General features: G+C 66.9%; 50 protein-coding genes and 1 pseudogene (2 of these 51 cut by a window edge). 19 read left to right on the plus strand and 32 right to left on the minus strand.

Annotation, left to right across the window (positions count from 1 at the left end; genetic code table 11):
• The 3 genes from M6E97_RS12995 to M6E97_RS13005 form a co-directional block, all read right to left on the minus strand.
• Nucleotides 1-903: the 5' portion of a porin gene (locus M6E97_RS12995; protein WP_003139769.1), read on the minus strand. 297 nt of this gene lie to the left of the window's left edge; 903 of the gene's 1,200 nt are visible here — the first part of the coding sequence; the start codon lies at nt 901-903; its stop codon lies off the left edge, out of view.
• 266 nt (nt 904-1,169) lie between these two features.
• On the minus strand, nt 1,170-3,497 hold the full coding sequence (gene pqqF / locus M6E97_RS13000) for a pyrroloquinoline quinone biosynthesis protein PqqF (RefSeq protein ID WP_052154487.1): 2,328 nt from the start codon (nt 3,495-3,497) through the stop codon (nt 1,170-1,172).
• 76 nt (nt 3,498-3,573) lie between these two features.
• The gene (locus M6E97_RS13005) at nt 3,574-5,277 is read right to left on the minus strand and encodes a phosphoethanolamine transferase (protein WP_003139773.1); all 1,704 of its coding nucleotides are present in this window, start codon (nt 5,275-5,277) and stop codon (nt 3,574-3,576) included.
• A 527-nt stretch (nt 5,278-5,804) separates the two neighbouring features.
• Here M6E97_RS13005 and brnQ point away from each other — a divergent pair.
• A complete protein-coding gene (gene brnQ / locus M6E97_RS13010; protein WP_009877851.1) occupies nt 5,805-7,118 on the plus strand; it encodes a branched-chain amino acid transport system II carrier protein in 1,314 nt (437 codons plus the stop codon).
• 235 nt (nt 7,119-7,353) lie between these two features.
• The gene (locus tag M6E97_RS13015) at nt 7,354-7,593 is read left to right on the plus strand and encodes a hypothetical protein (protein WP_003088496.1); all 240 of its coding nucleotides are present in this window, start codon (nt 7,354-7,356) and stop codon (nt 7,591-7,593) included.
• Between the two features lie 66 nt (nt 7,594-7,659).
• Here the strand turns inward: M6E97_RS13015 and M6E97_RS13020 are convergent, their stop codons facing one another.
• On the minus strand, nt 7,660-8,007 hold the full coding sequence (locus M6E97_RS13020) for an I78 family peptidase inhibitor (RefSeq protein WP_033939590.1): 348 nt from the start codon (nt 8,005-8,007) through the stop codon (nt 7,660-7,662).
• A gap of 91 nt (nt 8,008-8,098) precedes the next feature.
• Nucleotides 8,099-8,332, minus strand: a complete 234-nt coding sequence (locus tag M6E97_RS13025) for a hypothetical protein (protein ID WP_003111311.1) — start codon at nt 8,330-8,332, stop codon at nt 8,099-8,101.
• 184 nt (nt 8,333-8,516) lie between these two features.
• On the opposite strand from M6E97_RS13025, the gene M6E97_RS13030 reads away from it, so the two are divergent.
• Nucleotides 8,517-9,017: a hypothetical protein gene (locus M6E97_RS13030; protein ID WP_003139775.1), complete on the plus strand. Its 501-nt coding sequence runs from the start codon at nt 8,517-8,519 to the stop codon at nt 9,015-9,017.
• Between the two features lie 20 nt (nt 9,018-9,037).
• Here M6E97_RS13030 and M6E97_RS13035 read toward each other — a convergent pair whose 3' ends face one another.
• Together M6E97_RS13035 and M6E97_RS13040 are read right to left on the minus strand one after the other, a co-directional pair.
• A complete protein-coding gene (locus M6E97_RS13035) occupies nt 9,038-9,409 on the minus strand; it encodes a 5-carboxymethyl-2-hydroxymuconate Delta-isomerase (protein WP_003139776.1) in 372 nt (123 codons plus the stop codon).
• A 129-nt stretch (nt 9,410-9,538) separates the two neighbouring features.
• Nucleotides 9,539-9,874, minus strand: a complete 336-nt coding sequence (locus tag M6E97_RS13040; RefSeq protein ID WP_003119150.1) for a hypothetical protein — start codon at nt 9,872-9,874, stop codon at nt 9,539-9,541.
• A gap of 304 nt (nt 9,875-10,178) precedes the next feature.
• Between M6E97_RS13040 and M6E97_RS13045 the strand changes: the two genes are divergently transcribed.
• Nucleotides 10,179-11,768, plus strand: a complete 1,590-nt coding sequence (locus M6E97_RS13045; RefSeq protein WP_003111315.1) for an ABC-F family ATPase — start codon at nt 10,179-10,181, stop codon at nt 11,766-11,768.
• Between the two features lie 85 nt (nt 11,769-11,853).
• Here M6E97_RS13045 and M6E97_RS13050 read toward each other — a convergent pair whose 3' ends face one another.
• Together M6E97_RS13050 and azoR2 are read right to left on the minus strand one after the other, a co-directional pair.
• Complete coding sequence (locus M6E97_RS13050) at nt 11,854-12,120, minus strand: hypothetical protein (RefSeq protein ID WP_003088334.1); 267 nt, start codon at nt 12,118-12,120, stop codon at nt 11,854-11,856.
• Between the two features lie 106 nt (nt 12,121-12,226).
• A complete protein-coding gene (gene azoR2, locus M6E97_RS13055) occupies nt 12,227-12,835 on the minus strand; it encodes an FMN-dependent NADH-azoreductase AzoR2 (RefSeq protein ID WP_023875472.1) in 609 nt (202 codons plus the stop codon).
• 147 nt (nt 12,836-12,982) lie between these two features.
• On the opposite strand from azoR2, the gene M6E97_RS13060 reads away from it, so the two are divergent.
• Entirely contained in the window at nt 12,983-13,918 is a 936-nt protein-coding gene (locus tag M6E97_RS13060) for a LysR substrate-binding domain-containing protein (protein ID WP_023875473.1), read from the plus strand.
• Nucleotides 13,919-13,928: 10 nt separating this feature from the next.
• Here M6E97_RS13060 and M6E97_RS13065 read toward each other — a convergent pair whose 3' ends face one another.
• Nucleotides 13,929-14,645, minus strand: a complete 717-nt coding sequence (locus M6E97_RS13065) for a DUF1294 domain-containing protein (protein ID WP_003132686.1) — start codon at nt 14,643-14,645, stop codon at nt 13,929-13,931.
• 71 nt (nt 14,646-14,716) lie between these two features.
• A complete protein-coding gene (locus M6E97_RS13070) occupies nt 14,717-15,550 on the minus strand; it encodes an undecaprenyl-diphosphate phosphatase (RefSeq protein ID WP_003088326.1) in 834 nt (277 codons plus the stop codon).
• A gap of 281 nt (nt 15,551-15,831) precedes the next feature.
• Between M6E97_RS13070 and pnuC the strand changes: the two genes are divergently transcribed.
• The 8 genes from pnuC to M6E97_RS13110 all read left to right on the plus strand — a co-directional run bounded on the left by pnuC (nt 15,832) and on the right by M6E97_RS13110 (nt 22,204).
• A complete protein-coding gene (gene pnuC / locus M6E97_RS13075) occupies nt 15,832-16,407 on the plus strand; it encodes a nicotinamide riboside transporter PnuC (RefSeq protein ID WP_003088324.1) in 576 nt (191 codons plus the stop codon).
• Nucleotides 16,404-16,931 carry an AAA family ATPase gene (locus M6E97_RS13080; RefSeq protein ID WP_003117398.1) on the plus strand — a complete coding sequence of 176 codons (528 nt, stop codon included), beginning with the start codon at nt 16,404-16,406 and terminating at the stop codon, nt 16,929-16,931. Before pnuC ends, M6E97_RS13080 begins: the two co-directional genes overlap by 4 nt.
• A 302-nt stretch (nt 16,932-17,233) precedes the next feature.
• Complete coding sequence (locus M6E97_RS13085; protein ID WP_003117397.1) at nt 17,234-17,725, plus strand: hypothetical protein; 492 nt, start codon at nt 17,234-17,236, stop codon at nt 17,723-17,725.
• The gene (locus tag M6E97_RS13090; protein WP_003111321.1) at nt 17,722-18,291 is read left to right on the plus strand and encodes a hypothetical protein; all 570 of its coding nucleotides are present in this window, start codon (nt 17,722-17,724) and stop codon (nt 18,289-18,291) included. Before M6E97_RS13085 ends, M6E97_RS13090 begins: the two co-directional genes overlap by 4 nt.
• Nucleotides 18,292-18,347: 56 nt before the next feature.
• Nucleotides 18,348-19,370: a hypothetical protein gene (locus M6E97_RS13095; RefSeq protein ID WP_003113480.1), complete on the plus strand. Its 1,023-nt coding sequence runs from the start codon at nt 18,348-18,350 to the stop codon at nt 19,368-19,370.
• Between the two features lie 61 nt (nt 19,371-19,431).
• Nucleotides 19,432-20,112, plus strand: a complete 681-nt coding sequence (locus M6E97_RS13100; protein ID WP_003117395.1) for a C39 family peptidase — start codon at nt 19,432-19,434, stop codon at nt 20,110-20,112.
• A gap of 13 nt (nt 20,113-20,125) precedes the next feature.
• Nucleotides 20,126-20,878, plus strand: coding sequence for a hypothetical protein (locus tag M6E97_RS13105; protein ID WP_016561808.1), 753 nt, complete (start codon nt 20,126-20,128; stop codon nt 20,876-20,878).
• Between the two features lie 60 nt (nt 20,879-20,938).
• Nucleotides 20,939-22,204 carry a transporter gene (locus M6E97_RS13110; RefSeq protein ID WP_003088309.1) on the plus strand — a complete coding sequence of 422 codons (1,266 nt, stop codon included), beginning with the start codon at nt 20,939-20,941 and terminating at the stop codon, nt 22,202-22,204.
• Nucleotides 22,205-22,337: 133 nt separating this feature from the next.
• On the opposite strand, the gene rbsK is transcribed toward M6E97_RS13110, so the two are convergent.
• From rbsK to M6E97_RS13145, 7 genes are all read right to left on the minus strand, one after another.
• Nucleotides 22,338-23,264, minus strand: coding sequence for a ribokinase (rbsK, locus tag M6E97_RS13115; protein WP_003088307.1), 927 nt, complete (start codon nt 23,262-23,264; stop codon nt 22,338-22,340).
• A 53-nt stretch (nt 23,265-23,317) separates the two neighbouring features.
• Nucleotides 23,318-24,331 (minus strand): LacI family DNA-binding transcriptional regulator, encoded by a 1,014-nt coding sequence (locus M6E97_RS13120; protein ID WP_003119158.1) that lies wholly within the window; start codon nt 24,329-24,331, stop codon nt 23,318-23,320.
• A gap of 3 nt (nt 24,332-24,334) precedes the next feature.
• Entirely contained in the window at nt 24,335-25,333 is a 999-nt protein-coding gene (locus tag M6E97_RS13125) for an ABC transporter permease (protein WP_003088303.1), read from the minus strand.
• A 23-nt stretch (nt 25,334-25,356) separates the two neighbouring features.
• Nucleotides 25,357-26,889: a sugar ABC transporter ATP-binding protein gene (locus tag M6E97_RS13130; protein WP_034005620.1), complete on the minus strand. Its 1,533-nt coding sequence runs from the start codon at nt 26,887-26,889 to the stop codon at nt 25,357-25,359.
• Nucleotides 26,890-26,910: 21 nt separating this feature from the next.
• Nucleotides 26,911-27,870, minus strand: coding sequence for a sugar ABC transporter substrate-binding protein (locus M6E97_RS13135; RefSeq protein WP_012614246.1), 960 nt, complete (start codon nt 27,868-27,870; stop codon nt 26,911-26,913).
• A 218-nt stretch (nt 27,871-28,088) separates the two neighbouring features.
• Nucleotides 28,089-29,417 (minus strand): sigma-54 dependent transcriptional regulator, encoded by a 1,329-nt coding sequence (locus M6E97_RS13140; RefSeq protein ID WP_004363675.1) that lies wholly within the window; start codon nt 29,415-29,417, stop codon nt 28,089-28,091.
• A 135-nt stretch (nt 29,418-29,552) separates the two neighbouring features.
• Nucleotides 29,553-31,040, minus strand: coding sequence for a RimK family protein (locus M6E97_RS13145; protein WP_003088294.1), 1,488 nt, complete (start codon nt 31,038-31,040; stop codon nt 29,553-29,555).
• A 190-nt stretch (nt 31,041-31,230) separates the two neighbouring features.
• Between M6E97_RS13145 and M6E97_RS13150 the strand changes: the two genes are divergently transcribed.
• The 4 genes from M6E97_RS13150 to M6E97_RS13165 all read left to right on the plus strand — a co-directional run bounded on the left by M6E97_RS13150 (nt 31,231) and on the right by M6E97_RS13165 (nt 36,144).
• Entirely contained in the window at nt 31,231-32,328 is a 1,098-nt protein-coding gene (locus tag M6E97_RS13150) for a GNAT family N-acetyltransferase/peptidase C39 family protein (protein ID WP_003121988.1), read from the plus strand.
• Between the two features lie 157 nt (nt 32,329-32,485).
• Nucleotides 32,486-32,620, plus strand: a complete 135-nt coding sequence (locus M6E97_RS13155; RefSeq protein WP_003088290.1) for a hypothetical protein — start codon at nt 32,486-32,488, stop codon at nt 32,618-32,620.
• Nucleotides 32,621-32,930: 310 nt separating this feature from the next.
• The gene (locus M6E97_RS13160) at nt 32,931-34,826 is read left to right on the plus strand and encodes a di-heme-cytochrome C peroxidase (RefSeq protein WP_019484676.1); all 1,896 of its coding nucleotides are present in this window, start codon (nt 32,931-32,933) and stop codon (nt 34,824-34,826) included.
• Between the two features lie 178 nt (nt 34,827-35,004).
• Nucleotides 35,005-36,144 carry a catalase family protein gene (locus tag M6E97_RS13165; RefSeq protein ID WP_019484675.1) on the plus strand — a complete coding sequence of 380 codons (1,140 nt, stop codon included), beginning with the start codon at nt 35,005-35,007 and terminating at the stop codon, nt 36,142-36,144.
• Nucleotides 36,145-36,377: 233 nt separating this feature from the next.
• Here the strand turns inward: M6E97_RS13165 and M6E97_RS13170 are convergent, their stop codons facing one another.
• The 8 genes and pseudogenes from M6E97_RS13170 to M6E97_RS31200 all read right to left on the minus strand — a co-directional run.
• Nucleotides 36,378-36,992, minus strand: coding sequence for a hypothetical protein (locus M6E97_RS13170; protein WP_023094093.1), 615 nt, complete (start codon nt 36,990-36,992; stop codon nt 36,378-36,380).
• Between the two features lie 3 nt (nt 36,993-36,995).
• Entirely contained in the window at nt 36,996-38,123 is a 1,128-nt protein-coding gene (locus M6E97_RS13175; protein WP_019486274.1) for a DUF262 domain-containing protein, read from the minus strand.
• A gap of 623 nt (nt 38,124-38,746) precedes the next feature.
• On the minus strand, nt 38,747-39,127 hold the full coding sequence (locus M6E97_RS13180) for a DUF4354 family protein (protein ID WP_003088277.1): 381 nt from the start codon (nt 39,125-39,127) through the stop codon (nt 38,747-38,749).
• Between the two features lie 492 nt (nt 39,128-39,619).
• Entirely contained in the window at nt 39,620-41,824 is a 2,205-nt protein-coding gene (locus M6E97_RS13185) for a xanthine dehydrogenase family protein molybdopterin-binding subunit (protein ID WP_019486275.1), read from the minus strand.
• Nucleotides 41,821-42,810, minus strand: coding sequence for an FAD binding domain-containing protein (locus tag M6E97_RS13190; protein ID WP_003111127.1), 990 nt, complete (start codon nt 42,808-42,810; stop codon nt 41,821-41,823). Before M6E97_RS13190 ends, M6E97_RS13185 begins: the two co-directional genes overlap by 4 nt.
• On the minus strand, nt 42,807-43,319 hold the full coding sequence (locus tag M6E97_RS13195) for a (2Fe-2S)-binding protein (RefSeq protein WP_019486276.1): 513 nt from the start codon (nt 43,317-43,319) through the stop codon (nt 42,807-42,809). The genes M6E97_RS13190 and M6E97_RS13195 overlap by 4 nt, the downstream gene beginning before the upstream one ends.
• Nucleotides 43,320-43,488: 169 nt before the next feature.
• On the minus strand, nt 43,489-44,040 hold the full coding sequence (locus M6E97_RS31195) for a methyl-accepting chemotaxis protein (RefSeq protein WP_369700333.1): 552 nt from the start codon (nt 44,038-44,040) through the stop codon (nt 43,489-43,491).
• A pseudogene (locus M6E97_RS31200) lies at nt 44,017-44,784 on the minus strand (PAS domain-containing protein); the annotation flags it as partial. The gene M6E97_RS31195 and the pseudogene M6E97_RS31200, both read right to left, overlap by 24 nt.
• Nucleotides 44,785-45,092: 308 nt before the next feature.
• On the opposite strand from M6E97_RS31200, the gene M6E97_RS13205 reads away from it, so the two are divergent.
• The gene (locus tag M6E97_RS13205) at nt 45,093-45,389 is read left to right on the plus strand and encodes a DUF7660 family protein (RefSeq protein WP_003088248.1); all 297 of its coding nucleotides are present in this window, start codon (nt 45,093-45,095) and stop codon (nt 45,387-45,389) included.
• Nucleotides 45,390-45,435: 46 nt separating this feature from the next.
• Nucleotides 45,436-46,005 carry a GNAT family N-acetyltransferase gene (locus M6E97_RS13210; protein WP_074197969.1) on the plus strand — a complete coding sequence of 190 codons (570 nt, stop codon included), beginning with the start codon at nt 45,436-45,438 and terminating at the stop codon, nt 46,003-46,005.
• A 61-nt stretch (nt 46,006-46,066) separates the two neighbouring features.
• Here M6E97_RS13210 and metE read toward each other — a convergent pair whose 3' ends face one another.
• The 6 genes from metE to M6E97_RS13240 all read right to left on the minus strand — a co-directional run.
• Nucleotides 46,067-48,367, minus strand: a complete 2,301-nt coding sequence (gene metE, locus M6E97_RS13215) for a 5-methyltetrahydropteroyltriglutamate--homocysteine S-methyltransferase (RefSeq protein ID WP_031636232.1) — start codon at nt 48,365-48,367, stop codon at nt 46,067-46,069.
• 132 nt (nt 48,368-48,499) lie between these two features.
• A complete protein-coding gene (locus M6E97_RS13220; RefSeq protein ID WP_034005630.1) occupies nt 48,500-50,770 on the minus strand; it encodes an OsmC domain/YcaO domain-containing protein in 2,271 nt (756 codons plus the stop codon).
• Nucleotides 50,771-50,850: 80 nt separating this feature from the next.
• Entirely contained in the window at nt 50,851-51,177 is a 327-nt protein-coding gene (locus M6E97_RS13225) for a DUF2149 domain-containing protein (protein WP_003088238.1), read from the minus strand.
• The gene (locus M6E97_RS13230) at nt 51,177-51,653 is read right to left on the minus strand and encodes a MotA/TolQ/ExbB proton channel family protein (protein WP_015503068.1); all 477 of its coding nucleotides are present in this window, start codon (nt 51,651-51,653) and stop codon (nt 51,177-51,179) included. Before M6E97_RS13230 ends, M6E97_RS13225 begins: the two co-directional genes overlap by 1 nt.
• Nucleotides 51,650-55,501 carry a cobaltochelatase subunit CobN gene (gene cobN / locus M6E97_RS13235; RefSeq protein ID WP_034005621.1) on the minus strand — a complete coding sequence of 1,284 codons (3,852 nt, stop codon included), beginning with the start codon at nt 55,499-55,501 and terminating at the stop codon, nt 51,650-51,652. Before cobN ends, M6E97_RS13230 begins: the two co-directional genes overlap by 4 nt.
• A protein-coding gene (locus M6E97_RS13240) for a TonB-dependent receptor domain-containing protein (RefSeq protein WP_023112486.1) crosses the window boundary here: on the minus strand, nt 55,501-56,680 show its 3' portion. 782 nt of this gene lie beyond the right edge of the window; the window shows 1,180 of its 1,962 coding nt (coding positions 783-1,962); its start codon lies off the right edge, out of view; the stop codon is at nt 55,501-55,503. Before M6E97_RS13240 ends, cobN begins: the two co-directional genes overlap by 1 nt.

The following is a 56,680-nucleotide window of genomic DNA, read 5'->3' on the forward strand; positions in this document are numbered from 1 at the left end:
GGTGAAGAACGGATTGATGCCCTTGGCGGTGAACCCCGAACCGGTCACGGAGAAACCGCCCATCTTCACCTGCAAGCCATAGCCGACCCCCTTGGAAGTCACGCTGTCGACGCTGTCGCTGGTGTTCTTCGAAGTCTGGTAGCCACCGTTGATCCAGCTGTAGACCTGCGCCCCGGCCAGGTCGAACTGGTAGCTGACCTCGCTCTCGTAGCGCGGGTTGTCCTGGTAGGCCTTGTCGTCGAGGCCGTCGCTGGCGTCTTTGTCGATCTGGTTGGAGTCGATCGGGTCGAGGATGCCCACGGCGATGCGCAGGCCGGGCAGCAGGTCGTTGTTGCGGTAGGTGATCTGCGAGGTGGGGAACGGGTACGGATAGCCGGTGCCGATGTTGCCGAAGGAGACGCCCTTGCCGTCCACCAGGCCGAGGGTGTCGCTGGGGTTGCCGAAACCGGCCAGCAGTTCGTCGAGGAAGATGTTCGAGCGCGAGAACAGGCCGAAGTCCTTGCCGATCAGCACCTCGCCCCAGTCGCCGGCGACCGTGCCGTAGAACTGACGGACGTCGATGGCGGTATCGGTGCCGTCGGTCTCGCTGTCGTTGATGGTCACCCAGAAGGAAGCGCGACCACCGAGGCTCAGCTCGTCGACCTTCCTGCCGAAGTTGAAGCCGATGTAGTTCGGCAGGAATCCCATCTTCACCCGCGACTGGCGGCGATCGTAGGTCTCGCCCTGGCGGTCGACGTCGCTGTTGACGTAGAAGGCGTTGAAGTAGCCGTCGGTGGAAAAGGTGGTCTCGTCCTTGTCGTACAGCAGGATATCGGCGGCGGCCGGTTGCAGGCCGCCCAGGGCACCCAGCGAGGCCAGGGTCAGCGGCAGGATTCGGCGAACGGCGGTGTTGTTCTTGTTCATGGCGCACTCCGCGAGGTGAAACGACCGGGCCGGTCGTGGCGGAGCCGATTATCGAAACCGGGAAAGCCCGGCCATACGCTTCCTTGGGCCTGCTTCGACGCTTCTTCATGGTGGGCGTGGGTGCCGCTGCGCAAGGCGCGGGCAGCGCTCCTCCGGCGGTAGCGCAACCTTGGTCGCGGCGGGAGCGCCACCGAAGCAGCGCGGCTTTCGACCTAACGCCGCAGTGACGCCGGCAAGGCTGTCGTCGAGTTACCGCGTGGCTCGCTTCAGCGCCGGCTGGAAAGCACCCACCAGCCGCCGCGCGCCTCCAGCAACCGGGCCTGGGCCGCGAGCAGGTCGTCGCCGCTCAGGCCGAGGGCGGCCTCGGCGAGCAGCCGGGAGCGACCGGCGCCACCGCCAAGGTGCTCCGCCCAGGCGCGCCGTGCTCGCTCGGCGAAGCTACCCGGCGCTCGGCGCACGTCGTCGGCGAGGGCTTCGCGCAGGCCGGCCAGGCGTTGCGCCGGCAGTTGCGCGAGCGCCTCGACGGAGCGCTGGAGGAAGGTTTCCATATGCTCCAGCAGGCGTTCCGGGCAGGCACGCGGGGATTGCGCGGCGAACAGCAGGCCGCGCCGGGCGCCGACCTCGCGGAAGCCGCAGAACAACGCGTAGCCCAGTTGCAGCTCGTCGCGCAGGCGCCGCTGGAAGGCCGGTTCGTGCAGGCGCGCCAGCAAGCGCCAGGCCGCCTCCATCGGCACCTCCGGCGAGGGCAGCGGGCAGAACAGCAGCAACGCCGACTCGCCGTCCATGGCCAGTTCGCGGCGATGCCGTCCGGGCCTCGGCGGCAGAGGCGCCAGGCGCTCGCCGGCAGCCTGGCCGGGCATCCATCGGGGATCTGGCATCGCGGCCTGCATGACCAAGGCGTCCCAGCGCGTCCGCCGCCAGTCGTCGTCCTCCGCCAGCGGCTCGCCGAGTAGGCCGGGCAAGGCGTCCAGCAACTGCCGGATCGGCAGGCCAGTGGCGCTGCGGCGCCGCTCGGCGGAGGACAGACGCTCGCCGCTCGCGCGCCAGTCGGGCGGCGCCGCGAGGAGCCGGGCCAGGGCCGGGCGCACGGCTGCCTCAAGGCGATCGCGCGGACCGAGCAGGCTCAGCGACCAGTCTTCGCCGAGCGCCTCCAGGCCCATCTCCACTCCCCCCAGGCGCGCCTGGCCGCACAGCGGACGCAACGCCTGGCGCAGCGCCAGGAAGCGTGACCGTGCGGGCACACCGGGAAAGCGCCAACGCAGGAACAGCGCGCCCTCGGCGGCGGCACTGGGCGGCAACGGCAGTTCGAAGCGCCAGGCATGCCGCTGCGCGGTCAGCGGCGGCGCTGCGGCAACCGGCGCCACGCTCAGGCGGAAGCCCGCCGACCAGCGCGCTTCGGCGCCGTCAAGTTCGCCGTCCAGGTGCAGCCGCAGGCAGCGGTCGGCGCGCAGCGCGTCCAGGCAGGCCGGGCGAATCTCCGCCGGCAGGCCGAGAACGCGCTGGCGTAGTCGCTCCAGCGGCGCACTGGGCTCCGCCAGCAACGGCCGGCGCGCCGCCAGCAGGCTGGCGGCATCGTCGCGCAGGGCGCCCAGCCAGTCGAAAAAGGCCGCCTCCAGCGCCGCCGCCGCGCTGCCGTCGAACAGTTCGAAGGTCAACGCCAGGAGCGCCTGCCGCGCGTCCCGATGAACCACCCGCAGCGCCGCCGATTCGCCCAGGCCCTGTTCGCCGAGTGCCGCCAGCAACCCACCCGGCGAGCGATCGCCGAGCAATTCGGCGAACGCCAGCAGGGTCTGTTCGTCGGCCCCCCGCAAAGCGTCGAGGGCAAAGCCCAGCACCAGCCGCGGCGGTCCCGGCAGGCGCAGCGCCAGCGCTTCGCCGGCGAAGGGCAGCAACGGCGGCGGCGGCGGACTCGCGCCTGGCGCGCGCCCCGGCAGGTCGGCGCAGGCACGCTGCGCCAGCCTCTCCAGCTCGTCCAGTGTCTGCGGCCCTTGCAGCCATAGCTGGCAATTGCCGGCGTGATAGTGGGCGGCATGGAATTCGCGCAGGGCCCGCTGGAACGCATCGTTCTCCAGGGCCAGGCTGTCGCGGCGCCCGGCAGCGAAACGCCGCAGGGGGTGTCCGGCGGGCAGGCCGAGGGCCAGCGCCGCGTCGATCAGGGTCTGCTCGTCGGCCGAGCGCGCCAGGTATTCGGCCTCGAGCACTTCGCGCTCGCGCCGTTGCGCATCGATGTCCAGCAAGGGGCGGGCGAGCATGTCGATCAGCCGTGCCAGACCGGCGCCAAGGTGCTCCGCCGTCACCTCGAAGAAATAGTCGGTGGTCCTGCCCCGGGTGCTGGCGTTGACCTGGCCGCCGCGCACCTGCAACCACGGCATCAGGCGCTCGTCGCCGGGAAACGCCGCGCCACCGAGAAACGACAGGTGCTCGAGGAAGTGGGCCAGGCCGGGATGCGCGCTCGGCTCGTCGTGGCTGCCCGCCGCCACCCGCAGCCAGGCAGCGGCGCGCGATGCCGCCGGATCATGCGCCAGGTGCAGGCGCAGGCCGTTGGGCAGCACGCAGGCGCGGCTTCTGGGGTGGTGTTGGGCGTGGCGATCCATGGGCGTCCTCGCGGGTTCCGAGGCTGAACCTTACCCTTCCGCGAGGCGAAGGAAATAGTCCTTTCGCCGGGTCGTATCAGGAAGCCGGCGGCTCCTGGCCAGACGCTTCCTCGGAGTACAGCGCCCGTCCGCCGTCGGCCTTGAGCGCCTGCAGGACCTCGGGCGCACGGCACGGGGCGAACAGGTCGAGGCCGGGATCGTAGGCGCCGGTGCGCACTTCCAGCAGGCCGAGCATCGAGTGGAACAGGTTGTCCTGGGACAGCTCCTCGTTGCTGCGCTGGCGCAGGCAGCCACTGTCGAGGCCGAAGGCGCTCTGGTAGCCGGGCGAGAACCAGGCCAGCATGCCGACGTGCTTCTGCTGGTCCGGCGCCAGCAGGTAAGGCGTGCCATGCAGGTAGAGGTTGTACTCGCCGAGCGACTCGCCATGGTCGGAGAGGTAGAGCATGCCGGTATCGATGCGCTCTTCGTTCTTGCGCAGCAGGTCGATCAGGCTGGCCAGCACGTGGTCGGTGTACAGCAGGGTGTTGTCGTAGCCGTTGATGATGCTGTCCCGCGAGCAGGCGCTGAAGTCGTTGCTGGCGCAGACCGGGGTAAACTTCTCGTACTCCCTGGGATAACGCTTGAAGTAGGCCGGGCCGTGGCTGCCCATCTGGTGCAGGACCAGCACGGTGTCCTGTTGCAGCCCGTCGATGAAGGCCTGCAAGTCGCGCAGGAGGATCTCGTCATGACACTCGCCGCCGGCGCACAGGGCCGGATCCTTGCTCTCGCTCAGGTCCTGGAAGGCGACGCGGTCGCAGGTGCCCTTGCAGCCGGACTGGTTGTCCCGCCACAGGACCCGCAGGCCTGCGCGCTGCAACACATCGAGAAGGCCTTCCTGGGTGCGCGCGCGAGCGTCGCTGTAGTCCGCGCGGCCCAGGTTGGAGAACATGCAGGGCACCGACACCGCGGTCTCGGTACCGCAGGAGTGCACATTGGAGAAGTTGATCAGGCCCTCCTCGGCCTTCAGCCGCGGGTTGGTCTCGCGAGCGTAGCCGTTGAGGCCGAAGTTCTGCGCCCGCGCGCTCTCACCCACCACCAGCACGGTCAGCGACTTGCGCGCATGGCCCTGCCACAGGTCGGCGCGCCGGGCATCGACGGCGATCGGCCGGAGTGGCTGGCTGGCGGCCTGGGCCTGGCCCTTGGCGTAGCCGATGGCGGCGCCGACCAGGTTGCTCGGGGTGACCTGCAGGCGCAGTTCCTTGTTGTTGCGGAACAGCGAGGACAGCCCCTGGTAATTGGCCAGCGCCACCCCGGCGAGCAGGGCCAGGCAGGCGAGCGCCACCAGCAGCTTGCTCAGCAGCTCGCGTGGCCACGGCCGGTAGCGCACCGGCGTGCGCCACAGCAGCCAGACCGGCAGCGCGCCAAGCAACGCCAGGTAGACGGCGAGCTTCGGCGAAAGCAGGTCGGCGACCTCGGCCGGGTTGGTCTGCATGACGTTGCGCAGCATGCCAACGTCCATCAGCACGCCGTACTGGGTCATGAAGTAGGTGGTACCGGCGGCCGCCAGGATCAGCAGGGTCAGCGCCGGCTTGAGCAGCCAGCGGAACGCCAGCAGGGTCAGCGCCAGGTTGAAGATCGCGGCGATCATCAGGCCGACCGCCAGCATCATGCCGAGGCCCTGCCAGCCCGCCGGGGTGATCGCCAGCAGGCGTTGCCACAGCGGCAGGTTGTAGAACAGCAGGAAGGCGAGGCTGACCAGCAGGGTCAGCAGTTCGGGACGGACGGCGCGGGCTTTCGACATGGGCACGGATCTTCACTGACTTCCGGGTTGCCGTGCGCAGCGTTGCCCCTGGCAGCACTCGACGACGGCGGCAGTCTGCTCGGCGATCCGTCAATCTTTCGTGAAGAATACCTACAGAAAACGTAACCCTTCGGAAGCGCCGCAGCCCTTGTTTTCCGGGGCTTTCAGCCGGATTGCAAAAAGTTCGCGGGAAGCTTTCCGGGCGTTTTCCGGGTTCGCTGGCATACCCCCCGCATGGCGCCGCCGACGCAGGCGGAAGACAGCAAGCGGCAAGGAACGCGGAGGGCTCCGGCGCTGGTGCCTACGGACTGTTCTGATTGCGACGTCGTTTTTCAACAAAAGGACAGCCAGACCAATGTCTATCCCGCGACCCCGGCATTTTCGTTAGCATGCCAAGTTTCCGGCCCGGCTCCCACAAGGACAGCGGCCGCCTCCCCTGCTCGTCCCATCCAGATGAGTGCCGTTTCCCCTACCCCCCCGGGAAACCCTTCTGTGAATTTCCTCGAGCAGCGCGGTACCTCTCCAGCATGAACGCTTTGAAAGGCCGGGACATCCTGGCGCTTGGTTTTATGACCTTTGCCCTGTTCGTCGGGGCCGGCAACATCATCTTCCCGCCCATCGTCGGCTTGCAGTCCGGCCCCCATGTGTGGCTGGCGGCGCTGGGCTTCCTGATCACCGCGGTGGGGCTGCCGGTGATCACCGTGATCGCCCTGGCCAAGGTCGGCGGTTCGGTCGACGCCCTCAGCCATCCGATCGGCAGGTATGCCGGCGGCCTGCTGGCGGCGGTCTGCTACCTGGCGGTCGGCCCGCTGTTCGCCATTCCGCGCACCGCCACGGTGTCCTTCGAGGTCGGCGTGGTGCCGCTGCTCGGCGAGAGCGGCACGGCGCTGTTCGTCTACAGCCTGGCGTACTTCCTCCTCGCCCTGGCCATCTCCCTCTACCCCGGTCGCCTGCTGGACACCGTCGGACGCTTCCTCGCCCCGCTGAAGATCCTTGCCCTGGCGATTCTCGGCGTCGCCGCCTTCCTCTGGCCCGCCGGCCCGATCGGCACGGCCCAGCCGGAGTACACCCAGGCCGCGTTCTCCCAGGGTTTCGTCAACGGCTACCTGACCATGGACACCCTCGCCGCGCTGGTCTTCGGCATCGTCATCGTCAACGCCATCCGTTCCCGCGGCGTGCAGTCGCCGCGGCTGATCACCCGCTACGCCATCGTCGCCGGGCTGATCGCCGGCGTCGGCCTGGTGCTGGTCTACGTCAGCCTGTTCCGGCTCGGCGCCGGCAGCCATGCCATCGCCGCCGACGCCAGCAACGGCGCGGCAGTCCTGCACGCCTACGTGCAACATACCTTCGGCAGCCTCGGCAGCTCGTTCCTGGCGGGACTTATCGCGCTGGCCTGCCTGGTCACCGCGGTCGGCCTGACCTGCGCCTGCGCCGAGTACTTCTGCCAGCGCCTGCCGCTGTCCTACCGCAGCCTGGTGATCATCCTGGCAGGGTTCTCCTTCATCGTTTCCAACCTCGGCCTGACCAAGCTGATCCAGGTCTCGATCCCGGTGCTCACCGCGATCTATCCGCCGTGCATCGTGCTGGTGGCGCTGAGCTTCTGCATCGGCCTCTGGCATTCGGCGACGCGCATCCTCGCCCCGGTGATGCTGGTTTCCCTGGCGTTCGGCGTGCTCGATGCCCTGAAGGCGGCGGGCCTGGGCCAGGACTTCCCGCAATGGCTGCTGCACCTGCCGCTGGCCGAACAGGGCCTGGCCTGGTTGATCCCCTCGATCGCCACTCTCGCCGCCTGCAGCCTGGTAGACCGCCTGCTGGGCAAGCCTGCGCAAGTCGCCGCCTGAGCAGGCCCCAGCGGCCTGCCGCCTGTTCTCCCGGCCGAGCGCGGGACATGCCGGCGGGCGGCGCCAATCGCGGCGTCCGCCCCGCGGCCCGGCTGGCGCCTGCCGCCGCCGGCAGCGCTTCTTCCCGCGTTCAGCCGAACGAATAAGCACTATCGAGCGGGATGATTTCTAGCGCAGCGGCGCGGTTGTTAGCCTTTCGACCATTCCCCCAGGAAAGCGAATCCAGGAGCCGGTCATGGCCAAGGCACTCATCAGCGTACTGTTGTTCTCCCTCGCCCTCGCCGGCTGCGCCAGCGACTACAACCCCTCTCGCCCGTACAGCAGCGACGAGGTCAGGCAACTGGCGCTGGAAGACCTGGCCCGGCGCAGCCTGTCGTTCGAGGAATACCAGGCCAAGCGTCAGGCAATTCTCGAGGAAAAACCGCAAACCGCCGTCAGCCAGTCCAACGCCGCCCTACGCAGTACCGCCATCTGAGGCCTTTTCGAACGGCCAAGAGAAAGCCCCGCGATGCGGGGCTTCTTCGTATTCGGGGCTGGGCGGTCAGCCGCAGGACAGGCGCTTGATCACCAGCGTGTCGTCGACATCGATGTTCAGCCGGCGCGGGTTGTAGTCCATGGTCACGGCATCGTGCGGGCGCAGCGCCCGGGCGACTTCCGCTCCGGCGGCGCGGCGGGCCTCTTCGACGATGGCCGCGGAAGCCTGCTTACCGACATAGGCCTGCACCGCGTTGGCATCGCAACGGCCGTCCGCTGCCGGGGTGGCTGCGGGCGCGCTGGCGCTGCCGGTGGCTACGCTGGCGCCTTGGGTGGACGGGCTGTCGCCGTTGCTGCTGCAACCGGCGAGCAGGGCCGCGAGAACGAGTGCACTGGAAAACTGCTTCAAAGGCATACCGCCTCCTCTGATCTTCTGGGATCGCCACCTTACCAGTGGCATGGGTTTCCTGGCGAAACTGCAATCCGCGCTGACAAATTCGCCAGCTTCAGTCGCCGCTCAGGCGCTGCAGTTCGCGACGCACCATGGCCGCGTATTCCGGCGGACGCAGGAGGTAGAGCTGGCCCGCGACCCAGTCCAGCCAGCGGCCGCCCTGTTCGGCGCGGGCGTCGAGCAGGCGCCGCGCCTCTTCCTCCGCCCGTTGCCGGTGCTGCCGATGGAATGCCTGGCGCTTCGACAGGCCGGAAGCATCTCCGGTTCGATCGTCGGGAGTGTCGGTCATGGCTCTCTTCGCAACCTGCTGCACAAGCCGGACATTCTAACCGCGGAACGCCGTTGCCGTTCGCGGCAAGCGCTTGCCTCCGCCCCGCCCTGCGCCATGCGCCGAGCCCTCTGGCGCGGGGTTCGGCGACCTGGCACGGCCCTTGCGACGGAGCGGCGGTCATTCATTTCCATGGAGGCAGGTCATGAACAGCATCGGTCCCGCCAGCCTTTCCGGCTGGTCTGCGCGTTACCCGAACAACCAGCGGCAAGCCAGCACCGAGATCGGCAACGGCGATCTGCTGAAACCGCGCCCCGCCCTCGGCACGCCATTGCGCAACGAGGCCGCCGATCCCGCCACGGAGTCCGCCCGCCAGGCCCTGGACGAGGGTTTCGCGAAGCTGAACCTGACGCTGAAGCAGAACCAGGCGAATGCCACTGCCGGCGCCAGCGAAGGCAAGTCGGCCTATGACGAGTTCAAGGAGTACATGCAGAAATCGCCCGCCGAGCGGATGCGCGAGCAGGTCCTGAAGAGCCTCGGCCTGACCGAGGAGGAACTGGACGCGATGCCGCCGGAGAAACGCGAACAGGTGGAGAAAGGCATCGGCGAACGCATGCGCGAGATGATCGCCATGCAGAACGGCCAGGCGCCGGGACGGCAAGAGGACCCGACGCAGGCCGGCGCGACGCTGAACGCCTGGATCTGAGCCAGGCGCGCGCCAGTCTCTCAGCGCTGCCGGGCGACGACGCGCTTGGCGTAGCTGGCGCGCTCCATCTCGCGCACTTCGACGCTGACCTGCACGCCCTCCTCGCCGCCGCCCGCCACCGCTCCGGCGAGCACCTCGCCCAGCACCTCGCCCAGCGCCTGGCGGGTCGCCGCGTCGCGCCCGTCGAGGATCGACAGGCAGGCATGCAGGTAGGCGCGCTCGACCGCTGCGGTTCCCTGCCGGTAGGCCTCCAGGGTGACGAAGCGCGACTTGATGTCCGCCTCGCCGAATTGCCCGGAAGCGAACAGCGCGGCATTGGCCTGCTCCAGCAGTTCGCCGGGGGACGTTTCGAGGCGGAGGTTGGCAGTGGCTTCGATAACGAGATGCGGCATGCTGGCGGGCCTTGCGGGGAATGGAGAGCGGGATTCTAGCGGCTCGACGAGCGATGCGACAGCCGGCCTGCGCCTGCGTGGCTCAGATCAACCCGGCGGCCGCGAAAGCCCGCGCGTAGATGGCGCGGATCAGCGCGTCTCGCAGGCCTGCCGCTGGCCCTTGGCCGGCGTGTACAGGTAGCCGGGCGTGTCGCCCGCCTGGCGGTACAGGACCGAACCGTCGCTATAGGAAATCGCGCTCAGCGCCTGGCCATCGGCGAGGCTGCGGACATCGCCGCCCAGCGACTGGACGCTGCTGCCGTCGGGCAGCTTGAGACTGGCGAAACCGTCGATCACCTCGAGTTTGCCGAAGTCTCCGCAGTGCAACGCCAGCGGCCCGGAAGCGGCCTTTCCGTCCGACGATGAATCCCCGCAACCGCCCAGCAGCGACAGAACCAACAACGCGGGGAGAACAGCGGGCTTCATCGGGGAGTCCTTTGCGGATGAGCGGAAGACGGGACTCTACCACCTGCCGGGCGGCGGGAAAAACCGCTTCGGCGTACGCTGTCATGCAACGGCAGGCGCACCTGTGAGACAATTCGCCGAATGCCAGGCATCACACCCCGCCTTCATCGCGCTACAGCCACGTCATGACGCTGGCTGCGGCACTCCACGAATGCCCGCAGGATCGACCCATGCTCCAGATGGAGCGCAGCGGAAAGCCGAGAACCGGTAGCAGACCGGTATCGCCACGGTCCAGGCGTGCGTAAGTCCTCTATAGGTAAAGAAGTTGATCTCCACCGCGAATATCACCATGCAGTTCGGCGCCAAGCCGCTGTTCGAGAACGTTTCCGTCAAGTTCGGCAACGGCAACCGCTACGGCCTGATCGGCGCCAACGGTTGCGGCAAGTCGACCTTCATGAAGATCCTCGGCAACGACCTGGAGCCGAGCGCCGGCCAGGTCATGCTGGAACCCAACGTGCGCCTGGGCAAGCTGCGCCAGGACCAGTTCGCCTACGAGGACTTCAGCGTCATCGATACGGTGATCATGGGCCACGAGGAACTCTGGGCGGTGAAGGCCGAGCGCGACCGCATCTACTCGCTGCCGGAAATGAGCGAGGCAGATGGCATGGCGGTGGCCGAGCTGGAAGTCCAGTTCGCCGAGTTCGACGGCTACACCGCCGAGTCCCGCGCCGGCGAGCTGCTGCTCGGCCTGGGCATCCCGCTGGAGCAGCACTTCGGCCCGATGAGCGCCGTCGCCCCCGGCTGGAAGCTGCGCGTGCTGCTGGCCCAGGCGCTGTTCTCGGACCCGGACGTGCTGCTGCTCGACGAACCGACCAACCACCTGGACATCAACACCATCCGCTGGCTGGAAGGCGTGCTCACCGCGCGCAACAGCACCATGATCATCATTTCCCACGATCGGCACTTCCTGAACAGCGTCTGCACCCACATGGCCGACCTGGACTACGGCGAGCTGCGCCTGTTCCCGGGCAACTACGACGAGTACATGACCGCCGCCGAACAGGCCCGCGAGCGCCTGCTGTCGGACAACGCCAAGAAGAAGGCGCAGATCGCCGAGCTGCAATCCTTCGTCAGCCGCTTCTCGGCCAACGCCTCCAAGGCCAAGCAGGCCACCAGCCGCGCCCGGCAGATCGACAAGATCCAGCTGGAAGAGGTCAAGCCGTCCAGCCGGGTCAGCCCGTTCATCCGCTTCGAGCAATACAAGAAGCTGCACCGCCAGGCGGTGACCGTGGAAAACATCAGCAAGGGCTATGACGGCAAGCCGCTGTTCAAAGGCCTGAGCCTGCAGGTCGAGGCCGGCGAGCGCGTCGCCATCATCGGCCCCAACGGCATCGGCAAGACCACCCTGTTGCGCTGCCTGGTCGGCGACCTGCCGGTGGACGGCGGCGAGGTGAAATGGACCGACAGCGCCGACGTCGGCTATTTCGCCCAGGACCATGCCGACGACTTCGCCGACGACATGAGCCTGTTCGACTGGATGGCCCAGTGGACCCAGGGCGGCGAACAACTGGTGCGCGGCACCCTCGGCCGCATGCTGTTCTCCAACGACGAGATCAAGAAGTCGGTAAAAGTGATCTCCGGCGGCGAGCAGGGCCGCATGCTGTTCGGCCGGCTGATCCTCAAGCGTCCCAACGTGCTGGTGATGGACGAGCCGACCAACCACCTGGACATGGAGTCCATCGAGGCGCTGAACCTGGCGCTGGACAACTATCCGGGCACGCTGATCTTCGTCAGCCACGACCGCGAATTCGTTTCCTCGCTGGCTACCCGCATCATCGAGCTGGGCGAGAACGGCGTGACCGACTTCAGCGGCAGCTATGACGACTACCTGCGCAGCCAGGGCGTGATCGTCTGAGTCCCCGTCGCGCAACGCAAAAGCCCCGCATCCGCGGGGCTTTTTCATTCCGACATGGACGCGCAGGGCCTATGGGGAGCGCGACTCAGTCGACGTAGCCGGCCATCATCGCCGCGCGGGTCGCCAGGCGCTGGCCCTCGGCGATCTTCTCGCGCTGTTCGGCGGTCAGCTCGCGGGGCGGGTGGTCCTTGATGTAGGCAGCCACGTTCACTCCGATGTAGACGATCAGGGCGGCGGCGATCAGGACGTTCTTCGGATTGATGTCCGAGCGCCGCTTGCAGGCTTCGCAGATGCCGTTTTCGACGAGACGGGTCGCTCGGGCGCCGCAGTTGCGGCAGTAACACGCGCTCACAGGCCGGTTCCTTGTGCTTGTAATTGTCCGGCCAATCTACACGCAGCGCGCCGCTGCGCACAACGCGAAAACCCCGCCGAAGCGGGGTTTTCCGATGACGCGGGGATCAGGCCGCGGCGAACTGCCCGGCGATCTGCCGGCGGGCGGCGGCGATGGCCTGGGCGCGGGGCTCCTCGCCATAGGCCAGGCCTTCGGCGCGAACCACTTCGATATCGGTGATGCCGAAGAAGCCCAGCACGGTGCGCAGGTAGCCTTCGTGGGCCGCGCCGGTCGGCTGGCCGGCATGCACGCCACCGGCGGTGGAGACGATCACCACCTTCTTGTCGCCGGCCAGGCCAACCGGGCCGTTCTCGGTGTAGCGGAAGGTCTTGCCGGCGACCGCGATGCGATCGATCCAGGCCTTGAGCTGGCTGGAGATGGTGAAGTTGTACATCGGCGCGCCGATGACCACGACGTCGGCGGCGAGGAACTCTTCCAGCACTTCTTCGCCCACTGCGGCTTCATGCTTCAGCGCGGCATCGCGCAGCTCCGCCGGGGTGCTGCCGGCGGCCAGGGTCAGGGCGGAGAAATGCGCCACCGCGTCGGCGGCCAGGTCGCGGTAGCTGACATCCAGGCCGTCTTCGTTCTGCCGCCAGGCCTGGACCAGCTCGGCGCTCAGTTGGCGGGAAGCGGAGGCGTCGCCGAGGATGCTGGAATCGATATGCAAAAGTTTCATGTCTCGCTCCTGAAAGTGGGGGATCGCAGTGTGGCGATCGAGTGGTTTGCATCCTACCGGCAAGGCCAATCGACGATTAGTCGGCAGAAACATGACTATTCGTCCCACACATAGGACAATCTGTTTTTCCCCCAGCGGAGCGCCTGCATGCCCCACGACCTCAACGACCTCTACTACTTCGCCAAGGTGGTGGAATGCGGCGGCTTCGCCGCGGCCGGACGCGAGACGGGGATTCCCAAGTCGCGCCTGTCGCGGCGCATCGCCGAGCTGGAGGAACGCCTCCAGGTACGCCTGCTGCACCGCACGACACGCAAGCTGGTGCTCACGGAGGTCGGCGAACGCTACCTGCAGCACTGCCGCAACCTGCTGCTGGAAGCGGAGATGGCCGAACAGGTGATCGCCGAGCTGAGCGCCGAGCCGCGTGGCCGGCTGCGCCTTTCCGCACCGGTGGCCATGGCCTCGAGCAACCTGGCCGACCTGTTGCCGCGGTTTCTCGAACGGCATCCGCAGGTCCAGCTGGAAATCCTCCTGACCAACCGCCGGGTCGACCTGCTCAACGAGGGGGTGGACGTGGCCCTGCGCGTGCGCGAACTCGGCGACGAGGATCCCGCGCTGGTCTGCCGGCGCCTGGCCCCGGCGACCACGCAGATCCTCGCCGCCCCGTCGCTGATCGCCGGGCGTCGCCTGGAACATCCGGTAGACCTCGAGGACCTGCCCTTCCTCGGCGCCATCCACAACGACCGCAAGGTCCACGCGACCCTGATCGGGCCGGACGGCAGCCGCTACCAGTTGGAACGCGAACCGCGCCTGGGCGTCGACGACTTCATCCTGCGCAAGAAAGCCGCCGTGGCCGGCCTCGGCGTCACCCTGCTGCCCGAAGGCTACTGCGACAGGGAACTGGCCGATGGCAGCCTGGTGCGCATCCTGCCGCAGTGGACCTTGCCGAAAAGCACCATGCAGGCCGCCTACCTGCCGCGCAGCAGCCAGATTCCGGCGATCCGTGCTTTGATCGACTTTCTCGTGGAAGCCCTGCAACGCCCCTCGGGCGAGACCGGCCCGGCCTACCGCCGCGCCCGCGAGTGAGCCGCGCCGTTCAGCCGATCCACTGCAACAGCGCGGCGGACAGGCGCCCGCCGAGCAGGCTGTCGAGCCAGAACAGCTGGTGCAGCAGGACGATGCCCCAGAACACCAGTTGGAACGAGAGCTTGCGGGTCTTGTGGCGGAACGCCTGCTGCGCGACCAGCGCGCCAGGCCAGCCGCCAAGCAGCTCGAACAGGTGCAGGCGGACCTCCGGGGTACGCCAGTCGCCGCGTGCGGCGCTGCGCTTGTCCTGCCAGTAGAGGGCGAATGCGAGCAGGCTGGCCAGCGGATAGGCCAGCAGCGGCCAGAGGGCCTGTCCGTCCAGGTACATCCGCCAGGCGCCGGCGGCCGGCAGCACGCAGAGGATCAGCAGGACCAGCAGCTTCGCCAACGGGCGCTGCAACGCGCTCGGCGGAGTCGGCGCCGGCCGCGCCTGGGCCCGCGTCACCGGCGCCTGGGCGCCACGGCGGACAGTCGGCGGATCGAGGGTCAGCGCGTCCAGCCGCGCCCTCTCGGCGCGCAGGCGGCCCTGGGCATCCTGGCTGGCGAGAAACCACACCTGGTCGCCCTGGCGGGGACGGCGGTCACCACGGAACGCGGAGATATGCAGGAAGACTTCTTCCCCGCCGGTCTTCGGCAGGATGAAGCCGAAGCCCTTGTCGTCGTACCAGCGGCTGATCATGCCCGGCTTTTCCATATCCACTCGCTCGCTACCCGTTTCGCGCTGCATTCTAGCCACCCGCGGCGGCCAGGCGAAAAAAAGCGCGGCTCGCGCCGCGCCTTTTGCCTGGTTCCCGGGCCTCACATTTCGCCGGCGGTGCTCCAGTCGATCAGGTGGAATTGCCAGGTCGCCAGGATCAGCAGGCCGAAGGCGATCCGATACCAGGCGAAAGCCGCGTAGCTGTGGTTGCCGATGAACTTCAGCAAGGCACGCACCGCCACCATGGCGAAGACGAACGAGGTGACGAAGCCGACGGCGAACACCGGCAGGTCTTCGGGGCGGAACAGGTCGCGGTACTTGTAGCCGGAATAGACCGCGGCGCCGACCATGGTCGGCATCGCCAGGAAGAACGAGAACTCGGTGGCCGCCTTGCGCGAAAGGCCGAACAGCAGGCCGCCGATGATGGTCGCGCCGGACCGCGAGGTGCCGGGGACCATCGCCAGGCACTGGGCACAGCCGATCTTCAGGGCGTCCTTCCAGGTCATGTCGTCGACGTGTTCGGCGTGGATCACATGCTTCCGGCGCTCGGCCCAGAGCATGACCACCCCGCCCACCACCAGCGCCAGGGCGACGGTGATCGGATTGAACAGCCACTCGTGGATCAGGTCGGCGAACAGGACGCCGAGGACTACCGCCGGGAAGAACGCGATCAGCAGGTTGGCAGTGAAACGCTGGGCCTGGCGCTGGCTCGGCAGGTCACGGACGACTTGAAAGATCTTTCCCCGAAACTCCCAGACGACAGCGAGGATCGCCGCCAGCTGGATGATGATGTTGAACGCCTTGGCGCGTTCGCCGCCGAAGCCGATGAGGTCGGCGACGATGATCTGGTGCCCGGTGCTGGAAATCGGCAGGAACTCGGTCAGCCCTTCCACGACGCCCAGGATGAACGCCTGGAAAGCAGTCCACCACTCCATGTTTCTCCCCCTTCTACTACTGTCCCGAACGAGCTTTCGTTGTTCTCGGCGATACACTTGCCGTCTTTTATGAAGGCCTTACGACTCCGAAGAACCCGACCAGTTCCCCCACTGCCGAAGTCGAAACCGGCGGGCATGCTACCAGAGCGGCCGGCAAAGAATCTTGGAATTGTTGCCGGCCGGCGTCCGAACGAATCCGTCCGCGCCCCCCTTTTTCCCAGGCCTTCGCGAAGCGCCGGATACATTCGCTACAATGCGTCCTCGTCGCATGAGGGCCTTCCGTGTCACCCCTTGAACTCTTCGCCGCTTCGCTCGGCGCCATCGCCGTCTACCTGACCGTCCGCCAGAATCCCTGGTGCTGGCCCATCGGACTGGTGATGGTGGCGCTCTACGCCTGGATATTCTTCGAGGTGAAGCTTTATTCGGACATGCTCCTGCAAATGGTCTACGCGGCGCTACAGCTCTATGGCTGGTGGCAGTGGACCCGCGGCGGGCAGGACCACGACGGCCGCTCGGTGAGCCGCCTGAACGCCGCGCAGCGCCTCTACGGGCTCGGTGCGGGCCTGGTCGGCAGCGTCGCGCTCGGTTACCTGATGGCCAACCACACCGATGCCGCCAGTCCCTGGTGGGACGCCGGATTGACCGCCTTCAGTCTGGTGGCGCAATGCTGGATGGCGCAGAAGCGCCTGGAATGCTGGGCCCTGTGGATCGCCGTGGACGTGCTGTTCGTGGCGCTCTTCGCCAGCAAGGCGCTGTACCTGACCGCCGCCCTCTACGCCCTCTTCACCCTGCTGGCGATCCACGGCTGGCGGACCTGGCGCCGCGACCCGGCATTACGCGAGGGCGTCGCCGCATGAAGGTGCTGGTACTCACCGGGCCCGAATCCAGCGGCAAGAGCTGGCTTGCGGAGCAGCTCCAGGCCCGCTTCGGCGGCCGGGTGGTCGGCGAGTACGTCCGCCACTTCATCGACGAACAGCGCCGCGACACCTGCTACGCCGACATCCCCGCCATCGCCCGCGGGCAACTGGCCTGGGAGGACGCCGCTCGCGCGGAACGGCCGGCGCTGCTGATCCTCGATACCCACCTGCTGAGCAACATCCTCTGGAGCCGGATTCTCTTCGGCGCCTGCCCGGACTGGCTCGAACCCGCCCTGCTGCGGCGGCGCTACGACCTGCACCTGCTGCTCTCGCCGGAGGGCGTAGCCTGGAGCGCCGACGGCCAGCGCTGCCAGCCGGAACTGGCGCAGCGCCAGGCCTTCCATCGCGAATGCCATGCCTGGCTGGAGCGGCATCGGCAGCCCTACCGCGCCATCGCCGGCGACTGGGCCGAGCGCCGGCGCCAGGCTTTCGCCGCAGTGCAAGGGCTGCTCCGGGACGGCTGACGGGCCGGCCCTGTCACGCCGCCGATACACCGCCAGCTCGGTCCGGCCCTTGGCGCAGAGCGTTTCGCGACGGCACCGCGGAAAGCTGTCTCGGCGCTGAAACAGCTCCAGGCGCGTCCCCGGCAGGCTTCGCCCCCTGGTTGGCGGGCCTGCTGTTGCACGGATGCAACACTGTCCGCCAGGTTCCCCCGGCACTCACGGCCAAGTCCTTGATGGACAAGGAAAGCGCAAAACCGGCACGCCCCATGCTCGCTCCCTGCCAACGCTGATTAGGGCTCAGCGCCAACGAAGGAAGCGCCATCATGTCGGGGAGTTCGCTACGCATCGTCGTTCCAGCGCTGCTGGTCATCGTCGGCTCCGTGCCGGCGAACCTCCCGCCCGCGCATGCGGCGGACGGCACGATCGTCGTCCAGCGCCAGGTCCAGCCACGGGTCGCCTACCGTCCGAGCATGGTGCCCGACCCACATCCCACCGTCGTCGACACCAACGTCTCCGCCGAGGTCAACGCCCTCGCCAACGGGGCTGCCAGCGGCAATACCGTGAGCCGCGAACTGGGCGATGCCGACTTCGCCATCGTGACCAGCGGTTCCGGGATTCGCAGCATGATTCTCCCCGGTGGCGCCCTGCCGGGTTTCGCCAACCAGCCGGCGAACCCGGCGACGGTCCAGGCCGTCGGCAACCTCGGCACCACCCACGGCGCGGGAGGCGGCGCCGGCGCCGGCCTCGCCGGGCAGATCAACGGCAGCCTCAAGCAGGGCCTGGCGCCGCTGCAGATGCTCGGGGGTGGTCAATGAAGCGCCTGTCCGCCCTCCTCCTCGCCTTCGCCTGTATCGCGTCGCTCCAGGCCGACCCGCTGGCCTCACGCAATCGCGCCAGCATCGATGCCAGCGGCACCTACCGCGGCAACTTCGCCCTCAACCAGGCCGCCGGCGACGCCCAGCAACAGAGCAACGTTCGTGTCGTCGCGGTCGGCTCCGCGGCCCTCGTCGGCAGCGACCAGCGCCAGCATCTGCAACTCGACGCCAGCCAGCCGATCGCGGCCAGCGCCAGCATCTCGGGGGCGGCGCTGCGCGGCAGCGGCATCCTCGGCGTCAACCAGGGCGCCGGCCTCGGCAACCAACAGATCAACGCCTTCCGGCTGAGCGTCAGCAACGGCCCGGAAAGCCTGGATGACAGCGTTCTCGCGCAAAGCGTGGCGCTGACCAAAGTCTCCGGTTCGGCCACTCCGGTCCCGGGAGGACGCAGCGTCTCGACGGACGATCGCGCCTTCGCCGGGAGCAGCGGCGTGGTGCAGGTGAACCAGAGCGCTGGGGTGGGCAATCAGTCGATGAACACCCTCAGCGTCAGGGTCATGGAATGACTCTGCCAAGCCAACACAAGCCCAACACTAAGCACAGAAATGCAAGGAGAAACGCCATGAAAGCGACTATGGTCCTGACCCCGCTGGCCCTGGCAATGGCTGCAGTGCTGTCGGTATCGGCCTACGCCGGAAACGAAGGTGGCTGGCACCCGCCGAAACCCAACCCGCAGTCGAACAACAAGGGCGGAGCCACGGCCCTGGTGGTGGATACGCAGCAGAACTACAACAACAAGGTCAGCAACTTCGGCACGCTGAACAATGCCTCGGTGAGCGGCTCGATCAAGGATGCCTCGGGCAACGTCGGGGTCAACGTCGCCGCCGGCGACAACAACCAGCAGGCCAACGCCGCCGCGCTGGCCAGCGCCGACGCCAGCTTCGTGTTCGGCACCGCGACCGCCAGCACCAGCGTGCTGCAGAGCGGCTACGGCAATACGCTGAACAACTACTCCAACCCCAACACCGCATCGCTGAGCAACTCGGCCAACAACGTCTCGGGCAACCTGGGCGTGAACGTCGCCGCCGGCAACTTCAACCAGCAGAAGAACGACCTGGCCGCCGCCGTCTCCAACGGCCAGTACAGCACTGCCGGTAGCGCCGCGTCGCAGACCTCCACCGGCAACACCACCGTCAACAGCGCCAACTACGCCTATGGCGGCACCTACGTGTCGCTGAAGCTGAACGCCGACGGCAGCTACAAGGGCACCTCCGACCAGATCGGCGACGTCTACCTCGACACCTGGGAAGGCCAGACCCATCCGGGCGGCAGCAATACCGGCCACATCGACGTGGACAGCCAGGCCCAGGGCGCCAAGGACCTGAACCACGACGGCGGCGCGTTCGCCTTCAAGGAAAAGGGCGACGTCGACCTGAAAGGCACGGTGTCCGGCTTCATCCCGGCGATCGTCGGCTTCAAGACCCCGGTCACCAACAACGCCAGCCTGAGCAACTCGTTGCAGAACGTCTCGGGCAACGTCGGGGTGAACATCGCCGCCGGTGGCGGCAACCAGCAGAGCAACTCCCTGTCCATCGCCGCCGGTTGCAGCAGCTGCCCGGCCGGTGGCGAGAGCCTTGGCTTCTGATCCTGGCCCAGGGGTTCCGGCGCCAGCCGGAACCCTTTTCCATCCGACACAGGAACCGGCCATGCGCACGCTCATCCTTTCCCTGCTGCTGCTCGTCGACCTCACCGCCCAGGCGGCGACCCTCGGCTTTCCCGCCCTGCCCGGCGGCGGCCTGGTCTACAAGCAGGTGCAGAGCATCCGCGAGCGGCGCTTCGCCGACCTGGTCGAGCAGAAGACCGATTTCAGCTGCGGCGCCGCGGCCCTCGCGACCATCCTGGAGAAGGCCTACGGCGCCCCGCTCGACGAGCAGGCGGTGATCCAGGGCATGCTCGCCCACGCCGACCCGGAGATCGTCCGCACCCAGGGCTTCTCCATGCTCGACATGAAGCGCTACGTCGAATCCATGGGCATGCGCGCGCGCGGCTACCGGATCGAGGCGGCGCAACTGGAACAACTGAAGATCCCCGCCATCGTGCTGATGGAAATCCGCGGCTACAAGCACTTCGTCGTCCTGCAACGCACCCAGGGCGAGTACGTGTACGTGGGTGACCCGGCGCTGGGGCACAAACGCTACGCGCTGACAGAGTTCGCCAAGGGCTGGAACGGCATCGTCTTCGCCGTGATCGGCCAGGGATACGACCGCGGCAATCCGCTGCTGACGCCGCCCGAACCGCTGACCGCGCGCAATCGCCTGGACCGCTTCAAACCGGTCAGGGACGCCGAACTGATGGAGTTCGGCTTCATCCAGAGCGATTTCTTCTGATCGCAGGAGCCGGATGCTCCGGGAGCACGCCATGTACACGCACCACTGCTTCGTCCTCGCCTGCTGCCTGGGCGCTGCGCTGCCCGCCCCCGCCAGCGACCTCTTCGCCCCCGCCGAACTGAGCGACCAGGAGCTTTCCCAGTTGCGCGGGCGCTACGTGCTGCCGGGGCGGATCGTCAGCTTCGGGGTGACCATGAGCAGCACCTGGCAGAACGCCAGCGGCCAGGTCCTCGGCGCACGCGTCGACCTGCAGGTGCGGCAGAACCTGGCGCGCCCGGTCCTCAACGTCACCCTGGTCGATCGGCCAGGCGACGCCCCGCCACCCGTCGCCGGCAACGGCCAGGTCCTCGGCGGCGCCGGACTGGCGCAGACCCAGGGGGTCAGCCAGAGCATCCGCACCGCCGGCGACCACAACAGCGCCAGCAATGGCGTCAGCATCGAGGTCCGCCACGGCGAGGCGCCGCCGCCACTGCCGGGCGGCACGCCGCTGGAAGGTGCGCTCGCCCTCAGCGGCGAGACCGGCACGGTCAAGGTCACGCCGAACGGCGGCGCCCTGCAACTGGCGATCCAGGCCAGCGGCCAGGGCGCCAGCCTGCAAAGCCTCGGCGCCGGCGGCCTGGTGCAGAGCGTGGCGCTCAGCGGAAACCGCAACCTGGTGCAGAACCTGGCGGCGCTCGAGGTGATGCTCAAGGACCGGCCGGGCGCCGATCCGGCACTGAATTGCGCCTGGGAGCAATTGCGCGCGCTGCGCCCCAGCGGCTACTGAAAGTTGATCTAGTCTGAAATCACTGTGCTATCGGAAGGCCATAGAAACGGAACGGCAAACATGACCCAGACACTCTCGCTGCGAGCTGTCCTCTGCGCCACCACCCTGGTTTCCCCGTTCCTGGCGCAGGCCGCGACGGAATCCGAGGTCGAGGCGCTGAAGAAGGAACTCCTGGAGCTGCGCCAACGCTACGAGGCCCAGCAGAACGCCCTGATGGTCCTCGAACAGCGCGTGCGCCAGGTCGAGGCGCAACCCCAGGCGCCGCAGCCGCAACGCCTGGTCAAGTCGATCCAGCCGCCGGCGCAGGCGCGCAACGACGCCAACGCGGTCGCCGGCACCTACGGCGCCAGCCTCAAGGACGATGGCGCGCCCGCGCCCAGCGTGGAAAACATCTACCAGGACGCCAGCGGCTTCTTCGGCGGCGGCACCTTCAGCCTGGAGACCGGCCTCACCTACAGCCACTACGACACCCGCCAGTTGTTCCTCAACGGCTTCCTGGCGCTGGACTCGATCTTCCTCGGCAACATCGGCGTGGACCAGATCGATGCCGACATCTGGACCCTCGACCTGACCGGCCGCTACAACTGGAACCAGCGCTGGCAGGTGGATATCAACGCTCCGGTGGTCTATCGCGAATCGACCTACCAGTCCGCCGGCGCCGGCGGCTCGACCTCGCAGATCACCGAGAAATCGGTGACCGGCGACCCACGCCTGGGCGACGTCAGCTTCGGCGTCGCCTACAAGTTCCTCGACGAAAGCGAGAGCACCCCGGACGCGGTGGTCAGCCTGCGGGTCAAGGCGCCCACCGGCAAGGATCCCTACGGCATCAAGCTGAAGCAGGTACCGGGCAACAACAACCTCAACGTGCCCGACGACCTGCCCACCGGCAACGGCGTCTGGTCGATCACCCCGGGCATCTCGCTGGTGAAGACGGTGGACCCGGCGGTGCTGTTCGGCAGCCTGTCGTATACCTACAACTTCGAAGAGTCGTTCGACGACATCAACCCGCAGCAAGGCGTGAAGACCGGCGGCAAGGTCAAGCTCGGCAACTGGTTCCAGCTCGGCGTCGGCGTGGCCTTCGCGCTGAACGAGAAGATGAGCATGTCGTTCTCCTTCTCCGAACTGATCAGCCAGAAGAGCAAGGTCAAGCAGGACGGCCAGAGCTGGCAGACCGTCAGCGGCAGCGACGCCAACGCCGGCTACTTCGGCCTGGGCATGACCTATGCGGTGAGCAACAGGTTCAGCATCGTGCCCAGCCTGTCCATCGGCATCACTCCGGACGCGCCGGACTTCACCTTCGGCGTGAAATTCCCCTACTACTTCTGAGGGGCCACCGTTCGAGCCTGGGCATGCCTTACCCCTCGAAGGGATGCGTGAGCCTGGGAGCGGTCCTCGCCTAGCTGCGCAGGGCGGATAACGCCGCAGGCGTTATCCGCCGGTAGCAACGGCACCGTCCCTCTCAAGCCTCGCCAGCGAGCGCCCGCTCGACTTCCTCGCGCGAGGGGATCGAGGTCTGCGCGCCGAGGCGGGTCACCGAGATCGCCGCGGCGGCCTGGCCGAAGCGGATCGCCGCCGCCTCGTCGAGGCCGCGCGCAAGGGCCGCGGCGAAGCCACCGACGAAGGTGTCGCCGGCCGCCGTGGTATCCAGCGCCTTGACCCGCGCCACCGGGAAATGCTCGACCCGCCCCTCGCCCACCAGTAGGGCGCCCTGTGCGCCGAGGGTGACGATCACCCTGCCGGCGCCCATTTCGCGCAGGCGCTCGGCGGCACGCCCGGCGCTCTCCAGGGAGTCCACCGGCAGGCGGCAGAGCAGTTCGCTTTCGGTCTCGTTGGGGACCAGGTAGTCCACCAGCGGCAGCCAGTCCGCCGGCACGTCGCGGGTGGCCGGCGCCGGGTTGAGGATCACCGTCTTGCCCAGTGCATGGGCCCGGCGCAGCACATGGCCAACCGTCTCCAGCGGGCTTTCCAGCTGGCAGACCACCACCTGCGCCTGCTCCAGCAAGTGTTCGTGGCGCGCCAGCACGGCCGGCGACAGGTGGCCGTTGCCGCCGGCGACGATGACGATGGCGTTCTGGCTGCTGTCGTCGACCACGATCAGCGCCACCCCGCTGGACTCCCCGGCCACCCGCTCGACGCCCTGGCAGTCGATGCCCTCGGCCTGCAGCGCGCGGTACAGCTGGTCGCCGTAGGCATCGTCGCCAAGGCAGCCGATCATCGCCACCCCAGCGCCGAGACGCGCCGCGGCGACCGCCTGGTTGGCGCCCTTGCCGCCGGGAATGGTGGTGAAGGACTGCCCGGCGAGGGTCTCGCCGCCCCGTGGCAGGCGCGGCGCGCGCACCACCAGGTCCATGTTCAGGCTGCCCACCACCAGTACTTTCGCTTGCATCGTTGCGTCCTTGTTCCAGCCTCTCTCTAGCGAGGGCGCCCCCGGCGCCCGGTTCAGACCCGCACCAGCGGCGGCGCGGTGGATTCGCGCAGGACCAGCGCCGGCGCCACCACCCGCCGCTGCATCGGCTCCTCGCGCTCGGCGATGCGTTGCAGCAGCAGTTGCGCGGCGATCTCGCCAAGCAGGCGGATCGACTGGCCCACGGTGGTCAAGGCGGGAAACACGAAGCGGCTCAGCTCGATATCGTCGAAGCCGATCACCGACAGTTCGTGCGGCACCCTGATATTCAGCTCGGCCGCGGCGCGCAGCACGCCGATGCCGATCATGTCGTTGCCGGCGACGATCGCCGTCGGTCGCTCGCCCTCGCCGCCCAGCAGGCCGAGCGCCGCGTGGTAGCCGCCGGGGCTGCTGAACTCGCTTTCCAGCAGCCACTGCGGGCGCACCTCCAGGCCGGCCTTGGCCATCGCCCGCCGGTAGCCCTCGACCCGCAGCGTCGAGACCTTGGTCGACAGCGGCCCGCCGATGCAGGCGATGTCGCGATGGCCCAGTTCGAGCAGGTGGCGGGTCGCCAGGTAGGCGCCCATCTCATGGTCGATCTGCACCCGGTCGGCTTCCACGCCTTCCACCTCGCGGTCGACGATCACGGTCGGCGTGCGCATGTTCGCCAGCCCCTTGGCCAGCGCGCCGTCGCCGCCGGCGGACGCCAGGACCAGGCCGTCGATGCGTTTCTCCTGGAGCACGCGCAGGTAGTTGGCCTGCTTCTGCGGGTTGTCGTCGGAGTTGCAGAGGATCACGCAGTAGCCGTTGCGCTCGCAGCAATCCTCGATGCCGCGCGACAGCTCGGCGAAATACGGGTTGGTACTGTTCGGCACCAGCAGGCCGATGATCGAGGTGGTGCGCACCTTCAGCGAGCGCGCCACCGCGCTGGGCACGTAGTGCAGCTGCGCGATGGCGTCCTCGACCTTCTTGCGCACCGCGTCGCTGACCGGCCGCGTCCTGTTCACCACATGCGATACGGTGGTGAAGGAAACCCCCGCCATCGCCGCCACGTCCTTCATTGTCGCCATCGTTCAGCCCTGTCTGCGGGCGCGATGGCTGCGGTAGGTATCCAGCACCACCGCTACCACGATCACCGCCCCGGTAATGATTCGTTTGGTCGGCTCCGACGCACCGATCTGCGCCAGCCCCGCCGCCAATACGGAAATGATCAGCACGCCGAAGAAGGTGCTGACCACCGAACCTCGCCCGCCCATCAGGCTGGTGCCGCCGATCACCACCGCGGCGATGACCTGGAGTTCCAGGCCGACCCCGGCGTTGGGATCGGCCGCTTCCAGACGCGAGATCTGGAACAGCGCGGCCAACCCGGCGAGCAGCCCCATCAGGGCGAATACTGCAATCTTATAGGGTTTCGGGTTCACACCGGCCAATCGCACCGCTTCTTCGTTGGTGCCGATGCCGATCAGGTAGCGGCCGAACACCGTGCGGGTGAGCACCGCCTGGGCGGCGAACATCACCAGCAGGGCGATCACGAAGGCCGGCGAGATGCCGAACGCCAGCGGATTGGACAGCCAGGCATAGGCGTCGCCGATATAGGCCGTGCGCGAGTCGGTCATCTGGTAGGCCAGCCCACGGGCCATCTCCAGCACCCCGAGGGACACGATGAACGAGGGAATCCGCCAGGCCACCGTGATCGAACCGGTGACGCAGCCGGCCAGGGTCGCGCAGGCCATCCCGAGCATCGCCGCCGGCAGCACGCCCCAGCCCCAGCCGAGCGTCGCCAGGCTTACCGCCGAGGCCGCCAGGGCCAGCACCGAACCTACCGAGAGATCGATGCCGCCGACGATCAGGATGAAGGTCATGCCCACCGCCAGCACCACCAGGTCGGGGATCTGGTTGGCGATGGCGAGGAAGGTGCCATAGCTGAGGAAGTGGCTGCTCAGCGCCGAGAACAGCGCGATCATCGCCAGCAGCGCGCCGGCCAGGCCGAGGTAGGTGCCCAGGCCGAAATAGTTGCCGCGTCGCAGGGTTGGCGCTGCGGCGGCGGTAGCGGAAGACGTCGGGTCGCTCATTTCTGGTTCCTTGCGTTGCGTGTTCACGACGTCGCCAGCAGCGCGTCGCGTTTCTTGTAACCGGCGAAGGCCGCCGCCAGCAGCGCGTCCTGGGTCCAGGCGTCGCGCTCGAAGGTGTCCACCATACGTCCCGCCGAGAGCACGCCGATGCGATCGCAGATCAGCATCAGCTCGCGCAGGTCGCTGGACACCACCACCAGCGCCTTGCCCCGGCGGGTCAGTTCGGCGAGCAAGGCATAGATGTCGAACTTGGCGCCGACGTCGATGCCACGGGTCGGCTCGTCGAACAGCAGCACCTGGCAGTCGCGTTCCAGCCAGCGGCCGATCACTACCTTCTGCTGGTTGCCGCCGGACAGTTCGCCCACCGCCTGCGCGGTGTCCGCGCAGCGCACCCGCAGCGCCTCCACCTGGCGCCGCGCCAGGGCCTCCTCGCGGCGCCGGTCGATCACCCCGTGGCGCGCCAGCGCCGGCAGGTTGCCCAGGGCCAGGTTGGCGCTGATCGACTGGTCCAGCAGCAGGCCCTCGCCCTTGCGGTCCTCGGTGATCAGCGCCACCCCCTGGCGCACCGAGTCGGCCGGCGAACGCAGGCTCAGGCGCTGCGGCGGATCGCCAAGCAGGACCTGACCGCCGTCGGCACGGTCGGCGCCGTAGATCAGGCGCAACAATTCGGTGCGCCCGGAGCCGATCAGTCCGGAAATGCCGAAGATCTCCCCCGCGCGCACCTCGAACGACACCTCATGCACCTTGCCGCGCCGGCTCAGCCGCTCCACCCGCAGCAGCGGCGCGCCGATCTGCCGTGGCCCCAGGTCGAAGCGCTCACCCAGCTCGCGGCCGACCATCAGGGTCACCAGTTGGTCGGCGTCGTAGCGCTCGATCGGCTCGACGCAGACCAGGCGGCCATCGCGCAACACCGCGATGCGCTGCGAAATCCACGCCAGCTCTTCCAGGCGATGGGAGATGTAGACGATCGCCACGCCGCGTTCGCGCAGCCGCTCGACCTGCTCGAAGAGCATGTCCACCTCGCGCGCGGTAAGCATCGCCGTGGGTTCGTCGAGGATCAGCAAGCGGCAGTCGCCGATCAGGTTGCGGGCGATCTCGACCATCTGCTGGTGGCCGATGCCGAGGTCGCCGACCAGCGTGTCGGGATCGATCGCCTCCAGGCCGACCTGGGCCATCGCCTCGCGGGCCGCCGCGCGCAGGCGCCGACGGTCGATCCAGCCGGCGCGCCGGGGCAGGTCGTGGAGGAACAGGTTCTCCGCCACCGACAGGGTCGGCAGCAGGTTCAGTTCCTGCATCACCATGCGCACGCCCAGCGCCTCGGCCTCGCGGCGGCTAGCGGGGGCGTAGGGCCGGCCGAGGAGTTCCAGGCTGCCGGCGCCGGGACGCTCCAGGCCGCCGACGATCTTCGACAAGGTGCTCTTGCCGGCGCCGTTCTCACCGGTCAGGGCCAGCACCTCGCCGCCGAACAGTTGCAGGTCGATCTCCGCCAGCACCGGCTGCGCGTAGGTCTTGCCGACCCCGCGGATGCTCAGCAGCGGCAATGCGTCGCTAGACATGGGAAGGCTCCATCGGACGGCTCAGGGCGCGGTCACCAACTCGACAGGCGTCTCGACCACGCCGTCCTTCTCATGTTCCGGGGTTTGCCCGGCGAGCAGCTTGAGCGCGGTCTGGATACCGAACACCGCCTGCTTCGCGGCGAACTGGTCGGCAGTGGCCAGCACCCGGCCATCCTTGAGCATCGGCTTGATCGCCTGGATATTGTCGTAGCCGACCACCTTCACCTGCCCGGCGCGGCCCGCCGCGCGCACCGCCGATACCGCGCCGAGGGCCATGCTGTCGTTGCCGGCGAGCAGCGCCTTGAGGTCAGGATGCTCGTTGAGCATCGCCGAGGCCACCGCGTTGCCCTTCTCGATTTCCCAGTTGCCCGACTGCAAGGAGACGATCTTCATCCCCGCCGCGTCCATCGCATCCTTGAAACCGGCGGTGCGCTGCTGGGCATTGGTGGTCGTGGAGACCCCTTCGATGATGCCGACCTCGTCGCCGGCCTTCAGTCGCTTCGCCAGATACTCGCCGACCAGCCGCGCACCCTTGCGGTTGTCGGGCCCGACGAAGGGCACGCCGATCTTCTTCGCCTGCAGCACCTGCGGGTCGAAGCGGTTGTCGATGTTGACCACCACGATGCCGGCGTCCAGCGCTTTCTTCACCACCGGCACCAGCGCCTTGGAATCGGCCGGCGCGATCACCAGTGCGTCGACCCCGGAAACGATCATCTGCTCGACGATGCGGATCTGGCTGGAGGTATCGGTCTCGTCCTTGATGCCGTTGGAAACCAGTTCGAACCGGTCGGCATGCTCCTTCTGGTAGGCCTTGGCGCCGTCCTCCATGGTCAGGAAGAACTCGTTCGCCAGCGACTTCATCACCAGCGCGATCCTGGGCTTCTCGGGAGTTTCCGCGTGGACGGCGGACAGGGGCAGGAACGAGGAACAGGCAGTCAGCACAACGGCAGCCAACAGGCGCCGGGAAGCGACCCGCTTCATGGTGTATCCTCCAGCTTTTCTTATCGTTGTATTGAGGCTTTTCCAGGAGATTATCCAGACGCAAACGTTTGCGCCAGGTGAATATGCGTCGATCTGACAGATTCTGTCAATCGCCATGAGCAACTGTCGCGAACCGGTCGGGATCGGTTGGATTCTAGTTCGCTACGGCTGGGAAACGCAGGATATTTTGCTTGGCCGGCAGATCTCCCGCCGGCCGCTCAGCGCAACCGGTGCTTGTGCAACAGGCGGTAGAAGGTCGGCCGCGACACCCCGAGCATCCGCGCGGCCACGCTGAGGTTGTCGCCGTAACGGGCCAGCGCGTCGCACATCGCCTGGCGCTCGGCGCAGAGCTTGTAGACCTCCAGGCTGGACAACGGCGGGCCGTCGCCGCGCGCGCACTCCAGGCCGAGGTCCTGGGCCTCGATCTGCCGCCCCTCCGCCAGGACCAACCCGCGACGCACCCGGTTGGCCAGTTCGCGGACATTGCCCGGCCAGGCGTGCATCGCCATCGCCGCCAGCGCGTCCTCGCTGAAGCGGCGCGGGCGGCGGCCGGTCTCCAGGCTGTAGAGCCGGGAGAAATGATTGGCCAGCAGCGGCAGGTCCTCGCTCCGTTCGCGCAACGGCGCGGTGCCGACCTGCAGGACATTGAGCCGGTAGTAGAGGTCCTCGCGGAACGTCCCGGCGTCGATCGCCGCCTCCAGGTCGACATGGGTCGCCGCCAGCACCCGCACGTCCACCTCGACCGGCCGGTTACCGCCGACCCGCTCGATCTGCTGTTCCTGGAGAAAGCGCAACAGGTTGGCCTGCAACTCCAGCGGCAGGTCGCCGATCTCGTCGAGGAACAGAGTGCCGCCGTCGGCCGCCTCGATCCGTCCGACCTTGCGCTGGTGCGCGCCGGTGAAGGCGCCCTTCTCGTGGCCGAACAGCTCGGACTGGATCAGGTGCTCGGGAATCGCCCCGCAGTTGATCGCGACGAACGGCTTGTCCACGCGCCGCGACTGCCGGTGCAGGGTACGCGCGACCAGTTCCTTGCCGGTGCCGCTCTCGCCCCGGATCAGTACCGGCGAGTCGGTCGGCGCCAGCTTCGCCAGCAGCCGGCGCAGGTCGCGTACGGCCAGGCTCTCGCCGAGCAGTTCGTGCTCGCCCTCGGCATCGCCGGGCACCGTGCCGCGCCCGCGCAGGCGGGCCATGCCAAAGGCGCGGCCGAGGGTCACCTGCACCCGCGCCATGTCGAACGGCAAGGTATGGAAGTCGAAGAACCATTCGCAGACGAAATCGCCGACGCCATTCAGCGGCAAGGTGTCCGGGCTGAGCACGGCGATCCACTCGGTGCCGCTGCGGCTGATCAGGTCCTTCACCGTCTCCGGCCGCTCCAGGTGGAACGGCCGCAGGCGCAGCAGGCCGACGTCGCAAGCGCGTTCGCGCGCCGTTTCCAGCGCGCAGCTGTCCACTGCCCAACCCGCCTCGCGAAGGCCCGGCAACAGGCGCCGGCAATCGTCGCACGGGTCCACCACCAGCAGACGGCGGAGGTTCGATGCATCTAACATGTGTGCTCCTTTGCGGCGCCAATTCTTTGAACCGTCATAAAAACGGCATGTTGGCGCTCTGAAAGGAAAATCTAGCAATTTTTTGACGCGCGAAAGTGAATCTTTGTTTATATCGCCAATGCCGAAATCGTCTTATCAGTCGTAGCCGCGACGCTTGACTTCCAGGCGCCGGACGAACTCCTCCAGGACCAGCTTGTAGAGGTCGTCGCCGAGGTAGACATCCTCCACCCCGCAGTCGATGTTCGGGTTGTCGTTCACCTCGATCACCACCACCTTGTCGCCGGCCTGCTTCAGGTCTACCCCGTAGAGGCCGTCGCCGATCAGGTTGGCGGTCTTCACCGCCAGCTCCACCACCTTGCGCGGCGCCTCGTGCACGGGCATGGTGCGGAAATCGCCGCTGACCTCCTCGGCGTCCGGGCTGTGGTCGTAGATCTGCCAGTGGCCCTTGGACATGAAGTACTGGCAGGCGAAGATCGGCTTGCGGTTGAGCACGCCGATACGCCAGTCGTACTCGGTATAGAAGAACTCCTGGGCAAGGATCAGCACCGAGCGCTCGAACAGCTCGGCGCTGGCCGCCAGCAACTGCTCCTGGTCCTCCACCTTGATCACCCCGCGCGAGAAGCTGCCGTCGGGAATCTTCAGCACCAGCGGGAAGCCCAGGCGCTCGCCGACCTTCTCCAGTTCCTGCGGGTTCTCCTTGTAGAGAATCTCGGTGGCCGGCATGCCCAGCTTGTGGCTGCGCAGCAGGTCGGCCAGGTACACCTTGTTGGTGCAGCGCAGGATCGACACCGGGTCGTCCATCACCACCAACCCTTCGCTCTCGGCCTTCTTGGCGAAACGGTAGGTGTGATCGGCGACATTGGTGGTCTCGCGGATGAACAGCGCGTCGTACTCGGCGATCCGCGAATAGTCCTTGCGCTCGATCAGGTCGACGTCGATGCCGAGGCTGCGGCCGACCCGCACGAAGTTCTTCAGCGCCTTGGCGTCGGAGGGCGGGAACGCCTCGCCGGGGTCGTGGAGGATCGCCAGGTCGTAGCGGAACGGCTTGCGCGAACGCGGCTTGCGCCAGATCTGCCGACTGAAGCTGTCCAGGGCGTTGGCGAAGAGGTCTTCCTGGTCCTCGCGCAGCTTGTGGATGGCGCCGGGCTTGATGCCCTCGATGTGCCAGGTGCGGTTGCGCTTGAACTCCACCAGCAGCAACGGGCAGGGAAACGCCTCGAACAGTTGTCGCGCCAGGTCCTGCAGCGGCTCGATATCGGTACGGCCGAAATACAGGGTCAGGGTGAAACCATCGGTGCTGCCGTAGGGGTGCGCGGCCAGGGCCTTGTCCAGGGTGCGATCCAGATCTTCCAGGACCAGGCTGTACAGCGACTTCCTGGCCAGCTCGCTGATCGTCCGCACCGAGGGGATCACCTTGTGCCCGCGCGCCTCGGCGAGCAGCGAGCAGTAGTAGCCATGGCGCAGGTACTTGTAGTGCCGGCACAGGTTGATCACCTGGACCCGCTTGCCAGTGTCGTCGTCGATGGGCAGTTCCAGGTATTCCTGGGCGGTGACCACATCCTCGCTGGGGTAATAGGACGTCCAGTCTTCCTTGCGTTCCACGATGATGAACAGCTTGCTCACGACACCTCCCGGGGGGACAGCGAAACCACGGCGCATTCGGAACCGGCTTGCCGGCGCACGCATCCCGGCCAATACTCGGCGGGAATCCCTTGCGAAACCGCTCTATGGCGCCTGCCAGCAAACCGAAGCGTACAGCACCCATTACAGCACGCCCGCGCGGAAGTTCCCGCCCGCGGCCGTGGAGACCGCTATGAACCTGACCCTCCGCCCGGCCGGTGTGGACGACCTGTCCGCCCTGGTCGAGCTGGAAAACCGCTGCTTCGACTACGATCGCCTGTCCCGCCGCAACTTCCAGTGGATGCTCACCCGCGCCCACGCCAGCCTGACGGTAGCCGAGGGCGACGGCGGCGTGCTCGGCTACGCCCTGGTGCTGTTCCACGAAGGCACCTCGCTGGCCCGCCTCTACTCCATCGCCATCGACCCGCGCGCCCGCGGCATCGGCCTCGGCCAGAAGCTGCTGGAAGCCGCCGAGCAGGCCGCGCGGGACAACGACCGCGCCTACATGCGCCTGGAAGTGCGCCCGGACAACCGTGGCGCCATCGCCCTCTACGAGCGCAACGGCTACCGTCCCTTCGCCACCGTGCGCGACTACTACGAGGACCACAGCGAAGCGCTGCGCTTCGAGAAACGCATCCGCAACCCCGGCCACGACCAGCGCCGCCACGTGCCCTTCTACCGGCAGACCACCGATTTCACCTGCGGCCCGGCCTGCCTGCTGATGGCCATGGGCGCGCTGCAACCGGAGCGCCAGTTGACCCGCCGCGAGGAACTGCGCCTGTGGCGCGAGGCGACCACCATCTACATGACCGCCGGGCACGGCGGCTGTAGCCCCCAGGGCCTGGCGCTGGCCGCCTGGCGGCGCGGCTTCCGGGTCAAGCTGGTGCTGTCCGCCAGCGGCCCGCTGTTCCTCGACGGCGTACGCAACGAAGACAAGAAGGCGGTGATGCGCCTGGTCCACGAGGACTTCTGCGAGGAACTGGACGCCTCGGGCGTCGAGCAGAAGCGCTCGGCCAGGCTCGACATCCCACGCCAGCTGGCCCGGGGCGGCCAGCCGCTGGTGCTGATCAGCAGCTACCGCCTGACCCGCTCCAAGGCCCCGCACTGGGTGCTGGTCACCCACTACGACGAGGACTTCGTCTACCTCCACGATCCCGACGTCGACCACAGCCAGCACCGCCAGCCGCTGGACTGCCAGCACATCCCGGTAAGCCACGCCGAGTTCGACAAGATGAGCCGCTTCGGCCGCAGCAAGCTGCGCGCGGCGGTGATCCTGTTCAACCCGGAATGATCCGCATCGCCCCGCCCTGCGGCGGGGAGATGTTCTCGCCTATCAATCAATTCCATCGATAGTGGCTAGTGAGACTATCCATTTTTCATTCGCCAACGCCGATGTTTACATAGTCGCCAGATCCCCGAATAACCAGAACGGAACTGGAGACGACACCATGAGCTACTCCGCCAAATCCTTCTCGGCCCTGATCAATGCCATGCGCGCCGACGGCATCACCCGCCTGGAACAACTGGCCCGCCAGCCCTTCCGCAACGCCCAGGGCTTCTGGAGCGCGGAGGCGAAGAAATGAAAGCCCTGCTCGACCGCCGTACCGATCCCACCTGGATGCTCTACGCCGCAATCATCGCCTGGCTGGCCTTCTCCGGTCTCTGACCGGCAGGCCGCCGGCGCCTCGCCCTGCCGTTCCACGACGCTCCGGCGTCCACCTTTCTCCGGTGAAATACCGAGCTTTCGTCGCCAACATCGCCAGGCGAGGCCTGCGCAAACGTTTCACCCGTTCGCTGTCAAGAAAACCTTGTCAAAAAAGCTGATAGCAGCTTGCCAATATGCCAACGCCTTGGCATAACGGTGCCAAAAAAAGGCCTACAAGGACGTTCCTGATGCGCACCGTGAAAAAGGCTCTGCTGGTTGTCGGCGTGATCGTGCTGGCGGTCGTCGGGGTGGTGGTCTACTACGTCGCCAATCCCAACCTGCCCCACTACCAGGCGCCGAGCGAGGTACGCTACCTGCCGCAATGGCAGGACGAGGCCCGCCAGCGCTTCTACTACACGCCCCAGGGCACCCTGGTGAAGGGCCTGCACTACGACTGGTTCACCGCCCTCGAACTGCCCTTCTCCGAAGAACCCTTCGCCGCCCCCGAATACCTCGCCCGCTTCGGCTTCCTCGTCGATCCGCAGCAGAAGGCCAGCGACCTCAACCCCGGCAACCTGCCGGTGGGCTTCAGCCAGCACCGCGACGAGAAGACCGGCACCCGCTACCTGGACATCACCTGCGCCGCCTGCCACACCGGCGAACTGCGCTACCAGGGCAAGTCGCTACGCATCGACGGCGGTGCCGCCATGCATTCCATCGCCGCCACCGTGCCGACCCTGCGCGGCGGCGCCTTCGGCCAGGCGCTCGGCGCGAGCATGGCCGCCACCTACTACAACCCGTTCAAGTTCAAGCGCTTCGCCAGGAAAGTCCTCGGCGAACGCTACGAACAGGACAAGTCGCAACTGCGCGCCGACTTCAAGGCCGTGCTCGACACCCTCCTGCGCACCGCCTGGAACGACACCCGCCGCCACCTCTACCCCACCGAGGAAGGCCCCGGCCGCACCGACGCTTTCGGGCGCATCGCCAACAGCGTCTTCGGCGATGCCATCGACCCGAGCAACTACCGCGTCGCCAACGCCCCGGTGAGCTATCCGCAGGTCTGGGACATCTGGAAATTCGACTGGGTGCAATGGAACGGCTCGGCCATGCAGCCGATGGCGCGCAATATCGGCGAGGCCCTCGGCGTCGGCGCGCGCCTGCAGATCTTCGACGAGCACGGCCAGCCGCTGCGGGGCGAGCAGCGCTACGCCTCCAGCGTACGCCTGCACGACCTGCACGCCCTGGAAGAAACCCTGCAACAGCTGAAACCGCCGACCTGGCCGGAAGACCTCTTCGGCCGCATCGACCTGCAACGCGCCTCCCAGGGCCGCGCCCTGTTCGAAGCCAACTGCGCCTTCTGCCATGCGCCCAAGGTGCAACCGGCGGAATACGCCGCCCCCGGACGCAATCCCGAGTGGCGCATGCACATGGTGCCGACCGAGGTGATCGGCACCGACCCGACCACCGCCGACAACATCGCCGACCACCGCTACGACCTGCGCAAGCTCGGCTGGAGCGTCGACGAACTGGCGCGGATGAACGTCCAGCTGATCGGCGCCGATCCGCAGCAACTCGACCTCTCGCAACTGTCCTCGGCCAAGGGCCTGGCCTACATCACCGCCTTCGTCGAGCAGCGCGCCTACCGGGACGCCGGCATCCCGCCGGAACAGCAGAAGACCATGAACGGCTTCGACCTACCGATCGGCGTACAGGAACTGCGCGCCTACAAGGCCCGCCCGCTGGACGGCGTCTGGGCGACCCCGCCGTTCCTGCACAACGGCTCGGTGCCCAACCTGTTCCAACTGCTCTCCCCGGCCGCCGAACGCTCGCCGCAGTTCTACGTCGGCACCTTCGAATTCGATCCGAAATTCGTTGGATTCCGCACCGAGAAATTCCCCGGCGGCTTCCTCCTCGACACCCGTCTCACCGGCAACCGCAACAGCGGCCACGAATTCCGCGACGGCTGCCGGCAGAACGGCGTGATCGGCCGCGCCCTCAGCCCGGAAGAACGCTGGGCGCTGGTGGAATACCTGAAGGTGCTCGGCAACCCCGAGTTCGAGCGCCGCCTGGTCCCGGCCCAGACCCCACCCTGGACGCCCGGCCCGAAATGCCCGGCGCCGGAGCAACGGACCGCGCAACGCTGAACCTGGGAAATGGAGAAGCGCGAGGCATGGCGCCGCCGCCCCTCTCCATCCCGAGCAGCCCCTCTCCCTTCAGGGGGGATGCCTAGCCAGAGGACGGGGAGAAGCAATCGTGGCGCACTCCCCGCCCAAGAAGAATAAAAACCCACAGCCAACGCACACCACCAAGGACACCCACTCCATGCGCGCACTCCTCACCCACGCCTGGCTGTTCCTCGGCAAATGGCTCGGCCGCCTGCTCCTCCTGCTGCTGGCCGTCGGCCTCGGCGGCTGGGCCATCGGCAGCCTCTACTACGCCTGGAAATTCTCCGGCCCGGTGTCCGCGGAAGAGCAGATCGCCCCGGACGAAGCCCGCATCACCCAAGCGATCATCCAGGACGCCATCCGCGTGGTCGAACAGCACCGCGACAACACCCGCGTCCTGCGCGATGCCCACGCCAAGGCCCACGGCTGCGTGAAGGCCGAATTCAAGGTACGCGCCGACCTCGACCCGACCCTGCGTCGCGGCGTGTTCGCCGAAGCGGGCAAGAGCTGGAACGCCTGGGTGCGCTTCTCCAACGGCAACGCCTACCCGCAGTTCGACAGCAAGAACGACGCGCGCGGCATGGCCATAAAACTGCTCGACGTGCCCGGCGAAAAACTCCTGCCCGGCCGCGGCCATGACGGCGAGCAGGACTTCGTCATGTTCAACCAGCCGGTGTTCTTCATCCGCGACATCGCCGAATACCGGCAGAACTTCGCCGCCCAGGCCGACGGCAAGAAAGCCCTGGCCTTCTTCCCCAACTGGAACCCCGCCAGCTGGGAACTGCGCCACCTGCTGATTGCCCTGCGCACCCTCGCCCCCGCCCCGGACAGCCCGCTGCACGCCGGCTACAACGGCATCTCGCCGTACAAGCTGGGCGAACACAACATCAAGTTCCGCGTCGTCCCCGCCCCGGAGAAGTGCCCGGCCTACCAGCTACCGAAGCAGAACCAGGACCTGCCCAACTTCCTCCGCGCCGCCCTGTACCAGCAACTCTCCATCGACCGCACCCCCGCCTGCTACGCCTTCCAGGTGCAGCGCCAGGACCCGGCCAAGTACATGCCCATCGAAGACACCAGCGTCGAATGGAAGGAGTCGGACGCGCCCTTCGCTACCATAGCCGACATCATTTTGCCAGCTCAGGATTTCGATAGCCGGGAACAGAACCTGTTCTGTGACAACCTCTCGTTCAACCCCTGGCACGCGCTGCCGGAGCATCGGCCGATCGGCGGGATCAACCGGTTGCGGAAGGCGGTTTACGAGGCGGTCAGTGGGTATAGGTTGGGGAGGAATGGGTGAGGGGTTGGGAAGGTAGAAGGTAGCTGCGTATGGCGTCTCTCTTGGTATTGATTTCGCCAATTTGGACTGGCAGAAAACGGCCAAGAGCAGTCGCTCGCAACAAACTGCTATTGGCCACAAACTGCCAGCTCCGGATGGCAGCACCTACTATGACAAGCTTGCGAAAAATTGCTGCCATGGTTTCGCTCGCCTGTACGCTACGGTATTTATGAAAATACTTTTCGTACACGGGCCTAACTCGTCAAATCAAAATATAAGGCAAGCCCCTCCACTAAGTCTTTAGCAGACGCGAACTCAGCGCTGGGCGCATTAATAGTCGAAGAGTGCCTTGTACTTTGATGCGCCACATCGCCTCGACTTTTTCCATAGCTGTTAAGACTTGCCGAAAGAGTCGAGTCAACTTCGTCCGCTGTCTTTCCTGCAAAAACCGACAGAGTATTAAATGATCCTTCCTTGATCCCATTATTCTCTTTGATCATGCCTCGTGCAGTTCCGATTATGCCTGAGATATGGCCTTTTAAAGCCCCCACATCAAACGCAAGAACGGCGTCAAGCGGACGATTTGTTACAGCCGCTATATAAAATAGCTCTGGAAAAATCCGAGACGAGCCAGTCGCTGATTTCACCAACTGGAGTTCTATTCTATCTAGATTTTCTTTCGCCTTTCGCTCTAAAAAATCTTCAATCTCCGCATGTATTAAGAGCCTAAACGCAGCAATGCTATCCAAGTCAGGCGAGAATGTTGTTGGATCATTTGTTTCAGCATTGATTTGAGCATCTAAAAATTTGACCCTCAGATCAGTGAGCCTTGCTTCCAAGTGAGCAAAATTGGCACATTGGGTTGGCATAGATCAAATGATCCTGTGCGTAACTTTATCGTAACCTCTTCCGAAGCAAGCAGCTAGTTTTTCACCCCAAAGATCAACGCGTTGAAAAGTCGCCATGACTGTTTTAGGTGTTTTCTCAATCGAGTCTTTAAAAACTTGAACCTGGCATACTTCTTTAAAAGCTTCGACAACCTCTAATTTGCGCGCAATTGCTTCAGCAGCCACGTCGCGCTGTGCAAAAAAGCGGGATATACAGTCAAATACCGCGCGATTGATGACGCGCTCGTATTTGTCGCCAATCCATTTTCTAAATGCGTCTTGACCGAATACGTTGTACGCTGCGTCAAGAGCGACATCTAGTCGTTGGAAAATATCTTCGATCTCCGGTAACTTACTCCCCCAATCATTTTCAAAGTAGCGTGTATTGCTATCGAGAAACTCTTTGAAGTCGCCTCGATATTCGGCTAAAGATCGGTCGTACGCTACGAATCGCAGCACCAATTCCGAATCTCTCATTCTTTTGTCCAAGCCATTCCCAAATATGGCTTTAAATGGGGCGCTCCCCAGCATGTAATCATCAATAGCGCTAATTAGATTTCCGCCAATCAATGCCTTGCGAAGCTCTTGCGGAGAAAGAGGTAAGCTGCCACTATTCAGACGAAAGAAAGTAACATAGAGGAAATTTTCGTCCTTCCAATTTCTAATAACGCTCGCCCTAATTGTTGCATTCTCCAAGTGCTCACGATCTTCTTGAGGCAGTTCATTGATGGCCTTCGCATTGAGGTCAGGCCGCATATCAAGGCCTTTCAGCTTATACTGGCTTTGCATGTACTCGCTCACCGCAACAAGTCGCTGCTTACCGTCGATGACAATAAATTTTCCTCGGGAATCTTTGTTCTCTGCAAGGACAATGTTTGGCACAGGGAGCCCTACAATAATGGACTCAATGAGGCGGCTCTTTCTTTCGTCGTCCCATGCGACTCGCCGCTGAAATCCGGGTTGCAAATCAATATTGCCCTTTTGGATCTGAAGATTGATTGTCTCAATAGTCCAATCGGCATTGAGAACTACAGCATCTTTGAATGATACTGGAGCGGCAATGTCATCCTCGTTTTCCTGCTGGTCATCGGGGACTAATTCGAACTCAGACATATCGACTCCCTACGTGTAGTCGTAACAATGATAGGATTTCGCCATATTATCCTATGCCCAAGGATAGGTACACAGGGCTAGGGAGCTTAGCGCAGGAAATGAATCGTACAGTTGCTATTCGCCACACGAAGATCAAGAAAGGGGACGCAAGAAAGGGAACGAAATTATTTATAGACTACACCGGTCGCTCTTGGCCGTATACAGCCCTTCCCTCCCTAAGCCATGGCCTCTCCCATACCTGGTGGGCACCTCTATTGCCACCCGCAGAACCACAACCTCCCCCACTGCTAACCGCAATAGTCGCGGCTTGAGTGCTGCGGATTTGGTTTTTGAAATGTGGTGTTGGCGGTCCTCACCCCAACCCTCTCCCGCACGCGGGAGAGGGGGCCGGGCGCGCCTTGTGGGTCGAGCGCCTCGCCGGGCGGAGCCTGGAGCGATGTCTACCCTCCCCTAGCTCCGGGCATCTGGAATCTGGAATTCGGCCCCCAGCCCAGGCAACCAGAAGCACCGGAAACGCGCCCTGAATGATTTCAGATTCGCGCCGAAACCTTCGAAAGCCGTTTCCTCGCACCCGAAAGCCGCCGAGGCTGCCCTGCGGCTTTCGCTGCGCAACGGCTACCCGCCTACTTGCACCGGTCGCTCAGCCTGACCAGCGATGCGCCGTACACCGCGTCGTCTTCGGAGGCGAAGATCGCGTCGCCTTCGACGGAGGCGCCCGGCTTGAGGGTATCGGCGGTGAGTTCCTCGTCCACGGTATCCAGCCTGAAGGACTGGCCGGCGGCGGACTGCGCCACCAGGCAGCTGTTCTTCAGGCTGATCTCGCTCTTCGCCGCATTCACCAGGCGGACCTTGAAGGCCTGGGTGCGGAAGTGCTTGTCGCCGACGGACACGCTGCCCTTGTCGCCCTGGTGGGCGAAGACCATCACTGCATCCGGCGCGGCGGCGAAGCCGAGGGAAGGAGCGGCCAGCAGGCCGGCAAGGGTCAGGGCCATTGCGTTCTTCATACTGATTTCCTTTGGCAAAGACTGAACGACCCGGTGATTTTCCGTGGGTCTTTTCGCCGCGATCAAGCGCAGTGCCAAGGAATGCGGGGCGCCTCGTGTTCTGCAAGTCGGAGGGTTTCCAGCGGAACTTTTCCCGCAACCGTGCTTCCAGGCGAAAACCGCTCGCTACGCGGAACGCCGGTCTTCGAACCCACACGGTCCTCGCGCCCGCCAGGCTGCCCTCGAACGCTTGCAACCACAGGCCGGACGCTCGGCCCAGGCGATGGCCCAATGGGCGCCGGGCAGGTTCGCTTCGGCGTGGCCGCGATGCAACAAGTGCGCCTGGACCGGCATCGCGGTAGCGCTCGGCGAGGGCGTCACCGAGGCTGTCGGCGGCATGTCGTGTTCGACTCCGTTGCGGGTGGCGAGCGGGGCCTGCGATCTTCCCCTTGGGGGAGTCAAGCCCGGCGACCCGGCGGGTGGCCGCCAAGCTGCTTGCGCAGGCTGCCGGGCTCAGCCGAGCAACTTGTCGACGGTCAGCGGGAAGTCGCGCAGGCGGCGGCCGGTGGCGTGGTACACGGCATTCGCCACTGCGGCGGCGACGCCGACGATGCCTATTTCGCCGACGCCCTTGGAGCCCAGTTCGTTAACGATATCGTCGGGTTCGTCAACGAAGATCACCTCGATATCGCCAATATCGGCGTTAACCGGGATGTGGTACTCGGCGAGGTTGTGGTTCATGCAGCGGCCCAGCGCATGGTCGACCTGGGTTTCCTCCTGCAAGGCCATGCCCAGGCCCCAGACCACCCCGCCGAGTATCTGGCTGCGAGCGGTCTTCGGGTTGATCACCCGCCCCGCCGCGACCGCGCTGACCACCCGGCTCACACGCAGGGTACCGAGGGCTTCATCGATCCGCACCTCGACGAATACCGCCGAATGGGTCGCGGTGGCGTAGCCTTTGCGCCGCGCCGAGGGTTCAGCTTCCACCTCCACCTGCAACGCGTCTTCCGGCAGCCCTTGCAGCAGGTCGGCCAGGGCGTATCGCGTATCGCCCGCTTCCAGATGGCCACGGCATATGCGGAAGCGCTCTTCGGCGGCGCCGGCCAGCTCCGGATGGCGGGCCCTGGCATGGGCGACCAGGGCCTGGCGCAGGCGCAGGCAGGCCAGGCGGACGGCGGAACCGACCGACGAGACGGTGAACGAGCCGCCCTGCAATGGAGCCTTGGGCAACGCACTGTCGCCAAGCTGGAAGCGCACCTCTTCCGGCGCCATGCCAGCGGCGTCGGCGGCGATCTGGGTCATCACCGTGTAGGTGCCGGTGCCGATATCCGTGGTCGCGCTGGCCACCCGCAGCAGGCCGTCCGCCTCCAGCCGCGCCCTGGCGCTGGCCTTGCTCTGCATGGCCTCCCAGACGCCGCCGGCCATGCCCCAGCCGAGCAACTGGCGCCCTTCGCTCATGCTCCGTGGCCGTGGGTCGCGGGCCTGCCAACCGAAGCGCCGTGCGCCCTCCTCGTAGCAGGCCAGCAGCGCCTTGCTGGAGTACGGCTTGTCCTCGTTGCCGTTGCGCTCGGCGAAGTTGAACCGGCGCAGCGCGATGGGGTCCATGCCGAGCCGCACCGCCAGTTCGTCCATCGCGCATTCCAGCCCGATCAGTCCCAGCGCCGCGCCGGGGGCGCGCATGTCCAGCGGGGTATAGACGTCCAGCGGCACCAGACGGTAGGCCAGGGAAAGGTTCTCGCAGCGATAGAGCATGCCGCTCCACTCCACCACGTGCTCGGTGAAGTCTTCGAAGCGCGAGGTCTGCGCTGTCGCCTGGTGGCCCAGCGCAAGCAGGCGCCCCTCGGCATCGGCGCCCAGTTGCAGGCGCTGCAGGGTGCGCGGCCGGTAGCCGAAGGTGAACATCTGCTGGCGGGTCAGCACTACGCGCACCGACCGCCGCAGTTGCAGCGCCGCCATCACCGCCAGGGCCAACTGGTATTGCGGACGCAGGCCGGAGCCGAAGGCGCCGCCGACGTAGGCGGCACAGACCCTTACCTTGTCGGCGGGCAGGCCGAAGACCTTTTGCAGGTAGGCCTGGCTGTTCTGCGTCCCCTGGGTCTTGTCGTGCACCAGCAGGCTGCCGTCGGGCTGGACGATGACCGTGGACGCGTGCGGTTCCATGGGATTGTGGTGCTCGATCGGCGTGCTGTAGCTGGCCTCGACCCGAATCGGCGCGGCGCGGTAGGCGGTGTAGAAATCGCCGCGCTCGGCGGGCAGTTCGGCGGGAGCCTCATGGGCCTGGTCGAGGGCGGCCAGGAGGTCGGTCTGGTGCGGCTCGGGCTCGATATCGATGCGCAGCAGCGAGCCCGCGTAGCGGGCCAGTTCCAGGCTCCGTGCCAGGACCAGGGCAAGGGGCTGGCCGCTGTACAGGACGCGGTCGTCGAACAGCGGGCGGAAGGGTTCGCCTTCGGCGGCATCGGCGTCCTTGTAGGGCTCGTCGTCGCCCGCCATCGGCGGCCGGTTCAGGTGATGCAGTACCGCGACCACCCCGGGTACCGCCAGGGCCGCCGCACAGTCGATGCCGCGCACCCGGCCGCGGGCGACGTCGCTGCTGACCACGCTGCCGTGGAGCAGGTCGGCGGCAGGATATTCGGCGGCGTAACGAGCCTGGCCGGTGACCTTGGCTGGCCCGTCGACGCGATCCAGGGCTTGCCCGGTGCTGTGTGGCAGGCTGCTCATTGGCCGATCCCTCCCGAGTGGGCTTCTTCCAGTGCGCGAACGATGGCGTTGCGCGCCAATCCGATCTTGAAGGCGTTGTGGGCCAGCGGCCTGGCGTCACGCAGCAGCGCTTCGGCGAAGCGGACATAGCTGTCCCGGTTCGCCGGGTGGCCCCTGAAACGTTCCTCCAGCTCTGCGACGCGCCATGGCTTGTGGGCCACGCCGCCGAGCGCCAGGCGCAGTTCGCCAATGCGCTCGCCGTCCGGTTCCAGGGCCGCCGCCACCGAGACCAGGGCGAAGGCGTAGGAGGCCCGGTCGCGCACCTTCAGGTAGTGGCAATGCCGCGCGAAGCGCGGCGCTGGCAGCTCGATGGCGGTGACCAGTTCGTCGACGGCCAGGCAGTTGTCGCGCTCGGGCGTGTCCGCCGGCAGGCGATGGAAGTCGGCGAAAGCGACCCGCCGCTCGCCAGCGCGGCCGCGCACCAGTACCTGAGCCCCCAGCGCCGCCAGCGCCACGCACAGGTCGGATGGATGTACCGCCACGCAGTGTTCGCTGGCGCCGAGGATCGCATGGTTGCGGTTCAGCCCGCTGCGCGCGGGGCATCCGCTGCCCGGCTCGCGCTTGTTGCATGGCGTGCCGGTGTCGTAGAAATACTGGCAGCGGGTACGCTGCAACAGGTTGCCGCCGGTGCTGGCCATGTTGCGCAACTGCGGCGAGGCGCCGGCGAGGATCGCCTGGGCTAGCAAGGGATAGTCCGCCTCCACGGCGGGATTCCAGGCCAGTTCGGCGTTGCTGACCAGGGCTCCGACCAGCAGGCCGCCGGTGGGCGTCCGGCGGATGTCGCGCAGCGGGAGGCCGGTGATGTCGATGAGTCGCCGGGGCCTGGCAACGTTTTCCTTCATCAGGTCGAGCAGGTTGGTGCCGCCGGCGATGTAGCGCGACTCCGGGCCGGCGAGGCCCAGCGCCTGCTCGATGTCGGCCGGCTTGGCATAGGCGAAGGGCGTCATGCGCACTGCCCTCCCTGCCCGTCGCGATCGAGCAGCGGCAAGGCGTCTTCCACGGCGTCGAGGATATTGCCGTAGGCGCCGCAGCGGCACAGGTTGCCGCTCATGCCCTCGCGGATCTCCGCCCGCGAGCGCGCCCGCCCCTCGCTCGCCAGGCCAAGGGCCGAACAGATCTGTCCGGGCGTGCAGTAGCCGCACTGGAAGGCATCATGGCGGATGAACGCCTGTTGCAGGGGATGCAGGCGATCACCCTCGGCCAGACCTTCGATGGTAGTCAGTGCATCACCGTCGCACATCACCGCCAGCGTCAGGCAGGCGTTGATCCGGCGACCGTTGCGCAACACCGTGCAAGCGCCGCATTGGCCGTGGTCGCAGCCCTTCTTGCTGCCCACCAGGTCGAGCCGCTCGCGCAGCAGGTCGAGCAGCGTCAGCCACGGGGGTACTCTCAGCTCTCGGCGCTGGCCATTGATCAGCAGGCTGATCGGCAGGTCCGCCGGCTCCGGATTGGTCATGGTACAAGCCTCACGGTCGGTGCATCGGCGCGGCGGATGCCGCTTTTTCAGGTCCGACCGAACGGCTCGAAGATACGTTCAAAGTAAATGACGGCCATGGCCATGCCACAAAGGCGGGCGGATGCTCGACGCCTGCGCCGCTATCGGCCGCCGGAGCCCTGCGCCGAGGTCACTTGAACAGGCTCGACACCACCCGCGCCACGTGCTCGGCGCCCTTGCTGATCTCCTGCATGATGCCGGCCACGGTGGTGATCTGGTTGTTGTTCTCCTGGGCGCTGGACTCGATGGTCTGCATGTTGTGGTTGATCTGCTGGGTCAGCTTGACGTTCTCGGTGACCACGTTCTTGATCTCCACCGTGGCGCCGCTGGTGCGCGCCGCCAGTTGCCGCACCTCGTCGGCGACCACCGCGAAGCCGCGCCCCATGTCGCCGGCGCGAGCAGCCTCGATGGCGGCGTTGAGGGCCAGCAGGTTGGTCTGTTCGGCGACGCTCTGGATGGTGGTGACGATGTTCTCGATGTCCTTGGTCTGGTGGGTGAGCTGGGAAATCAGGCCGACGGCGGTGTTGACCATCGACAGGGTCTTGGCCGACAGGGCGACGGACTGGTCGAGGGAGTCGATGCCGCGGGTGGAAATCTGCGCGGTCTCTTCCGCGGTGGAGAACGACAGCTCGGCGGCGCGCCGTACTTCCTCGTTGCGATTGACCTGTTCGGTAACGTCGATGGCGAACTTGATGACCTTGATTATCCGCCCCGAACCGTCCTTGACCGGGTTGTAGGTGGCTTCGATATGTACCCGCTCACCGGCGGCTGTGCGGCGCTCGAAATGCCCGCGGGAGAATTCGCCGTGCCGCAACCGGGCCCAGAAATCCGGGTTCTCCCGATAGAACTCGTCGAAGCAGAGCATGCGGTGGTGCTGGCCCTTGAGCGACTTGAGGCTGTAGCCGAAGAGACGCAGGAAGTTTTCGTTGGCATCGAGTATCTCGCCGTCCGGGGTGAACTCGATGACGGCCATGGACTGGCGTATGGAGTCGTTGATCGCGTTGAGCAGGAGCAGTTCGGAATGGTTGCGGGTCACGTCGGCGGCGATCTTCAGCACCTCGACGACCGCCCCTTCGGCATTCTTCACCGGGAAATAGGTGGCCTCCAGCCAGATCGGCGACCCGTCGCGTCGCAGGCGCTTGAACACACCGCGCTGGGGCGTGCCGCTGGCCAGTTCCTTCCAGAAGCGCACGTAGGCGGCAGAGGCCTGGTAGTCCTCTTCGCAGAAGATCCGGTGGTGCTTGCCGACCAGTTCGTCCGCCGAATAGCCGACCGCCGCGAGGAACAGCGGGTTGGCGGACAGTATCTGGCCATCGGGAGTGAATCGGATGGTGGCGACGTTCTGCCCGATGGCCTCGAGTCGCCACGCTACATCTTCATCCTTGGCGGCGCTTTCGACCGCCCTGCTTTTTCTGCCGAAGAGCATCGCGCACGACTCCTTGATGGCACCTGTCCATCGCGAGGGAGTGGAGAACCGGAGATAGTCGTCCTGCCGCTACACGCCAGTGTAGATCGGGGTCCGGCAATTTTCCTCGGCGCCCGCGGCACCGTCCGTCCCCTGCCGGGCGTGGCCCCGCGTCCGCGCCATCAGCCACGCAAGCGCCGGCCCGCGCTATGATCGCTACGCCCTGCCGATCGCGGTGGCCAAGGCCGGCATTGGCCAGAGGCGCCCGGCCTGACCGCGCTCCGACCGCGCGCCGTCGTACCCCGAACCCCACCTCCAGGAGGAAGCACATGGCAACCGATCTCTACGCGCTGGCCGAACAGGTCGAGGACGAAGCGGGTTACCTGCGCTTCCTCGCCGCGCTGGCGGCGGACTGGGAGGAAGACCGCCGCCTCGCCGCCGCCAACCCGCCGAAGCCGTTCGGCCCCAGCCCGCTGGGTTGGGAGAACGGCAGCATCGGTGGCTTCCTCGATGCCGCCGCGACCTGGGGCGAGGACTCCCGCGACGGCCTGCCGGGCTATTCCAGGCCGGAGAATGCCTGGCGGCGCGCGGCGCAACTGATGCTGGCGGGCAAGTTCTATGAATGACTTCAAGTCTGCCCTGGAGCCCTTCCCGCCCGGCTACCCGAGGGGCTTGCCGGGCAACCGGCGGCAGGTGCCGATACTGCATCGCGACGCGGACTTCCTCCTGCGCGCGCTGCAACCCGACGATTTCGTCCGGACCAGCCGCTACGAGAACGCCAACCGCGAGCACCTGGCGCCGTGGGAGCCGCTGCGCGACCCGGGGTATTTTTCCGTGGACAACGCCCGCGCCCGCACCCTGCTACAGGTGGCGAGCATGGACGAAGGCGAGGCGCTTCTCCTGCTGTTGCTCGATCCCGACGACGGCGAGGTGCTGGGGCGCTGCAGCTACACCAACATCGTCCGCGGGGTATTCCAGGCCTGCCACCTGGGCTTTTCCGTGGCCGCTGCGGCACAGGGCCGCGGCCTGATGGCGCGTGCCCTGCGGGTAGCCAACCGGTATTGCTTCGAGCAGCTCGGCCTGCACCGGATCATGGCCAGCCACCTGCCGCGCAACGCACGCAGCGAGCGCCTGCTGGAAAGCCTCGGCTTCGAGAAGGAGGGCTACGCCCGCGCCTACCTGAAGATCGCCGGGGTCTGGGAAGACCATGTGCTACGGGCGCTGGTGGACGCTCCGCGCTGAACCGACGTGCAAATGCGGAACGGGACGCCAGGCGTCCCGTTCCGCTCACCAGGCCCGCCGGTCAACCGCAGGCGAGGTCGCCACGCAGTTCGCGGGCAGCGGCGACCATGTTCACCAGCGCTGCCTCGGTTTCCGGCCAGGCGCGGGTCTTCAGGCCGCAGTCCGGGTTGACCCAGAGCCGCTCGGCGGGTATCCGCCGGGCTGCCTTGCGCAGCAACGCGACGATCTCTTCCCGGCTCGGCACGCGTGGCGAGTGGATGTCGTAAACGCCCGGACCGATCTCGTTCGGGTAGTCGAACTGCTCGAAGGCCTCCAGCAGCTCCATGTCCGAACGCGAGGTCTCGATGGTGATCACGTCGGCGTCCATGGCGGCGATGGACTCGATCACATCGTTGAACTCGCTGTAGCACATGTGCGTATGGATCTGGGTTTCGTCGCGGACTCCGGAGGCGCACAGGCGGAAGGCCTCGGTGGCCCATTCCAGGTAGTGCGGCCAGGCGTTGCGGCGCAGCGGCAGGCCTTCGCGGAAAGCCGCCTCGTCGATCTGCACGATCCTGATGCCGGCGGCCTCCAGGTCGACCACTTCGTCGCGGATCGCCAGGGCCAACTGGCGCGCCTGCACCTCGCGAGACACGTCCTCGCGCGGGAAGGACCACATCAGCATGGTCACCGGGCCGGTCAGCATGCCCTTCATCACCTTGTCGGTAAGGCTCTGGGCGTACCTGATCCACTCCACGGTCATGGCCCGCGGACGGCTCAGGTCGCCATAGATCACCGCCGGCTTCACGCAGCGCGAGCCGTAGCTCTGCACCCAGCCGAAGCGGGTGAAGACGTAGCCGTCCAGTTGCTCGGCGAAGTACTCGACCATGTCGTTGCGCTCGGCTTCGCCGTGTACCAGCACGTCCAGCCCCAGTTGTTCCTGGATCTGCACCGCATGGCGGATCTCGCTGTGCATCGCCTCGATGTACTCGGCCTCGCTCAGCTTGCCCTGCTTGAACGACTGGCGGGCCAGGCGGATCGACGAGGTCTGCGGGAAGGAGCCTATGGTGGTGGTCGGGAACGCCGGCAGGTCGAGCCCGGCACGCTGCCTGGCGATGCGTTCGGCGAACGGCGAGCGGCGCTGGGCGTCGCTTGCCTTGATCGCGGCCAGGCGCGCCTGCACGGCCGGCTTGTGGATTCGCGGCGAGGAAGCGCGGCTGGCCTGGACCGCACGGCTCTCTTCCAGGGCGGCAAGCACCTCGGCGGCTTCCGGCTCAGTGGCGGCACGGGCCAGCACCGCGACTTCGCGGCACTTCTGCACGGCGAAGGCCAGCCAGCTCTTCAGCTCGGCGTCCAGCCCGTCTTCGCGTTCCAGGTCCACCGGGCTGTGCAGCAGCGAGCACGACGGCGCGACCCACAGCCGCTCGCCCAGGCGCTCCCGGGCATGGCGCACCACCTCCAGGGCTTTCTCCAGGTCGCAGCGCCAGACGTTGCGCCCGTTGACCAGGCCCAGCGAGACGACCTTGTAGGCCGGCAGGCGGTCGAGGATGCTCGGATACTGTTCCGGCGCTCGCACCAGGTCGATGTGCAGGCCGTCCACCGGGAGGTTGGCGGCCAGGCCCAGGTTGTCTTCCAGGCCGCCGAAGTAGGTGGCGACCAGCTTCTTCAGCGGTTCGCTCTGTAGCAGGTTGTAGGCGCGCTCGAAGGCATTCTTCCATGCCTGCGGCAGGTCGAGGACCAGGATCGGCTCGTCGATCTGCACCCACTCCACGCCCTGGCCGGCGAGACGACGGAAGATCTGGCCGTAGAGCGGCAGCAGGCGGTCCAGCAGGTCGAGCCTGTCGAACTCGGCGCCCTTGGCCTTGCCCAGCCACAGGTAGGTCAGCGGACCGATCAGCACCGGCTTCACCTGGTGGCCGAGGGCCCTGGCCTCGTCGACCTCCTCGAACAGTTGTTCCCAGCTCAGCTGGAACTGCTGGTCGGCGCTGAACTCGGGGACCAGGTAGTGATAGTTGGTGTCGAACCACTTGGTCATTTCCTGGGCATGGGCACCGCCGCAACAACTGTCGTCGCTGACGCCACGGGCCATGCCGAACAGGGTATGCAGGGTCGGCCCGGCCTCGCCGTGCGCCCGGAAGCGCTCGGGGATCACGCCGAAGGTCAGCGAATGGGTCAGCACCTGGTCATACCAGGCGAAATCGCCGACAGGCAGCAACTGGATGCCGGCGTCCTTTTGTACCTGCCAATGGGCGGCGCGCAGCTGCCGGCCGACGGCCCGCAGGCCGGCCTCGTCCAGCTCGCCCTTCCAGAACGCTTCCTGGGCTTTTTTCAGTTCGCGATCGCGTCCGATGCGTGGGAAGCCGAGAGTGTGGGCCAGGGCCATGGGTGTTCCTCCAGTCGAAAGGTCGATGGAGGGATTCTCGGGAGACTCATGCCATGAGACAAACTCAATTTCTTCGTGATGAAATCAAGTTTCCCTCATGATCATCCTCGCGCCCTGACCTCGACGCCCTCCTCACTTGCGCTTGCGGATCGCCATGCGCCGAGGCTTGAGACCGCCAGCCGCGGCAGCGCCGGCCTCGCCGTCGACCACGGGCTGCATCCTGGCTCGCGCCGCGTGCAGTTTCTTGTAGCTGTCGATCAGCCGCAGGTGCCGGTCGAGCCCTTCCAGCTTCATGCTGGTCGGCGTCAGGCCGAAGAAGCGCACGCTGCCGTCCACCGAGCCCAGCGCGGCGTCCATCCGCGCGTCGCCGAACATGCGGCGGAAATTGGCCTCGTAGTCGGCGATCTCCAGCTCGTCGTCGAGGACGACCTCCAGCACCACGTTCAGCGCCTGGTAGAACAGGCCGCGCTCGACGCTGTTGTCGTTGTACTGGAGGAACGCCTCCACGCCTTCCTTGGCGTCTTCGAAGCGCTTCAGGGCGAGGCCGATGAGCACTTTCAGCTCGAGGATGGTCAGTTGGCCCCAGACCGTGTTGTCGTCGAACTCGACGCCGATCAGCGTGGTGATGTCGGTGTAGTCGTCCACCTCGCAGTCTTCCAGGCGCTCCAGCAACGCCCCGAGCGCAGCATCGTCGAGGCGGTGCAGGTTGAGGATGTCCTCGCGGAACGCCAGGGCCTTGTTGGTGTTGTCCCAGATCAGGTCTTCCACCGGATAGATTTCCGAGTAGCCCGGCACCAGGATCCGGCAGGCCGTAGCGCCGAGGTGCTCGTACACCGCCATGTAGACCTGCTTGCCCATGGCTTCGAGGATGCCGAACAGGGTCGCGGCTTCCTCGGCGTTGGCAGCCTCGCCCTGCCGGGTGAAGTCCCACTCGACGAACGGGAAATCGGCCTTGGCGCTAAAGAAGCGCCAGGACACCACGCCGCTGGAGTCGATGAAATGCTCGACGAAGTTGTTCGGCTCGGTCAGCGCATGGCTTTCGAAGGTCGGCTGGGGCAGGTCGTTCAGGCCCTCGAAGCTGCGCCCCTGGAGCAGCTCGGTCAGGCTGCGCTCCAGGGCCACCTCGAAGCTCGGGTGGGCGCCGAAGGAAGCGAACACGCCGCCGGTGCGCGGATTCATCAGGGTCACGCACATCACCGGGAATTCGCCGCCCAGCGAGGCGTCCTTGACCAGTACCGGGAAGCCCTGCTCTTCCAGGCCGCGGATCCCGGCGAGGATGCCCGGGTACTTGGCCAGCACCTCCGGCGGCACGTCCGGCAGCGCCAGTTCGCCTTCGAGGATTTGCCGCTTGACCGCACGCTCGAAGATCTCCGACAGGCACTGTACCTGCGCTTCGGCCAGGGTATTGCCGGCGCTCATGCCGTTGCTGAGGTAGAGGTTCTCGATCAGGTTGGAGGGGAAATACACCACCTGGCCGTCGGACTGGCGCACGAAGGGCAAGGCGCAGATACCGCGCTGCACATTGCCCGAGTTGGTGTCGTACAGGTGCGAGCCGCGCAGCTCGCCGTCGGGGTCGTAGATCGCCAGGCAATGGCCGTCGAGCAGTCCCAGCGGCAGCGCATCGTCGCGGCCGGGCTTGAACCAGCGTTCGTCCGGGTAATGGACGAACGCCGCATTGGCGATCTCTTCTCCCCAGTACTGGTCGTTGTAGAAGAAGTTGCAGTTCAGCCGCTCGATGAATTCGCCCAGCGCCGAGGCCAACGCGCTTTCCTTGCTCGCGCCCTTGCCGTTGGTGAAGCACATCGGCGACTGCGCATCGCGGATGTGCAGCGACCAGACGTTGGGCACGATGTTGCGCCAGGAGGCGATCTCGATCTTCATGCCGAGGTCGGCGAGGATGGCCGACAGGTTGGCGATGGTCTGCTCCAGCGGCAGGTCCTTGCCCGGGATGCGCGTGCAGCCGGCGGCATCGGTGCCGGGCATCAGCAGCGCCTGGGCGTCGGCATCGAGGTTGTCGACCTCCTCGATGACGAACTCGGGCCCGGTCTGCACCACCTTCTTCACCGTGCAGCGGTCGATGGAGCGGAGGATGCCCTGGCGGTCCTTCTCCGAGATGTCGGCCGGCAGTTCCACCTGGATCTTGAAGATCTGCCGGTAGCGGTTCTCCGGGTCGACGATGTTGTTCTGCGACAGGCGTATGTTGTCGGTGGGGATGTTGCGCGTCTGGCAGTACAGCTTGACGAAGTAGGCGGCACACAGCGCCGACGACGCCAGGAAGTAGTCGAACGGCCCCGGCGCGGAGCCGTCGCCCTTGTAGCGAATCGGCTGGTCGGCGATCACCGTGAAATCATCGAACCTGGCTTCCAGTCGAAGGTTATCGAGAAAATTGACCTTTACTTCCACGGCGAGCACCAAGAGAAACGGAAACCGGCCATTATCCGGGAACTCCGGGCAAAAGTCCCAGCTCTCCGCCGTACGCGTCGCTACTTGCCGGCCTCCCCGCCGCTCTCCGGCACGTAGATCATCCGTCCGTCGGCCAAGCGGTAGGTCACCCCGGCGCGGCTGCCCTGCCCTTCGCCGATCTCGCCGCTGGCCTGGTAGCGCTTCAGCTCCTTGCCGTCCTTGACCAGCATGCGCATGTCCGCCTCGCCGGGATTCTCGACCACCACCACCTTGTCCTGGCTGAACGGGTTGAGCGGGTTCTGCACGATGACGATCAGGAGGATGCCGATCACCACCAGGAACAGGTCGATCAGGTTGACCATCGAGAGGATCGGGTCGTCCGCCTCGTCGTGTTCGAGGAAGCGCATCAGCCGGCCTCCCGCGCGCGTTCGACGGCGCGCAGTTCCTGGAGCAGCCAGCGGCGACGCACGGTAAGGATGAAGAAGGTGATGCTGGCGGCGACCAGGGCCAGGATCACCGCGGAAAACGCCACCACCAGGTTCTCGCCGATCCCCTGGGCGTCGTTGCGGGTCAGCGCCAGCAGCGCCGGCCCCATGGGGATCATGGTCGCCACCAGGCCGAGCATCGGCGCGCTGCGCGAGGTGACCCGCAGCCATTCCAGGCGCTGCATGATCCACAGTTCGAGGTCGTCGCTGTTGCCGCCATGCTGCGCCTGCCAGGCCGCCAGGCGCGAGCGGTAGCGCCCGCGACGGCGCTGCCAGGCTTCCATGGCGAAGCCGCCGAGGGCGACGAAGGCGTAGGCCAGCGCAGCGAGGATCAACAGCAGCACCGGCAGCAGGAACAGGCGGGTGAGTTCGTAGAGGCTGGTTTCCAGACCATTCATGAGCGATTTTCCATCGGACGACGATTGACTACGGATTGCCGGACGGCGCCGGCGGCGAACAGCGCGAGCAGCACGGCGGCGGTCAGCCGGAGCCACGGCTGCGGCTCGCCGGACGGCGGCGGCGCGACTTCTTCGAGGACGCGGCCGCTGACCGTTTCGCCGGCACCGGACGCGGCCGCGCCCTCTGCCTGCGCCGCGGCCTCGCCGAAACCGCCGGCCATCCGTTCGATGAATTCACGGGTGGTCGCCGCGCCGACCTCGCCGGCGCCGGCGCCGGCGGCCGCCAGTTGCCGCCAGCGCTCGGCCAGTTCGCGGCGGGTCTGCTCGCTGGCGTCCCAGTAGCCCTTGCGGATGGCCTCGGCCATGCGCGCGATGATCTGCGCCTGGGCGGTCGGATTGTGCGTTTCGAACCACTCGGCGAGACCCAGCTCGCGGCGGTCCATGACGAAGGTGTCGTGCAACGCCTGCCACTGGTCGGCGCGGACCATGGTGCGATCCGCCGCCTGCCAGCCCCACAGGTTGTTGGCCAGGTCGAGCATTTCCAGGCTGCCGGCGTAGCCCTCGCGCTGCATCGCGGCGATCCACTGCGGGCTGAGGTAGCGCCCGCGCAGCTCGCTGGCGAGGAACTGCGCGGCGGCCGTGGTGCGCGGCTGGCGCTGGCGCAGGTCGGCGATGTACAGCGCCGGGCTGGCGCCGTCGAGGTGGCGTACCGCCAGTGACAGGCCGCCGAGGTACTCGAACGGGTGGTCGGTGGAGAGCACGCCGTTGAGCGTCGAGGAGCGCGAGAGGATCGCCGCCTGTACGCCCTTCAACTGTTCGGCGAACAGGTTGCCGCCATCCAGCTTCACGCCCCAGTCGCGACTGCCATAGGCGTATTGCAAGCGCCCGAGGAACTGCTCGGCGAGCGCCGAGTCGTCGTCCCAGCGGGTGGAGTCGAGGGTCAGTTGCGTGACCCCGGTGCCGTAGTCGCCCGGCGCATTGCCGAACAGCCGCAGGCGCGACAGGCGCTGCGCCAGTGGCGCTTCGACGCCGCGTTCGCGCAGGCGCCGCTCCAGCGCCTGGCTGTTGCGCGCCAGCGGGTTGCCCGGCTCGTCCAGCGCGGCGAGGCGCTCGATGGCCTCGGCGAGCAGGCGCATGAAGCCGTCGAACTGGTCGCGGTAGACACTGGTCACCTGTAGCACCACGTCCACCCGTGGACGCCCCAGTTCCGCCGCCGGCACGATGTCCAGCGCCAGCAGGCGGCCACCGGCGTCCCAGCGCGGGCGCAGGCCGAGGGCGTGCAGCGCCTGGCTTTCGACGATGCCCAGGTGGCGCATGGTTTCCGACGACCAGAGGCTGAAGGCGAGCTTTTCCGGCGCCCTGCCCTGGTGCTCGGCGCGGTAGCTTTCCAGCAGTTGGCCGAAGGCCTCGGCGCCGGCTTCGTAGGCGGCGCGGGTCGGTACCTTGTCGGCCTCGAAGGCGAACAGGTTGCGCCCGCTGGGTACCTGCGGATTGCGGATCGGATCGCCGCCCGGCCCGGGCGCGACGAAGCGCCCGGCGAGGCCGGCGAGCAGCGCCTCCAGTTCGCCGGTGTCGGCGAGCTGGCGGTCCAGTTCGCGGGCGCGCAGCAACTGCTCGCGCAGGCGCGGATCGGCCACCTTGGCGATCTCGCCACCGTCGCGCAGGTAGCGTTGCAGCGTGCGGTAGGCACGACCTTCCCGCAGCGCCCTGAAATCGGCGGCGAACAGTTCGTCGGGGTCGAGACCGAGCGCGCGGTAGTAGGGCTCGCCGAGCTGCTGCATGACGGTGCCCAGGCGCAGCTCCGGCGAGGCGGCGACACCGAAGGTGTGCAGCCCCAGCGGCATCGCCGAGCCGGCCAGTCGGTGCAGGTGGTCGTGGAGCACACCGAGGAACGCCGGGAAATCCTCGCGCATCGCTGCCTCGCTCCAGCCCAGGTCGTCGTTCATGTGCGCCGCCCGCACCGCCGCGCGGATCTGCTCGGCGCTGCGTTCGCGCACCGCGCCCTCGTCCAGTTGCTGGTATTCGTGGATCAGCTGGTGCAGGTCGCGCAGTTCGTCGTACAGCCCGGCCGGGGCGAACGACGGCGTCTGGTGGCTGACGGTGACCGCGCGCCCGCGCCGGCGCGCCTGGATCGCCTCGCCAACGTTGTCCTGGATGTACGGGTAGAACACCGGCAGGTCGCCGAGCGCCCGCAGCGGGTAGTCGCCCACCGCCAGCCCGCGGTCCTTGCCGGGTAGCCATTCCTGGGTGCCATGGGTGCCGAAATGGATCAGCGCGTCGGCGCCGAAACCCTCGCGGACGAACTGGTAGACCGCCAGGTAGAGATGGTCCGGCGGCACCGCGCTGTCGTGGTAGGCCTCGCCCGGACGGCCGGCGCGCGGCGGCTGCGGCAACAGCAGCAGATTACCCAGGCGCGCCGCCGGGAACACGAAGCGTCGCTGGCCGTCGATATCGCGCAAGGCCCAATGTCGACGCGGGTCGCCCCAGCGCGCGCGGATCTGCTCGCGCAGATCCGCCGGCAGCGCCTCGAACCAGTGCAGGTAGGCGTCCAGCGGCAGGCTCGCGGCGAGGCCGTCGCGATACAGCGCGTCCAGGGTCTGCGGTCGGTAGTAGCCGCCGAGCAGGCGCTGGGCAGTATCGATCAGCGCGCTTTCGTCGCTCGTCGCAACCCGGTAGCCGGCCGCCCGCAGCGCTTCGCCGAGACGGGCCAGGCTGGCCGGTACATTGAGATGCGAGGCGGCGACGTTCTTCTCGCCCTCCGGGTGGTTCCAGAACATCAGCGCCAGGTGCTTGTCCGCCGCCGGCAGGCGACGCAGGCGCAGCAGCCGGTCGAGCTTGTCCAGCAGGGCCTCGGCCTGCCCGGCCATCAGCTTCGGCTCGCCGTTCTCCAGGGCGCTGATCACCAGCGGATCGCTCATTCCCCAGGTTTCCGGCATGCCGAGGAAGGCCGCCGCGGTACGCGGCGCCACCCCGCTGGAGGCGGCCAGCCAGTCGGCCTCGTTGCCGTCGCGGTAGCCGAGGGTCTGCAATACCGGCACGTCCAGCGCGAGGAACTCGGCACGGCGCGCCGGGCCGTTCTGCAGGTGCTGCAGGTTGACCAGCGCCTGGACATCGGCGCCAGCGAAGGACTTCCTCAACGCTTCCGGATCGCTGTCGTCGAACCACACCGCCAGCGGCGCCTGGCCGTGCCGCTCGCTACGCCGCAACAGTTCGTCGATGGCGCCGGTCTGGGCATCGGCGATGGCGCCGCGCGGGATCAGGAAGGCGATGCGCGGGGCGTCGCTGGCCCAGCGCGAGGCGCCCCAGGCCAGGTAGTCGGCGAGGCCGGCGAACGGCGCCGGTGCGTCGGGATGATAGAAGCCGGCCTGCGCCAGGGGCTGCGGCGCCGGCAACGCGTCGACGGGCAGGCCGGCATGCCAGCGTCGGACCGCCTCGAACAGCCGGCGCAGGTTGGCTTCGCCGCCGTTCGCGTAGTAGCCGACCAGGCGCCCGCCCAGCGCCGCCGGCAGGTTGCCGAAGCCCGGAGGACCGCCGCCGACGCGGATCCAGGGTTGCGTCCCGCCTTGCAAGCGCTCGCCCAGCGCCTGCTCGACCTGGGCGCGATCGGTCGGCCGCGGTGTGTCGAGGATCAGCAGGTCGCCGCCGTCCAGCCAGTCGCCGGGCGGCGCCTCGCCGATGCCGAGGCGCAGGCCGCGCAACTCGACACCGGCCTCGCGCGCCCAACCGGCTAGGCGCTGGTGCTTGCCCGGGAGGACGAAATCGCTGCTGAGCAGACGCACCTGGGCCGGCTCCGCCCAGGCACAGAGACTGGCCAGCAGCGCGCCGCAGAAGAGTAGCGAACGGCGCATCAGAAGCTCGCCACCAGACCGAGATGGAAGGTCCGCCCAGGTTCGGCATAGGTGAAGTGCGTGTCGTCGTCGGCCAGGCGCTGGTCGCCAAGGTTCTCGATGCCGCCGCGCAGCGTCAGGTTCTCGCTGAGTTTCTGGCTCAGCTCCAGGTGCCACAGGCTGTAGGCCGGCAAGGCGTAGCCGACGTTGCTGCTGTAGGCCACCTGGCTGCCGACGTATTCGGTACGCAACTGGGCGCTGAAGCGCGCATTGGGGCTCCAGCGCAATTGGCTGTTGGCGAGGTGCCGGGAGCGGTCGCCGAGGCGCTGGCCGGCGGTGCGGTTGCGCGCGTCGAGGTAGGTGTAGTTGAGTTCCCAGCGCAGGTCCGCCGGCAGGTCCACGCCGCCGCCCAGCTCGAGGCCGCGGATCCGTGCCCTGTCGACGTTCTCGTAGTTGCGCACCTCGCCGCCGCGCACCCCGCAGCGTGCTACGCAGACGGTCTGGATCAGGTCGCGGACATCGTTCTCGAACACCGTGCCCTTCAGCGACCAGCCGTCGCCCTGGTAGTCGGCGCCCAGTTCGTAGGACGTATTGGTCTCCGGCTTCAGGTCGGGATTGCCGTAGATGGTGAAGCGCCCGCCGCCGCCGACCGCCGCATACTCCGGCGATAGCTGCTTCAGGCTCGGCGCCTTGTAGCCGCGACCGACGCCGGCGCGCAGGGTCAGCGCATCGGAAAGGTGGTGCAGCAGGTACAGGCGCGGACTGCTTTCCCAGCCGAACGCCTCGTGCTTGTCGAAGCGGCTGCCGAGGGTCAGCGACCAGTCCGGGCCGAAGGCGATCTCGTCCTGCAGGAACAACGCCTTGTGTCGCGCGCTGGCGTCGCCGGCGGTATTCACCGAGCGATCCTCCAATTCTTCCTTGCGCCATTCGCCGCCGAGGGTGAAGAGATGTCGCTCGAAGGCCGGCACGCTGAGGTGGCCGTCGACCACGCTGTCGGTAAGGCGCTGCGGGTTGCTCGGCGGTTGTCCGTCGGAACGCGCGTTGTGCCGCTCCAGGCGGTTGCGGTAGGTGCGCAGCTGGCTGCTGCCCCAGTCCCACTGGCCATTGTGGGCGAGCGACCAGCGCTCGCGTTCGATCACGTCGCGCGACTCGTAGTAGCGCGAGCGCGGCCCCCCGGTCTCGCTGTTGCGCCAGCGTCGT

Source organism: Pseudomonas sp. B111 (assembly GCF_026428275.1).
GTDB classification, from domain to species: domain Bacteria; phylum Pseudomonadota; class Gammaproteobacteria; order Pseudomonadales; family Pseudomonadaceae; genus Pseudomonas; species Pseudomonas aeruginosa.

Coding starts and splice junctions, on each gene's coding strand:
- pqqF (WP_052154487.1), bottom strand. CDS start 3,497: ATGGATCGCCACGCCCAACACCACCCCAGAAGCCGCGCCTGCGTGCTG.
- M6E97_RS13005 (WP_003139773.1), bottom strand. CDS start 5,277: ATGTCGAAAGCCCGCGCCGTCCGTCCCGAACTGCTGACCCTGCTGGTC.
- brnQ (WP_009877851.1), top strand. CDS start 5,805: ATGAACGCTTTGAAAGGCCGGGACATCCTGGCGCTTGGTTTTATGACC.
- M6E97_RS13015 (WP_003088496.1), top strand. CDS start 7,354: ATGGCCAAGGCACTCATCAGCGTACTGTTGTTCTCCCTCGCCCTCGCC.
- M6E97_RS13020 (WP_033939590.1), bottom strand. CDS start 8,007: ATGCCTTTGAAGCAGTTTTCCAGTGCACTCGTTCTCGCGGCCCTGCTC.
- M6E97_RS13025 (WP_003111311.1), bottom strand. CDS start 8,332: ATGACCGACACTCCCGACGATCGAACCGGAGATGCTTCCGGCCTGTCG.
- M6E97_RS13030 (WP_003139775.1), top strand. CDS start 8,517: ATGAACAGCATCGGTCCCGCCAGCCTTTCCGGCTGGTCTGCGCGTTAC.
- M6E97_RS13035 (WP_003139776.1), bottom strand. CDS start 9,409: ATGCCGCATCTCGTTATCGAAGCCACTGCCAACCTCCGCCTCGAAACG.
- M6E97_RS13040 (WP_003119150.1), bottom strand. CDS start 9,874: ATGAAGCCCGCTGTTCTCCCCGCGTTGTTGGTTCTGTCGCTGCTGGGC.
- azoR2 (WP_023875472.1), bottom strand. CDS start 12,835: ATGAAACTTTTGCATATCGATTCCAGCATCCTCGGCGACGCCTCCGCT.
- M6E97_RS13060 (WP_023875473.1), top strand. CDS start 12,983: ATGCCCCACGACCTCAACGACCTCTACTACTTCGCCAAGGTGGTGGAA.
- M6E97_RS13065 (WP_003132686.1), bottom strand. CDS start 14,645: ATGCAGCGCGAAACGGGTAGCGAGCGAGTGGATATGGAAAAGCCGGGC.
- M6E97_RS13070 (WP_003088326.1), bottom strand. CDS start 15,550: ATGGAGTGGTGGACTGCTTTCCAGGCGTTCATCCTGGGCGTCGTGGAA.
- M6E97_RS13080 (WP_003117398.1), top strand. CDS start 16,404: ATGAAGGTGCTGGTACTCACCGGGCCCGAATCCAGCGGCAAGAGCTGG.
- M6E97_RS13085 (WP_003117397.1), top strand. CDS start 17,234: ATGTCGGGGAGTTCGCTACGCATCGTCGTTCCAGCGCTGCTGGTCATC.
- M6E97_RS13090 (WP_003111321.1), top strand. CDS start 17,722: ATGAAGCGCCTGTCCGCCCTCCTCCTCGCCTTCGCCTGTATCGCGTCG.
- M6E97_RS13095 (WP_003113480.1), top strand. CDS start 18,348: ATGAAAGCGACTATGGTCCTGACCCCGCTGGCCCTGGCAATGGCTGCA.
- M6E97_RS13100 (WP_003117395.1), top strand. CDS start 19,432: ATGCGCACGCTCATCCTTTCCCTGCTGCTGCTCGTCGACCTCACCGCC.
- M6E97_RS13105 (WP_016561808.1), top strand. CDS start 20,126: ATGCTCCGGGAGCACGCCATGTACACGCACCACTGCTTCGTCCTCGCC.
- M6E97_RS13110 (WP_003088309.1), top strand. CDS start 20,939: ATGACCCAGACACTCTCGCTGCGAGCTGTCCTCTGCGCCACCACCCTG.
- rbsK (WP_003088307.1), bottom strand. CDS start 23,264: ATGCAAGCGAAAGTACTGGTGGTGGGCAGCCTGAACATGGACCTGGTG.
- M6E97_RS13120 (WP_003119158.1), bottom strand. CDS start 24,331: ATGGCGACAATGAAGGACGTGGCGGCGATGGCGGGGGTTTCCTTCACC.
- M6E97_RS13125 (WP_003088303.1), bottom strand. CDS start 25,333: ATGAGCGACCCGACGTCTTCCGCTACCGCCGCCGCAGCGCCAACCCTG.
- M6E97_RS13130 (WP_034005620.1), bottom strand. CDS start 26,889: ATGTCTAGCGACGCATTGCCGCTGCTGAGCATCCGCGGGGTCGGCAAG.
- M6E97_RS13135 (WP_012614246.1), bottom strand. CDS start 27,870: ATGAAGCGGGTCGCTTCCCGGCGCCTGTTGGCTGCCGTTGTGCTGACT.
- M6E97_RS13140 (WP_004363675.1), bottom strand. CDS start 29,417: ATGTTAGATGCATCGAACCTCCGCCGTCTGCTGGTGGTGGACCCGTGC.
- M6E97_RS13150 (WP_003121988.1), top strand. CDS start 31,231: ATGAACCTGACCCTCCGCCCGGCCGGTGTGGACGACCTGTCCGCCCTG.
- M6E97_RS13155 (WP_003088290.1), top strand. CDS start 32,486: ATGAGCTACTCCGCCAAATCCTTCTCGGCCCTGATCAATGCCATGCGC.
- M6E97_RS13160 (WP_019484676.1), top strand. CDS start 32,931: ATGCGCACCGTGAAAAAGGCTCTGCTGGTTGTCGGCGTGATCGTGCTG.
- M6E97_RS13165 (WP_019484675.1), top strand. CDS start 35,005: ATGCGCGCACTCCTCACCCACGCCTGGCTGTTCCTCGGCAAATGGCTC.
- M6E97_RS13170 (WP_023094093.1), bottom strand. CDS start 36,992: ATGCCAACCCAATGTGCCAATTTTGCTCACTTGGAAGCAAGGCTCACT.
- M6E97_RS13175 (WP_019486274.1), bottom strand. CDS start 38,123: ATGTCTGAGTTCGAATTAGTCCCCGATGACCAGCAGGAAAACGAGGAT.
- M6E97_RS13180 (WP_003088277.1), bottom strand. CDS start 39,127: ATGAAGAACGCAATGGCCCTGACCCTTGCCGGCCTGCTGGCCGCTCCT.
- M6E97_RS13185 (WP_019486275.1), bottom strand. CDS start 41,824: ATGAGCAGCCTGCCACACAGCACCGGGCAAGCCCTGGATCGCGTCGAC.
- M6E97_RS13190 (WP_003111127.1), bottom strand. CDS start 42,810: ATGACGCCCTTCGCCTATGCCAAGCCGGCCGACATCGAGCAGGCGCTG.
- M6E97_RS13195 (WP_019486276.1), bottom strand. CDS start 43,319: ATGACCAATCCGGAGCCGGCGGACCTGCCGATCAGCCTGCTGATCAAT.
- M6E97_RS13205 (WP_003088248.1), top strand. CDS start 45,093: ATGGCAACCGATCTCTACGCGCTGGCCGAACAGGTCGAGGACGAAGCG.
- metE (WP_031636232.1), bottom strand. CDS start 48,367: ATGGCCCTGGCCCACACTCTCGGCTTCCCACGCATCGGACGCGATCGC.
- M6E97_RS13225 (WP_003088238.1), bottom strand. CDS start 51,177: ATGCGCTTCCTCGAACACGACGAGGCGGACGACCCGATCCTCTCGATG.
- M6E97_RS13230 (WP_015503068.1), bottom strand. CDS start 51,653: ATGAATGGTCTGGAAACCAGCCTCTACGAACTCACCCGCCTGTTCCTG.
- cobN (WP_034005621.1), bottom strand. CDS start 55,501: ATGCGCCGTTCGCTACTCTTCTGCGGCGCGCTGCTGGCCAGTCTCTGT.